Genomic DNA, 57000 nt, shown 5'->3' with positions numbered 1-57000 from the left:
CGCATGCACCCTGCCGGCCAGCGCCAAGGCATTGTTGCCGCCATCGCCGAGTCCGATTTTTTGGCTTCGTCTTAATTTCACCACTCGATAAGCCAGCGCTATTATCAACAACCCAGTCAAGCTGGCGTAAAACCCTGTTACCATCAACGGCATAGCGATTCCCTTTTTGATTAACATAACCGCGGCATTTGCCGCAAAAATTCAGCAATTTATTTGTATTAAGCTTAAAAGCCATTAACCTTTTAGCGACAAGATAGGTTAATATGCGCGCGTGATCTCTTACAACTTTTTATACAGTGAATAGCCCGATTGGATAACGAACAGTTTCTCGAAAAGCGTAAATTTATCATTAAGCTAGGCAAGGCTTTACATAAGTTTGGCACTCCCGCTTACCGTCTTGAAACCCATTTGCAAACCGTCTCACGGACGCTCGGAATCGAAGGTTATTTTTTAATCTCGCCGACCTCCATGACCTTCGTATTACAACACGATACCGATCAAGAATATAACCATGTTGCGCGGGTTAAACCCGGCGAATTGGATTTAGGCTCCCTCGCTCGCACCGATGAACTAGTGGATGAGCTCACCTCGGGTAAACGCACGCTCACCGAAGCCTTAGATAGGCTAGAGGAAATCGCCAACAAACCCAACCCCTACGGCCCAGCATTAACCTGTTTCTCCTTTGGCACCTCGGCGGCCGCCTTTGCCATGTTGATGGGCACAGGGTGGAATGATGTCTTTTGGTCAGGCTTGTTAGGCTTGCTGGTCTATGGCTTTGTGTACCGCGCCGAGCGCTCGACGCGCATGGCAGAAGTGTTAGAGCCCTTTGCAACTATCGTCTGCGCGATTGCCGCCTGCGCGATTGCCCGCATCGACCCCAATATTAATATTCCCGTGGTGATCCTCTCCTCCATCATCATCTTTATTCCCGGCTTAGCCCTAACCTTAGGGTTGGCGGAACTGGCGGCACGCGACCTGATCTCGGGCACAGCGCGGATTATGGATGCCAGTATGTTGTTGTTTAAGTTGTATTTTGGCGCTGTGCTGGGGATGGCAATAGGTAAAGCCTTCTTCGGTGAAGCCATTCATATCGAGCCTGAGGGCTTACCACGCTGGGCGATTTGGTCGGCGGTACCGATTCTCTCGATGGCACTGGTGTTTATCTTTAAGGCGCGGATGCAAGATTCACCTTGGGGCGTACTAGCGGGGATAGTGGCATTCTTCTCCGCCATGTTAGGCGGGCACTTTTTTGGGGATTCTGTGGGGATCTTCTTCGGCGCCTTGGCGGTAGGCGTGTATTCCAATCTCTTCGCCCGTTGGATGAAGGCGCCCGCCTCAATTGCACTGCTGCAAGGTATTGTGATTTTAGTGCCCGGCAGTAAAACCTACATAGGGCTGAACGCGCTGATCTCCGGCGAAACTATGCTTAACCAATCCCATATTGGATCGCAGATCTTTTTGATCTTTATGTCGCTTATCGCCGGACTGATTTTTGCCAACGTCGTGGTACCACCAAGACGTACGCTGTAACATCCCCTCTCTCAGGGCTGGCGCCAACTCCAGCCCGATTCTTAAAGTAACCTTAAGTAAAATCATAATCTTATTAAAATGTTTCCTTGACTAATCGCCACTTCCCGTGTGTTATTAAATTGTGAAGCACAGCAGAATCTTAAGCTGTCGCCATCCAGTTTACGGGAGTGGTTTTATGCAGAAGTTTACCCTGTATGCATCGATTCTACCTTGTTGCCTCTGTGGCCTAGTCAGCCTAGCCAGAGCGGATGAGGCCGTGCCCAAAACTGCAACCGCCGAGGCCCCGAAAAAGGTGAGTAAGATTGTGGTTGTCAGTAACCCGATCTTCGATGAATCAGATCCTGATGCGTTTTTTATCCACCGCTGGGCAAACTATCTGCATATCAATACTAAGGAATATGTGGTTCGCGACAAACTGACCTTTAGTGAAAACGATACTGTCACCCAAAAAGATCTCGACGAATCCCAACGTCTGCTGCGCGCCGAACCTTATATTCGTGATGCTAAAATTTATGTGAGTGAGAAGGATCCCGATGCAGATGCCAATCCCGATGACGAGTCAGTCGTTATTGAGACTTGGGATAATTGGTCGCTACTCCCAACGGCGAGTTTTAGTAGTTCTGGCGGTGACACTCGTTATTCCTTTGGCGTGAAAGAAGATAACCTTTTAGGTACAGGTATCCGTACCCGCTTAAAGTATCAGTCAAATGAATCCCGTACTGGTTATAAATTTGCCTTCGAGGCTCCCCTCAGCATTATCGATCACGGCATTGTCGCCGCCGAGTTTTACGATAATAGCGACGGCCAAGCAAAGCATGTATATGTGAGTAAGCCATTCTATTCATTGAATACAGAGACCATGTATTCGGCAGAGTTTTTGGATGATAGCCGCACCGATATCTTGCGGCAGAACGGCCAAGAGGTGAACGAGTTTGCCCACACTGTTGATTATCTCAATTTGCAATATGGCTGGTTACTCAACAGAAGCAACGACAATCTGTCTCGCTTTATTGCTGGCTTTACCCAAGACAAGCACGAGTTTGCCAATTCTGATGTTTACCCCACATCAGAGCTACCGCAGGATAGGGACTTTATGTATCCGTGGGTCGCCTATGAATTTATTCAGGATGACTTTCAGGTACTCAATAATGTGCATCTTATTCGTAATAACGAAGACTTTAACTTAGGTTGGCACCACTATATTCAACTCGGTATCGAAACCAATGATATCGGCGACAATCAGCCCGTGGGTTACCACTTTAAATGGCAAACTACCCGTGGTTATAAATTTGATGAGCATTTATGGTTGCTCGAAATGGGTGCCACCAGCACCTTAGGCACCACTCAAAAAGATACCTATCAAGCCAATGTTCAGGCCGAGTACTTCTATCAAATCAATCCTAAATGGATAGCCTATGGCAAGGCATGGGCGAGTGTATCGAACAATACTTACCTTGATCTCACTAAAGGGCTGGGCGATGAAACCGGGGTGCGCGGTTATCCCAACGAATACCAACAGGGTGATAACCAATGGCTACTCAGTGCTGAAATCCGTAATTATCCCAATATCAATCTATATCAATTAGCCGAACTCGGCTGGGCGGTTTTTGCAGATGTAGGCCAAGCCTCAGGCGGCCCGTTAGCGGCTAATAACGAGGCCAGCGGCCCGCTTGCCAGCATTGGTATAGGCGCACGAATTTATTCCTCCCGCTCCAGTTACGGCAACGTCGCCCATATCGATTTTTCAGTGCCTTACACAGGAGGGGATTCAGTCAACAGCTGGGAATGGCGCTTCTTAGTGAAGCGCAGCTTTTAATCCTAGGTTTAACGCGCTAAGGAGTGTCGCCGCTCTTACAAAAGCCTTCACCGAGATAGACAAGCAAGCTGTGTTGGCAAATATGCAGCAAAAACTGCTCGCCTCACAAACAACTAAATTCACCTAATATTAAGCGACAGTACCTGCTCAGGGACTCATCAATACTGCGCAACTGCTTGCCCGTGAGCAACTTGATGGAAGAAGTACAAACATAAGTATTGTTTATTGAAGCAAGCGAAATCTACGCACGGTACATGGCGAGAAACATACGAATATTGGCATCGATAATATCTTGTTGGTACTCCTCATGGCTTTTCATATGGAACAACTTAGGCCAAAAGGCGAATGCCTTAAACATGCCCCAAAATTGAGTAGCTGCCAGTGGGATATTATCGATTTTTAATGCCTTATGGGCCACGGCTCCGGCAAGCCAGGCCTCTAATCCACCTTCTTGCTTAGCTAATCGTTCCATGGCTTCAGTCGCTTGAACCGGTGAGCGAATAAACTCGGCCATCACTACCCTTGCCACGCGCAGGAAATCCGGTTGCTGATACAACTCCCAGCAGCGGCGCGCAATCTGTTGCAATTGAGACTCAAGGCTCTGCTCGGGATTGAATGCCAAGGTGGCCGCTTCCTTGGTGCGCGCCCACAGGTCACTTGTTGTCGCCTCGAATAACACTTCTTTGCTGGGGAAATGATTGTAAACGGTACGCTTGGAGACATTGGCACGCTGGGCAATTCTATCCATGCTGGCGCCGGCAAAACCATTGACCATAAATTCTTCCTGTGACGCGTCGAGGATCGCCAAACGCTTCTGTTGGGAATGTGTCAGTTTTACTGCTTTTTCTACCATTGCGGTACACCATCAAAATATTTGCCGATATTTTACACTATTGAGTTTACTTTTGCACAACCGCGAGTAAACTACACTGTGTAGTTTACTTTTATCAAACTTACAATGCGACTTAAAATCACCTTGGCCCTACTGCTACTCGGGAGCGTTATTATGACCTTAGATCCCAATATCATTGAAATTAGCCCGTCAGAGGGTCAGCGCTTTCGTAATGAAGCACCAAACACTCAAAGTGGTGACGGTAATTTACCAGCCATTTTATGGCGTTATGTCACTGAACGCATTCCCGATAAGAGCCCAAACCAGCCGCTACCGATTCAGCCAATGCAGCTGGCAGCAACGGCTGATGACACTCCTATGCTGTATAAAATCAGCCACTCGACCGTGCTGTTACAGCTCAATGGTCAGTATTGGTTGACCGATCCTGTGTTTTCAAAGCGAGCCTCACCCAGCCAATGGTTTGGTCCAAAACGTTTCCATACTCTGCCGATTGAGCTCGAAAACATTCCGGCGCTCGCTGGGATTATCTTGTCCCACGATCATTATGACCACTTAGACAAGCAGAGCGTGTTAGCTCTCGCCGCGCGCACTCAGAAGTTTATTGTGCCACTGGGCGTCGATAAGCATCTTATTGGTTGGGGCATTCCTAAGGAAAAAATTGTCGCCCTCAACTGGTGGCAAGCAACCGAACACCAAGGTGTGCGCTTTACCGCCACCCCTGCGCAACATTTTTCGGGCCATGGACTTAGGGATAAGAATCAAACCCTGTGGGCCTCTTGGGCCATTCAATCCCCTGAACTAAATATCTTTTTCAGTGGCGACTCTGGATATTTTGATGGCTTTAAAAAGATTGGTGATAAACTTGGCCCCTTCGACCTTACCTTAGTCGAAACTGGCGCCTACGATGAGATGTGGGCCGATATCCATATGCAACCTGAGCAATCGCTACGAGCGCATTTAGATCTTCAAGGTCAATACCTTATCCCAATCCACAACAGCAGTTTCGACCTAGCGCTGCACAGTTGGTATGAACCCTTAGAGCGGATTGCCGCAGCAGCGAAGGCCTATGCCGTACCCCTGCTGACCCCTGAGTTTGGCCAAGGGATTAACCTCAATGAGTTAGCCCACAGCCCTGCGCTCAATCAAGGGTGGTGGAAGTCATACTTGCCCAAAGACAGGCCCGAGTTTGAAGTGGTTCCAGTCAAACTCGCCTCCAACAAATAGTCATACAAACTTGTCCTTAGCGGTGCTTAACCATTGCGCCGCTAAGGATCTCCCCACCAATAGCCCAACGAAAGTATTAAGCTCCCAGCAAACCGCCAGTTCGCCTAGACGTTTTTAGCGACAACAGCATACAATCCGACTTTGTATCCTGCTGAATCAATTTATCTTTTGAGAATGTAGTACTAAAGATGCTGAAAGGTTTTCGTTTATTGCTACTCACAGTGAGCCTAGTCTGCGGCCTTAGCTATCTAGGCTACTACGGGCTGACTCGTTATAACTTAAATACCGACTACCAAGTGGGTGATGTGCTCGACTCGCTCAATGGCGTCGAAATTTTTTATAACGGCGGCGTCAACACTAACGAGGGGCGCAACCTCTCCCTCGACGGCTATAACCTAGGTATCAAATACCAGTGTGTAGAGTTCGTTAAACGTTACTTTTACCTGCGTTATCAGCATAAAATGCCCGACAGTTTCGGTCACGCTAAAGACTTCTTCAATGACCTGTTGCCTGATGCGAGCTGGAATGAAAAACGCGCCCTGCGGCAATATACCAATGGCAGCCAAAGCAAGCCGATGGCCGATGATTTACTGGTATTCGCGCCATGGATGTTTAATCCCTACGGCCATGTCGCCATTATCGCCAGCGTCACAGAAACCAGTATCGAAGTTGCCCAGCAAAACCCCGGCCCCTTTGCGCCGTCACGGGAGATTTTCCCCTTAGTGCAACGCGACGGCCTATGGTATATCGATGCGCCGCGTACCAAGGGCTGGTTACGCTGGGAAGCTCCTACTGCCATGATTATGGAGGGAAGCATGGAAGGATGTGTTAAGAAAAATGTGGCGTCGAAAATCCAAGTTAACCAACCAGCGACTTCCCTTAAGCTGTGAATGTCAAAGAGGTAAATATGGCAATTCTCGACTGGTTAAAGAACCTGTTAAGTCCTAAAGCAAAGCCACAATCACAGGCAACTGATCTCCAAACGATTTTTAGCGAGGCACTAGCGCCAAGCTTGTCTTTACCCAGCCAGCAAGTTTATCCCATCGTCACCCCAGCGATGCGGCCCGACTTAGCCGCCTATCAAATCCATTGTTTGTTGAACAAGCAAGATAAACAACGACTCGATGCCCTGCTCGCCGAGATGGCATTCGCGCCTGTTGTTGAAAAGGATGCAGCATCGAGTAAGCTGTTGCTCCATGCCCAAGGGCCAAGCCATGTTTTTCTACATCAATATGCTGATTTTGCAGGGTTCTGCGTGCTACTCATCAGTAATGATATCGCGCTGCTGCAACGGCTAATCGCCTTTAAGGCTGCGCCACCAGCACCGTGGGAAAGCTTTCTCGATGTCGATCCTGATTCACTCGGCAGTCTGCAGGGCAATATTGAGTTTTGGTGCGATACGTTTTGGCGGCCTTACTGGTTATCACTCAGTGAGGCCGAGCGCAGTCAGTATCCCGCTAATTGGCGCGAATTCAGTGAGTCTCACTAACAGATTTATACCGAGGTCAAAATGAAGCTCAAATTTATCGCTCTTGTTATCGCACTTTTTATCCTCGCAGGATGTTTAGTGCCAGAACAGCCCGTCATCCCAGTCAAAGGCGCTAGCAATAAAGACTGGAATAGCCAAACCTTTTGGTATGAACCCTGGGGCAGCTCAGGCACCCACAAAGGCATTGATATTTTTGCCGCAGCCAATACGCCCGTGATTGCGCCAACGCCACTGTTACTGCTGTATAAAGGGGAGTTTTTTAAGGGCGGCAAAGTGATCATTGGACTCGGCCCGAAATGGCAAATCCACTATTTTGCCCACCTCGATAGTATTAACACATCGGCAGGTTTATTTGCGGGGCGCGGAGATGTGCTCGGTACCGTCGGCACCACGGGGAACGCCCAAGGCAAACCGCCCCATTTGCACTATTCCATTTTAAGCTTGTTACCCAGACCTTGGTTAATCGACACTTCAACCCAAGGATATAAGAAGGCGTTTTACTTAAATCCAATCGACTATTTAGACCCTAAGTAATAGACCCTAGGTAAAGGGTTGGTCGGTTAAGCATTCTCGTTAGCGACGAGCTCTGCGGATTGTTCAATGGGCTGCGTCATCTCGGTTTCTGCCGCGATGGCCTGCGCCGCACGCTCAGCTTTAGAAACATATTTAGGCTTATTGCTGCTATGCAACTTGGCATTGGCCTTTTTCGCCTTCTGCTTAAGCGTTTGATTAATTTTCTTTTTACGGTTCATATGGGCACCAAGGCGAGAAAAAGGTCGCCATTATAATCTTCCTTCGACTCGGCAACAAATCAGGGGCTCAGCCTACAAACAAACCATCAAGCTAAATACACCTATTTGTAAGGCGAATCACACCCCCTAAAAATTGCCACTTTTCCTACGCATTTTATTTACAACTCGACTAGACAAGCCCAATTCACTCCCTTAAAATCGGCGACAATAAAAATCGTTATCATTTGCAATGTTGTTTAACGGAATAGTCTGATGCCAAGGATACGGTGAAGCAAACTCACTCGCCCTTAGCAGGAAGTTATATGACGTTCAAAACCTCGTTTGTTGCCCTCGCCGTATTTGCCGCCCTCACCCAATCCGCAGCGGCTCAAGAAGCTCCTGATACGGGAACGAATAAGAATAAAGACATCGAAAAAATCACTGTCACTGCGAGCCGCATGGATAAATCCCCAAGCTCTATCCCCAATACAGTGACCATTATCGACCGTGTGCAACTCGAAGAGCAGTTCCGCACCACTAAAGATTTATCGACCATTATCGGTAACTTAGCGCCAAGCTTTTCACCCAGCCGCCAGAAGATGAGCAACACGGGCGAAACCCTGCGTGGCCGTCCGCCATTAATCATGATCGATGGTGTGCCTCAATCCAACCCGCTGCGTAGCGGTGGCCGTTCTGGACAGACAATCGACCCTGCGATGATCGAGCGTATTGAAATTATCCACGGCGCCAATGCGATGCACGGCTTAGGCGCACAGGGCGGTATTATCAACTACATCACCAAAAAGCCCACGGGTGATAACCAGCACGTGGTTAGCTTCGATGCCACTGTGCCCGATTCGCTCAAATCTAACGGTGTAAGTTTTGGTGCCAGCTATGCGTTTTCGGGCGAATCCGAACTGATCGATATGTTGGGTTCGGTGAGCTATCGCAATAACGGCGTGTACTACGATGCCAACCACGATGTGATTGGGGTGGACACCACTCAAGGCGAGTCTATGGACAGCCAGAGCAAAGACTTCTTTATCAAACTCGGACACAACTTTGCCGAATCGCGCTTAGAGTTGATGGTTAACCACTACAACATGGATAACAATGGCGACTGGATGGCTGTGCCTGGCGATAAAGCCAACGGTATCCCAACAAGTGGAGTAGAAGAAAAGCAACCCTGGGAAGCGGCCAACAACCTAGTCACCACAACTAGCCTCACCTACACCCACGAGAACATTGCCGGTCAACAACTTAGCATGCAGTTGTTTAACCAGGACTTCCAAGCCGTATACGGTGGAGGGTGTTTCGATAGTTTTTACGATCCTTCCTTTGAAGGTAGTGATCAAGTTGTGCAATGTGGGGTTAACAGCAAGGGCGAACACTTATACTACGAGCAATCGCGCAACTCTTCGGTTAAATGGGGACTAAAAACCTCCTTAATCGCTAAAAACATTGCCGATATGGGTATCGATGCCGCCTATGGTATTGACCTGTTCCGCGATACAACCGAGCAAGATTTGGTTAAAACGGGTTTCTCTTGGGTGCCTGAAAGTACCTATGATAACTTCGCGCCCTACCTGCAGTTAGACTATGATTTAATTAAAGATTTAACTTTATCCGCCGGCGTTCGTTATGAACATGCCAAACTGAGTGTGGATGACTATAAAACCCTCTATGGTGCAGGCAATAAGCAAATTGCAGGGGGCGACGCTACCTTCGATGAAACCTTATTCAATGTTGGCGTATCCTATAAAATCACGCCGGATATTCGCATCTACACTAGCTACAACCAAGGTTTTGGCATGCCAGACATTGGCCGTATTCTACGCGACGGAAAAAGTTTCCCTGGCGCCAACCCAAGCATTAGTGATTCCTTAGCGTTAACACCAATCGTAACGGACAACGTTGAGTTAGGGGCTGATTACCAAGGTGAATTCTTGAGCGCAAAAATATCGTACTACCGCTCGGCAACGGATTACGGTGCCCGTTTAGCCCTAAATAGCGACGGCTTTTACGATGTAAAACGTGAGAAGAGTGTGATTGACGGTATCGAAGCTAATATCACCGCTTATCTGACAAGCAATGACGATCTGGGCATGAATCTGGCGATTCAACGGGGTGAATACGATGTCAATGGTGATAATAAAGTTGATACCGATCTCGATGGTGCAAACATTTCACCGAATCGTATTAACCTGTTCTGGACCCATAACTTCGATAATGAAATGTCGACACGTGTTCAAGCAAACTACTTTATGGACCGTGATTTTGAAAATGTCACAGGTGCAAAATATGCCGAGTTTGATGGTTACACTACTGTCGATGCGTCATTCTCTATGCCGCTCTACACTGGCAGTTTAACCTTAGGTGTACAAAACCTGTTTAATAAGGATTATTTCAACTACTACTCACAAACCATGGGTACAAATGATCGTTATTTCAAAGGTATGGGCCGCACAGCTACTATCGGCTATACAGTGGCATTCTAATTAGCGCGATTGTTTACCGTAAAACAAGCGCAACCATCTAGGTTGCGCTTTTTTATTGGCAGAGTGGCTTGCGAGTAAGTATTGTTCTTTCTGGCAAGTTCTTCCTAACGAAACAAAGAGTGGCCTATTACAATTCGGCTCAAGTGACGAACAGTTCTTAGAGTGAAAGTAAAAGAGTATGCTGCTCAGACACTTAAACCTGATAAGCATCAATCAAGTCGCTGAAAAACATTGAAATGTTAACAGATACTTGAAGTCACTAATCCTTAGTAACTACCCATAACGAATGCAGCAAACCAGGGAACCAGAAGAATAAACACAGCACTATATTAATTAATAAATCTTTACCAGCTCCCGCTTTTAGAAATACAGCAACGGGTGGCAAGAGAATCGCAATAATAACTAAGAGTAATTTATTTGTATCCATGGCTGGCCATCCTTTAATGCACAAATGATTAAACAAGTTAACGATGCTAACTTCGCAGTTAGTCCCTATGTTTGCAACTTTTTCATCAATATTTGATTGGGTTAAAGCACTTATACATCTTTAACTACTGCAAAATAACGCACTTTTCGACCTAAACTTAGAAAGCCATCTATAGTTAAAGGAAAATTGAACGCGCACTATGGCCTTTGATCCCCAAGCACTGCTCTTAATTAAATTCATTTGTCTGCTGACAGGTACGGCAGCGGTAGCGTGGGGATTAATCGCCCAACCATTAAAGATTGCCACATTAGCCAGTATGCGGTTTTCCCTCGCCAATATTTGTGTTCTCATTGGCATAATACTCAACGCTCAACGAACAGAATCAAATAGTTATCTCTATTGGTTTTGCGCAGATATCACAATTTTACTTGGATTTATTATGCTGCGTTGGGGGACGCAATACTTGTTTCGATTGCAGCACAGCACTCGGTTTGACCTCACAATACTTGCGATTACTGCTGCCCTCATGTTGATGGTTCCGCCAAACTATCACTCGGAGCCTATACTCGCCATGCTGTTTTCAGCAAATGCAGCACTGTCTTTTGTCATGTTAACAAGGGACAACTACAGCGCGATTAGGAAAGACACGGGTAACAAGATCGCAGCAGCTATGGTGATGCCATTAATCGCAATGGTCGCCATCTTCATTATTAGGTTTTTTATTGCACTGTTTTCCCCTAATGAAGCCCAGATATTTATCGCCATGTACACCGCAGAAGCCGTGCCAGTGCTTTGGTTTTATGTTTTCCTCGCCCTACTCATAAATATTGTGATGATTGGTAATGCAATGACTCGTCTTGTTAGCAAAATCAGGATATTAGCCGAAAAGGATCAGCTTACGGGCTTGTGGAATCGACGTGCGATGCAAAAAAGGCTTACGACAATTCACCAGCGTTGGCACAAAAATAATGAGCCTTACAGCGTGATTTTGCTCGACCTCGATCACTTCAAGCAAATTAATGACCAATATGGGCATGATGTCGGTGACCTTGCACTACTCACAGCAGCAAGATTGTTTAGTACCGTATTACGTCAGCATGACGTCCTATGCCGCCATGGTGGAGAAGAGTTTTTGGTTTTACTTCCAGCAACAAGCGCTCCCGCCGCAAGGATTGTGGCCGATAAACTACATAGAGTATTAAGGGAAAATCCTATTAGTTGGCAGGAGCAAAAAGTCCAACTCTGTGCGAGTGTTGGTTATGCAACGATTTACCGAGGGTGCCAGCCTGACAAACTCTTGATAGAAGCTGACCATGCCATGTATCGCGCTAAATCAGAGGGCAGAGACAGGATCTGCCAAGCCCTAACACCACAAGCCTAACGCTCTGGCCAGTCTAATGACTCGGGGTCTTGCCACTGCTTAAGCGCCTCTATCACGCCCTCAATGCTAAAGACCTCACCCTGCTGCGGGATATCAAAATACTCATAATCATGCCAACTGCCATCCTCATATTGATAGCGGAAATGTAGACAATAGGCGTGCAGATAACAGCGGTCGGCGACATCTGAGCCATAGAGGGCATCACCTAAAATCGGCACACCAAGGCTTGCGAGGGCAACCCGTAACTGATGGGTTTTACCCGAGAGGGGCTTGAGTAAATAAAGCCTAAGCCCATCGCCAACACTGGTGGAGAAAAATTGGGTTATCGCGGGATTTTCTTTGGTTCTAAGCAACTTAAACATACTGCGGCGGGATTTGGCCATATCGCCAATCACCCAGCCTTGTTTCTTTTTCGGCTTGCCTTTGGCGAGCGCAAGATAGTATTTCTGCACTTTATGGGCGCTAAAAAGCTCAGTCAACTGCCGAGCCGCCGCAGGATGTTTGGCTAACAGTAACAGCCCAGAGGTCGGCGTATCGAGCCGATGCACGGCAAAGAGTTTTATCCCTAAATCCTGCTCCAGCTGCGCAACGACACCCGCAGTGCCATCTTGGCTGTGAAAATGCACATTCGGCGATTTAGAAATAACAAGAAAATCAGCCTCATCGGCTATGATTCGGTACATGGGGTTCTCAACAGTGTCACGCGGATATTAGCCTAAAACTGAATGGTCACTACAAGGCCGGGATGATTATCCGAAAGAGTAATTTGCGCATTGTGCCGCGAGAGAATCGCTTTGACCATAGATAATCCTAAACCCGTGCCCTGCAAATGGCGGCTTGGGTCGAGGCGAACTAAACGTTCAAATACTCTTTCTTTGCTGTCATCGGGGATCCCAGGGCCGTTATCGCAAATCTTAATTTGGGCGCCGGATTGAATAATATCGATGCGAGCGCCTTGGCCTGAGTACTTCATCGCATTGTCGACCAAGTTATATAAGGCTTGGAACAACAAATACTTGTCACCATGAATCTTATGATCCGATAACAGCGACAGACTCAAGGTTTGCTCATTCGACTCGGCGACCGCGTCGGCCATGTCCAACAAATCGGTACATAGCTGCGCCAAACTCAGCTCCTGCAAGTCTAAGGTTTGCTGCCCTTCCTCAATGCGTGTCAGCGAGAGCATGGCATCGAAGGTTGCAAGGCAGTGGTCGAGTTCTTCGGTCAAAATCGCGCAACCTTCACTGATTTCATCGGGGGATTTGGCCGCCAACTCCTCAAGACCAATGCGAATATGAGATAAGGGCGTACGCAAATCGTGGGCAATATTATCTGTCACCCCGCGCACCGCCATCAGGTTATTCTCAAGAATATCCAGCACGTTATTAAACTGCAGCGCCAACATATCGAACTCGTCCTGACGCCAACTGAGCGGCAGACGGGTGTCGTAATGCCCCCGCTCAATTTGCTCACTCAAGCGGTTGTACTGCACTAAGCGGCGCAAAATCGCCTTAGAAAACAAATAGCCCAGCGCCAAGGTTAACACTATGGTCAACATCACAGCCGTGGCCGCCGCACTGATAAACTTATCGATCAAGGTGGCTAAGTTATCGGTACGGGTCGCGATGAGCACAGGGCCATAGCGGGTCATCACTAACCCGCCGGTGAGGATATGCAGCTTATCAGGGCCGCCAGTTAAAATCGGGAAATCCCGTGTTTGTGGCAGCATGGGCATGCCTTCAGGCATAAAGCTTAAGGCACCAACCATGTCATAACTGTTGCGCCAAGCGATAAGCGCCGTCTGCGGATCGGCAGCACGAATTTGCGCCGCAAAACTGCGGCGATCAACTGTAAGCGCAAGCTGCTGATAGCGTTGGGTTTCCGACTCGAGATACTGAGTCACTTGGTACTGCTGTTCGATAATGAGCTGCCGATAAAGGGCAAACAGCAAAGCGCCTATGATCACCGTCACTAAGGTCGAGAAGATAATAGTAATGCGCCAGGCGCTGCTTTGGTAAGGCTTAATGCCTTTGGCGTAAGCGATAACCCGCTCCCCTTACGGTTTCAATCAATTCACCGTGGCCTAACTCTTCAAACTTGCGACGTAACTTGGCGATATGCACGTCGATCACATTGGTGCGGGGATCGAAGTGATAATCCCACACCGCTTCGAATAATAGCGTGCGGCTAATCACCTGATTGGCGTGTTCCATCAGATACTTAAGCAGTTGGAATTCTTTGGGTTGCAGCATTAAATCGTGCCCATCTAAGGTCACATTGCGGGTAAGCAGCTCCATTTTTAAGCCACCGACTACCAGATCTGTGGTAATTGGCACGGATTGGCCCCGTTGCATCAGTTTTTCGGCCCGCACCAGCAGCTCCGAAAAGGCAAAGGGCTTAGTCATGTAATCATCGCCGCCCGCACGCAGGCCTTTCACCCTTTCATCCACATGGGCCAACGCAGACAGGATAAGCACTGGGGTTTGGTTACCCGTGGCTCTGAGGGCGGCCAGCAGTTTCAAACCATCGAGTTGAGGCAACATGCGATCGAGAATCAAGAGGTCGTACTGACCACTGGTGGCTTGCAGCAGGCCTTGATGACCATCGCTGGCGGTCTCAATATTATGCCCCTGCTCAAGAAATCCTTTGACGATGTAGTCGATCGTTGTCGCATCATCTTCAACTAAAAGTATTTTCATCTTTATACTACGCTCCCCTGTCTTCACTTAGTGGCGATATCTGTATTCTAATCCCACTTAAGTAAAGGTAGTTGCCGTAAATTTTCAATATCGAATGCCAATTTATACTTACCAGTATCATCCAGCAACTTTAACTCTAAGTAGCTGATACCTAAGTCATGATCTAACTTCGCATCGGTCAAAAAGGCCTTATGGTCCTTAGTCGCCATCGCGATAATGCCGGAGAAGGTTTGATGCTTAGTGCTGATAAGGCGTGCGGCTTCCACTTCGCCAACATCGTCGGCAGTGACTTTACCCGCTTTTTGTTTCAATAACTTACCATCTCTCGCCCGGTATTCGAAACGGGTAATCGCATTCGCCAGTGGATTAATCAACTCAAACTGGTAGACCAACTCCCCTTCCTGCATTTCCATTTCAAACTCGGCAATCACGCCAGGAAAATCCTTCTCAATTTGCTGCATCACGCTTAACGGCGGCAGATATTCACCGCTCGAAAGCATCGAATACATGCTCTGGGCTGCAGTGGCAATCCCAGATACCAACATGAATCCTAGCAACCATAGTCTCATGGTTCCTCCATAAAAATCGGCTAAGTTTGTATCTTATGAGACAAACAGTTAGATGTCGATGGCGTACCAAAGCTACCATAATCTCTATCACTGTTTGTCTATGACGGCGCCTAGTTCATCACCCATGTGGATTGCTCAATCCGATTGATTCAGGCTCGGCCAACACTGACGAATGTATTCAGTTTACCTAATACCTACTGAAACACCGATGGAAACAAGATTAAGCTTTGATCATCTAGGGATTTAACGGCAACGCAGCTTCGCAAATCAAGCTGAGTTATTCGTTAATAGGTAATAGATTTCGCCAAATGCGGGAAAAAACTTAGCTACTCTAAAATATGAATTTGCTCTGATTTAAGCGCGACTGTGGTTTGCATCCCCTTGGTTAAGCCAAGCTTCTGCGCGAGATGAAGTGACACTTCCGTATTAAGTTGCAACTCAGTCCCGGTGGCATAACAGACCACCCGCACCGACTCGCCCATCACCAGCAAGGAGTCGATGGTGACATCTAACTTATTAAAACTGCGACATAAACGCCCATTGGTGATAGCGTTAAATCTGATACCTTGATTCGGGATCACCCAACGCACTTTACTGCCAACGCTACGGTCTTTGCCAAAATCACTGGCGATCAGCTGCTTACCAAATTTGAGCCAGGTGATGTCTTTAGTGCGGTCTTGGAACACCACTTCGCCATCGAAAATATTTCTTAAACCCATTTGCCGCGCAACGGCCTCATTACGTGGCCGCGATAGCACCTCAAACGGCGCGCCCTGCTGTAGCATCTGACCTTGGCTAATCAAGATCATCGAATCGGCCAGCAGCAGCGCTTCGTTTAAATCGTGGGTCACCATAATCACAGGGCAAAGCAGTTGCTCTTTTAGGCGAGCAAGCTCGAGGTATAAACGCTCGCGGGTTTCTCTATCCACCGCTGAAAACGGCTCATCGAGTAACAACACCGACGGCTCGCGGGCAAGGGCGCGAGCAAGCGCAACCCGTTGCCGCTGGCCTCCAGAGAGGTGCATCGGCAGTCTATCGGGTAAACCATGCAGATTGACCCGCTCTAGCCAATCTTTTGCCCTAGCAACTCGCTCCGATTTGGGAATATGGTCAAGCCCCGCGACCACGTTCTCGAGCGCGGTAAGATTAGGAAAAAGCCCAAAATGCTGTGGCATATAGCCGATATGGCGCTGCTGCGGTGTCAGTGCGGTGCGACTTTGATGGTCGAACCATGGCGTTTCACCAAACACAATGCTGCCCGCATCGGGATGATTCAGTCCTGCGATCATCCGCAGTAACGTTGTCTTACCGCCACCCGAAGGCCCGACGACGGCTAGCACCTCACCCGCCTTACAGCTAAATTCGGCGCTCAGTTTAATATGCTTATGGTTTTGGATCTGGCAATGCAGATCAGCGATGATTTGCGCCACCCTGACCTCCTAAACGCCGCGATAAACTGGTAGTAAGAGCCAATGCGGTAATCGCAAATAACAACAGCACCAATGACATAGTGCCAGCTGCGCCAAAATCGAAGGCCTGAACACTGTCGTAGATGGAAATCGAGATAGTCTTGGTCTCGCCGGCAATATTCCCGCCCATCATCAATACGACCCCAAATTCACCGAGTACATGGGAGAAACACAGCACTAAGGCGGTCAATACCCCTGGCCAGATCATAGGCAATTCTATTTTCAGCAGAATTTTAAGTTTGCTCATACCGCAACAGGCCGCAGCATCGCGCACATCGTGGGGAACCGCTTCAAAGGCGCGTTGTATCGGTTGCAACGCAAAGGGAATATTCACCAGCACGGACGCCAGCACTAACCCTGAGAAATGAAACACTAATTGCTGCCCAGTTAGACGCTCTAACCATTGCCCTAACCAGCTTTGGCTGCCAAGCCCCACCAGCAAGTAATAGCCAATCACAGTCGGCGGCAAGACTAAGGGCACCATGATTAAGGCCTCAACCCAAGACTTACCCACAAACTGACGATAGGCTAAGGCTCGCCCCGCCAGAATCGCCAGCGGGATCAATACCAACACCGTGATGCTGCTGAGCTTGACCGATAACCAGAGTGCCTGCCAATCCATGTCTGGCCTTACCGAGCGGGTAGGCCAAATCCGTATTGCAGGAATACGGCTCTGGCGGCATCAGATTGAAGATATTGATAAAAACGCTCTGCGGTTGCGCCCGCTTTTGGCATCAAGGCCATGCGTTGGTTGAGTGGACCATGCAATGCTTCGGGCAAGGCAATGGCCTGACCTAAGGCCTTAAACTGTGGCGCTAAGGCAAGGGATAAAGGAATAATACCGCCTTGGGTGGAACCGCTCACGGCAAATTGCGCCGCTTGGGAGGCATTTTCACCTAGGATTAACTTAGTTTGTAGACCGTCCCACAAGCCTAGTTTTTGCAACAGTTCACGGGCGCGTTCGCCATAGGGCGCATGCTCAGGATTAGCAATCGCAAAGCGCTCCAACTTGTCCGCAGCGAGCAAGCTTTTTACGCCATTCAACTCGGCATCTAGGGTTAAGGGGGACTTGTTTGGAGCCACTAAGGCTAGGCGACCGACCGCGTATAGCACCCCAGCATCTCGAGTAAAGCCCGCTTTTTGCAGCTCATGGATATAACGCTCATCGGCGCTGAGCAACAGCTCAAACGGCGCACCATGTTGAATTTGCGCCACAAAATTACCCGATGAGCCGTAGGAGACTCGCACCTTGAGCCCGGTTTCGGCGCTGAAGTTTTTAATAATATCATCGAGGGCAAACTTGATATTGGCGGCGGCCGCAATCGCAGGCATAGTTTCGGCGCGGCTAACGGCTGGCATCAAGGCAACACAGCACGACAATGCCAGAGCAAATACTAGACTCCAGATTTTGCCTAACCCTGTCACACCATGCATAAACTCACCTCTCTCGCCTACTGCTAGCTCAGTCTTACGTTAGTCTTTGTGTTGCCACAGTTGCGCCGCTTGCTCATCGGCGTCCTTGGCTTCGACCCAATTCTTACCCTTGTCCCCGGCTTCTAATTTCCAGAAAGGGGCTTTGGTTTTCAAGAAGTCGATTAAGAATTCGCAGGCCGCAAACGCCGCCTTACGATGGGCACTGGTGACGCCGATAAACACAATTTGCTCACCCAAAGCCATAGTACCGACACGGTGGATAACTGTTACTTTATTGAGCGGCCAACGCTCACGCGCTTCGGCCACGATTTGCTCGAGCACACGCTCCGTCATACCGGGATAGTGTTCTAAGGTCAGGTCCGTCACCACTGAGCCATCGTTAAAGTCGCGCACCTTGCCGACAAAGGTGACAACGGCGCCATCGCTGTTGTCCTGGGCTAATTGGTGGTACTCATCGGCCACATTGAAATCGACGGTTTGCACCCGCACATTTGGCAGTAAACGCATATCAACCTCCTGTCACAGGCGGGAAGAAGGCGACTTCATCACCATCGCTCACTCGGGTATCCCACTGGCTGATGGTTTGATTCACCGCCACCAGTAATTTATCCGAGGCTAACACTTTGGCCCATTTATCGTCGGTGGCCGCCAGTGTTGCGCGTAGTCCTTCTGCGGTTTGTGTCTGCTCGCTCGCTTCAACACTCAGTTGGGCAGTTCCTAAAAGCTCACGAACTTGGGCAAAAAACAACACGTTAATCATATTCTTATCTCGCTTTACGTTATTCAGCTTTAAAGTGTCCCGACTTGCCGCCGCGTTTTTCGAGCAGGCGCACCTGTGAAATCACCATGTCTTTCTGCACGGCTTTACACATGTCGTAAATCGTCAACGCTGCGACAGAGGCCGCTGTGAGCGCCTCCATTTCGACACCGGTTTTGCCGGACAATTTACACAGGCTAGTGATGCGCACGCGATTATGTTCAGGCTGAGCCTCGAGCTCGACTTCGACCTTGGTTAGCATTAACGGATGGCATAACGGAATTAAATCTGAAGTCTTTTTCGCCGCTTGGATCCCCGCGATACGCGCGGTGGCAAACACATCGCCCTTATGGTGGCTGCCGCTCATGATCATCTCGAGTGTCGTGCTCGCCATCTCAATAAAGGCTTCGGCACGGGCCTCGCGCTCGGTCACTGCTTTCTCGGTCACATCGACCATATGGGCATTGCCGTCGGCGTTAATATGGGTAAATACATTGCTCATTGAAGCGATCCTTTAAACTGATGCCAAATTCAAGCATAGGGAAGTTAAGTGCCATCGCGAAATCTAACCTAATGAAAGATAACGCGATAAGCAGACTAAGACCTGAGTTAGATTAACCGCCAATCGAGGCCAGATGTTGCGTCACGCCGGTAATGCCCTGATGCAGATAATGGGTTTCCTTCTTCTGCGCCAGTTGACCGTGTAACCGCTCGATTAATTCCGCTTGCTGACTCGGGTGTTGCAGTAGATCACGCAAATCAATGCCGGATTCGGTAAACAGGCACAAATGTAACTTACCTTTAGCCGAGACCCGCAAGCGATTACAGCTGGCGCAGAAGTTAGTGGCGTAAGGCATGATCAAGCCGATACGGCCCTTAAAGTCACTGTGGCTGAAGTTTTGCGCAGGGCCATCGTCGGCGCGAGGCGTATCTAATTGCCAGCCCTCAGCTTGCAGCTGCGCTTTTATATCGGCGCCCGCCAAATGGTGAGCTTGGAAATACTCGCGGCCAAGGCCTGTTTCCATCAGCTCGATAAAACGCAGATCGATGGGCGTGTGCTTTATCCAATTCAAAAAGCGCGGTAAATCTTTATCGTTCATACCCTTGAGCAATACCGCATTGACCTTCACGCGCTCAAAACCCGCGGATAAGGCAGCATCGATACCACGCATCACCTCGTCGAACTTATTCTCGCCGGTGATCTGGTAAAACATCTTGGGATCTAAGCTGTCTACCGACACGTTGATACGGCGTAGCCCTGCGTCGAACCACTCTTTGGCATGCTTCTCGAGCCTATAACCATTTGTGGTAGTGGCTACGGTATGAATACGAGGATTGTCGGCGACCACTCGAATGATATCGGTAAAATCTTTACGCAGCGTGGGTTCACCGCCAGTGATACGGATTTTTTGAGTGCCAACTTGGCTAAATGCGGACACAAGGTTTTCTATCTCACTAAGAGATAAAAACTGTTGTTTGCCATTCGGATGATAACCATCTGGGAGGCAATAACTGCATTTGAAGTTACAAACGTCAGTGACTGACATCCGTAAGTAATGAAATTTACGACCAAAATTGTCTTGCAATTGAGACATGATCACCTTTCCAAGTGTGGGAGGCGAGAGCATTTCTTTACTCACCCCAGTGGCCTTATTGCCACGGCTACACCTCCATATCTGTCGACTTAGGTAGGCAAGCTCGGAGAACCGTCAGCCGTGATTATAAGCCGAAAGTATTGCCTAGCTATACCCCTAAAAAGGTATTTCTTGATCCGCTTCAAGTGAGCGTGAACAATCTGTGACAGTGCTCACCCAAAGTTTTGTCATTCTTTAGGCTAAACAGACCGCTTAGCCCCTGTGCCCTAGGGTGATTTTGAGGTAAGGTGGACACTAGTAATAAAACGCCCGTTTACAAACAAACTACAACACCCGATAAAAATTGGGGATATGCGAAGGAAAAGGTGAACTGATGGAACGCGAATCAATGGAATTCGATGTTGTTATCGTCGGCGCGGGCCCTGCGGGCTTGGCGACTGCGTGTCGATTAATGCAGATATCACAGGATTCAGGTAAAGAAATTACCGTGTGCGTGGTAGAAAAAGGCTCCGAAGTGGGCGCGCACATCCTATCTGGCGCCGTATTCGAACCACGAGTGTTAGATGAGCTATTCAGCGACTGGCGCGATTCAGGCGCTCCCGTCACCACAGCTGTGACCCACGATGAAATCTATCTACTCAACTCCGCCACCGACAGCAAGTTGATGCCCAATGCGTTTGTGCCTAAGACCATGCACAACGAAGGCAACTATATTGTTAGCGTAGGTAACCTCTGCCGTTGGCTCGCGACCCGTGCCGAAGCGCTCGGCGTAGAAATCTTCCCTGGTTTTGCTGCCAGCGAATTACTCTTCAATGAAGATAATAGCGTGAAGGGTATCCTGATTGGCGATATGGGCGTCGGTGCCGACGGCCAGCCGAAAGACAGCTTTATGCCCGGCATGGAACTGCACGCTAAATATACTGTGTTCTCAGAGGGTTGCCGTGGTCACTTAGGCAAACAGCTGATCGCGAAATACCACTTAGATAATGGCAAGACACCCCAGCATTACGGCCTAGGCTTTAAAGAAATCTGGAAAGTCCCCGCCGAACAACACGAGCAAGGGAAAGTGGTGCACACAGGTGGTTGGCCACTAACCGATGGCGCGTCGGGCGGCGGCTTCCTCTACCATATGGAAGACAACCAAATTGCCGTGGGTCTGATTATCGACCTCAACTACAAGAATCCCCATTTAAGCCCGTTCGATGAGTTCCAACGTTATAAGACTCACCCAGTTATCGCCAAATACTTAACTGGCGGCGAGCGTTTGACCTATGGTGCTCGCGCGATCACTAAGGGCGGCCTGAACTCACTGCCGAAGATGAGCTTTCCCGGCGGTCTGCTGATTGGCTGCGATGCAGGCACCTTAAACTTTGCCAAGATCAAAGGCACACACACGGCGATGAAGAGCGGTATTGTCGCGGCTGAAACCTTAGCTAAAGCGATGCTGGCCGAGGTTGAAGGCGGTAAGGATCTCGATTGCTACCAAACCCATCTGGAAGAAAGCTGGTTACACGAAGAGTTGTATAAGTCGCGCAACTTTGGCCCTGCGATGCACAAGTTTGGCACTTTCCTCGGCGGTGCATTTAACTACGTAGATCAAAACTGGTTCGGCGGTAAGTTCCCCATCACTCTGCGTGATGAGCACCCAGACTATGCACAAATGGCCCCAGTCAGCGCCTACAGCAAGATTGATTATCCCAAGCCCGATGGCAAACTCAGCTTCGATAAGCTCTCTTCAGTCTACCTGTCGAGCACTTATCATGAGGAAGACCAGCCTTGCCATCTGCGCTTAAAAGATAACAGCATCCCGCTCGGGATAAACCTGACGCAATTTAACGAGCCAGCCCAGCGTTACTGCCCTGCTGGCGTGTACGAAATCGTTGAAGAAGCAGGCCAGCCTAAGTTTGTGATCAATGCGCAAAACTGCATCCACTGCAAAACCTGCGACATTAAAGACCCTAGCCAAAACATTACTTGGGTGACACCTGAGGGCGGCGGTGGTCCAAACTACCCGAATATGTAACTTAAACGGAATAAGGCGCTCATTGAGCGCCTTATTTTTGCTTGCCTTCACGCCACACTTTGGTCACAATTGCGCCATAAAAATCACATGCTTCAAATCAGCAACTCATTTCCATCTATACTCTACATAACAAGATCTACCGCAAGAGCAACAGGTTAGGCCCAATAAATGTCTTGTACGCTGTTTTATTCGGCATTCGACCTAAACAAAGGTTAACTTTTAACATTTCTGTCCGATACTTGTTATTGGCTAGAAAACATCGACCGATATTTCTAAACGTCTAACAGAGGCATATTGATATTTATGATATTGAATAACCTTACTATTAAGCAGAAAATTCTGCTGACAGTGACATTTGCTGTGCTGCTGTCGACCATACTCGTGGGCGTCCTCAGCCAACGTAGTGCAAAAAGCGTGGTACAGCAGCGTATGCTCGGATCGGAAATGCCCAGCCTAATGATGCAGATCCGCAACAAGATTGAGCTAGATATTTCGAGCTTAATGAATGCCGCCGAACAACTTGCCAGCAGTCGAATGTTACTGCAATGGCTTGAAAACGGTCGTCCGCAGGAGCAAGAACCGCAAGTCGTTGCTCAACTGAAGGACATCACCCGCCAATATCATTTGGCCCAAGCCTCCTACGCCGATAGACAAACCGCCGCCTACTACACTCAGGATGGTTTCCTACGTGTACTCACCCCTGCGCAGGATGGTTGGTTTTTTGGTTATCGTGACAGCGGCCAAGAGCGGATGCTAAACGTGTTTACCGAAGCCAATGGCGAGGTAAAACTCTTTATCAATTATCAGCAACCTAATGGTCGAGGACTCGTTGGCCTCGCCAAATCCCTCGATGATATGGTGCGCCTACTGGGCTCCTTTAAGATTGAAGAAACCGGCTTTGTTTACTTAGTCGATGCTAAAGGTGAGGTAAAACTACACCCCGACGCCAGCCAAATTGGCAAGAGCAGCCTCAAGAGCTTGTACTCGGGCACCAACATCAGCTCATTGCTCAATCGTAGCGACTTCAACCTGATCGATACCCAAATCCAAGGTGAAAACACCTTCGTAGCCAGCAGTTATATTCCCTCCATGGATTGGTATTTAGTGGCACAAGTGCCCGAAGCCGAAGTGTTCGCCCTACTGACGGATGCCGCCTACCAGATCTTAATTTGGACCTTAATCATTGCCGCGGGCTTTATTATGCTGGCAATTGTGGTAGCCGGTTCGGTGAGCCGACCTATCGCCCAAGTGGCGGCCATGTTCCGTGATATCGGCGAAGGTGAAGGCGATTTACGTCAGCGCCTCCCCGTTAAAGGCGAAGATGAAATTGCCCAACTGGCACAAGGGTTTAACAGCTTTATCAGCAAAATCCAAGACTCAGTGATTGAAGTTGCGCAGACCAGCGAACAACTCGGCTTCTCGGCGAAGGATGTGTCGAATCAGGCACAGCAAACCCTTGAAGACAGCCATGAGCAAAAAGATCGCACTATGATGGTAGTGACCGCCATCAATGAGATGGGCGCCACGGTGAATGAAATCGCCAGCAATGCCGCTCAAGCAGCTGTTGCGGCCAAGGATGCCGATACCGAATCTAATAGCGGCCAAGTGGTGGTGACCCGTGCCCGGGATACCATCAATCAGCTCTCCCAAGATGTGGAGCAAGTTGGCGAAGTCATTGAATCCCTCGCGACTCATACCAAGTCTATCGGCAGTATTCTTGATGTGATCCGTGCGATTTCGGAACAAACCAACCTGTTAGCCCTCAACGCTGCGATTGAAGCCGCGCGAGCTGGTGAAGCAGGACGTGGCTTTGCCGTGGTTGCCGATGAAGTCCGTAATCTGGCATCGCGCACCGCGGCATCGACCAACGAAGTCCAAGGCATGATCGACAAGTTGCAATCCGAGGCCAGCCGAGCGGTAAATGCCATGGCCCAGAGCCGTGCGCGCTCCCATGAAGGTGTGGCCGCCGTCGATGAGGCCAGCCAATCTCTAATGGGTATTAGTGACCGTATTGGCCTGATCAGCGATATGAACATTCAAGTGGCAGCGGCAACGGAAGAGCAATCGACCGTGGTGGAAGATATCAACCGCAACGTGACCGAAATTAACGAGATCACCCAGCGAACCGCCAGCACGGCACAGGCCGCGGCACAGGCGAGCTTAGCGCTAAATCAACTCGCTCACCGCTTAGATACCTTAGTAGCGAAATTTAAGGTGTAATGAAAACAAACAAAAACGCCTTAGCGGATTCTCCCTAAGGCGTTTTTTATTGAATCGCTTTAAAAGCAATTAGTTATCGGAAAGAAACTTAATCGTCAGCGGATAACGATACACTTGCCCTTCGCTCGCCTTAATAATCCCAAGAATGGTGCAAACTAAGTCAAGAATGCCGAGGATGATCAAGAAAATAAACCCAATGCCAACCAAGGCTAACACTCCGCTGATAATCACGTAGATCAATAGGCTTAATTTAAAGTTCAAGCAACTACGGCCGCATTGGTCGACAAAGGCCGACTCTTCACGCTTCATCAACCACATTATCAGCGGTCCAAGAATCGAGCCAAACGGCACTAAATAACCAATTAAACTAGAGGCATACACAAGTAAGCCAAAATCTCTTTCACTCTTAGTCACTGACTCTATCATTACACTTTCCCTGTATTATCGTTTGAAAAATAAAGTTTATTTGCCTTTTGGGCCATACAAGCGCATTTGCCAATCTTCGACTTGCTGTGTTGCTAATCGCCGCTGCAGGCTATTCACCCAGCTTTGTGCCAATCCTTCACAGGAGGCGAGTCTATCATAGGCTTTGGCATCGTATTCGGGTGAAAAGTACAGCGCCATGGCCTCGGCAACACTGATATTGGTTTTTCGCTCTACTAATTCAATATTATCGCTTAATTGAATGATACCGGGAGTTAACACCCGATAAAACCAACCGCATAGCTGACTCTGCTGCATGGCAAGGGCAAAGTCTCTATGGCCAAATTGCAGATTTAATTTAAAGCAAGGTGAGCGCGGCTGAGTCACCTGCACTGTTACGGCACCGATTTGCAGGATATCGCCGATATAAACCTCGGTTTCATTCAAACCAACCGTGCTGATGTTTTCACCCATGCTCGGCGCATCTTCGAGTTGGGTAATTAAATCCCAACGACGGTACTGACCATAATGCTCGCGGGGAAAATGATGTAGTACTCGGTCTAGACCGCCATGGTGCTTAGGGTCAGCCTGCGCATCGCCTTCTACATGATCAACATTCACCACTAACTGCTGCGCAGATTTTTTACCATCAATACCAGTAGAAACGCCGCTAATTTCTTGCAGACTCGCCCCTAAATACAAACCCGATAATCTGTTTACCAATAAAGTCGACATTGGTTACTCCCATCATTGTCGCCACACGGGGCCAAAACGCTAAGTATTACATGCTCTAAACAAATAGAGCGTGCGCTAAAATCTGGGTATCACTGATTTAACACGACTTGATTACGGCCAGCTTCTTTCGCTTGATATAGGGCTAAATCGGCTCGTTTTATCAAATCTTCTGCGGGTTCAGGTTTCTGATATTCGGCGACACCAATACTGACTGTGATGGCAATATGGACACCATTTACTTTCAATTCTCGCTGCGAAATAGAATCCCTAAAGCGTTCTGCCAGTTCGGCTGAATGGCTTAAATCCATTTCAGGCAGTAACACAAGAAACTCCTCTCCACCCCAACGACAAAGTATATCCTGCTCTTTTAATTGACTACGTAGTAGATTCGTAACGGTTTTTAGCACTAAATCGCCAACACTATGGCCATAACTGTCATTCACTTTTTTAAAGTGGTCTATATCAACAAGTAGAATCGAAATGGGGGTTTGCGACAGTTTGGCTTTCTCTAATGTTTGATGAAAATACTCTTCAAATACTTGTCGGTTAGCTGCGCCAGTCAGTTTGTCGGTTGAGGCCATTACCTCGAGTTTACGTTGGTAGCGACCTAAGGTCATGTTGGAAATAAATAAAATTCCGATAGTGACAACAAGACTCAGGACTAAGTTACCCCAGAAGGTGTTGAGTAGTTCTTGCTCCTGCGGTGCATCTTCTTGTTCAACAATAAGATACCATTTAAATTCAGGCACTAAGCGGCTATTTAAATAAACCGTTTTACCATTGCGTTGATAGCTAAATGCTGCACTTGGACTGGTCAGAATCCGTGTAGAAAGCTGCTCTAGGCCGACACTGCTTTGTAAGGAGTTTGCTCCATCGTATTCATCCCCATGGAGAGTGACATTTCCCTGTCTATCGGTGAAGAAAACCCGTCTGTTATAACGCTTCTGGTACAGTTCAATCAGCGACTTAACCTTTTCGACCGCAAGACCAACACCCGTAACGCCGATAAACTTACCTTCAAAATCAAAAACTTTGTAGTTAACAAACACTGTAGTCTTAGTGCGATCCGCAGTATCTGCATCGATATTGATTTCAAAATGTTCTGATTCAGGCAAAGAACGTACGCGGAAATACCAAGCATCATTTGGCTCGATATCCTGAATTTTCTTTAGCACTCCTGATGAGTGGTAATAATTACGACTCTGTTCAGAGACAAAAAAGCTGGTGACCGTATCGTATTTATCTTGGATCTCTTTGAGATAGCGGACTAACTTTTCGGGCTCTTGTTCGTGATTTAGGGTCCAATCGCGCACAAAGGTATCCTGAGCCATCAAGGAAGAAATAAAGATAGGACGTAAGAGATCCTGTTGAATTTCTGAATAAATATTATCGCTGGTTAAAGGTAGAGTATTACTCTCAATTTGTTGGCTCAGAGAGTCATGGGCCACTTTATAGCTAATTCCACTGGTCACTAAGAATGCCACTAACAACAAAATCGACAGCAACCAAATAAACTTCTTTTTATCATTCCAAACGTGATTGCCCATTTCCAACTCCAACAGCATTAGGCTTATTATTTTGTATCAAGTAAATGAGTTGCCTAAATGTTAACGCAATACATCAACGACCGCACAATATTTCCGCTATATGAATGTTCTTCGACGAAATAACATTATTCAAGGTAAAAAAATGCCCCGTTGGGGAAACGGGGCAAACATGCGAACCAACAAAATGGGAGAAAAGCGCAAGAAAACGTTAAAGGACAAGAGCTATTCGTCACTGTGTACAATCTATCAAGTCCAGATGACAGAAAGATGACTCCCTTTTATATCCCTGCTATTTATCTCCCGACTTATGCCTCTAAATACTGTTTTAATGCATCCCCAGGAATAGAACTGTCGGTTGCCACAGCAAATGCCGCCCAAATCGCACCTTCAGCCATGGCTTGGGTAATGGTTTTACCTGCGCATAACCCATGGATAAGTCCAGCGGCATAGGCATCTCCAGCCCCAGTGGTATCAACAACCTCGGCAGGCACTGCGGGTACATGCTGCACACCATCTCGGGTATACACCTTTGCGCCACGCACACCATCGGTCACCACAAAATATCGCAGTGATTCACCGCCAATACTCACGCCATAATCCCAAGAAGCGACATCACAGCGGCCTTGCATATCACTCACTGAAGCCAGCAATACGTGGCAAGGGCGCGGTCTGTCATCCTTCGCCAATTGCGCGATCACAAGGCAGTGATCCAGTGCGGTTTTCGCCCAACTCACAGTGCCCTCAGCCGAGGTATTAAAATACAGTGCATCCCAATGCTGCCATTTAGGTGGTACTGATAACTCAAAAATCGGACGTTGAGGTCGAATGATGGTGCGCTCACCATCAGGTGTCATTACCAGCAACATTTCACAGGTATTTCCTGCGCGGCGTTGTACTAAGCGACAATCGAGCCCTTGGGTACTTGCCTCTGCGATAACCCAGTCGCCCATCTCATCTCTACCAACTTGGCTCACGAGGGCAACCCTATGGCCCGCCCACACCAATCCAAGCCCAGTATTGGCGCCACCGCCACCGAGCCTTTGTCCGCCATCTTGATAATGAAAACGACCACCCGTTTTAAGCGGCTTATCAAGAAGCAACACTCGGTCACAGTTAAGATTGGCCACCAGCAAAATATTTGCCATGACAAGACTCCATAAAGAAAAAATAGACCGCACTAAGTCGGGGCGAGCACTCGGTAAAAAGAGCCCTCAATCTAGACCAAAACACAGGGTGGCACAATCTCAGCGACCAATACGCCGTACCAGCACATGACAGCTTAAACAGGCTTTTGCCGTAAGACTTTGACCATAATCAAATTCAGTAAAGGAACACTAAGAAGCGCAAACAAATCAAGAATAACCACATGAAAAATAATAAAAATATTTATTAAAGTATTTATTTCAGAGGTTAAATCATAAAAATGACATTAGATTTGAATCTTATCTTAAATTAGAAGAAGGTTAAGCTTTGTGCTTAAGGCGGAAAAACTTAAGAGAACTGCATGCTAATGGAATGGCTACATAGGGACATTGATGGTGAAGAACAACTCCGCCGCTATCGCGAATGCTTGGAGGAATTTAACGAGTTGGAATTTCATGATGCTTATGTCGCAAAGATTCAACACGAATATCAGTTACTACAAGTGTTGTTTGAGGAGCAGATGGTTCAGCATGATGAGCCTAACTGCTCCGAAAAATAGGACTGACGTTAATCCGCCTTAAAAGGCGAAAGTGATGCAAACTTCACCTCAAGCTGCCAATCTTGGATCACCATTTCCGATGGTTGCCAACTATCATCAACCCATTCGTAAAGAAGCCCAGGATCCTCCTCCGCATTGACTAACAAACGACGACCATCTTTTAAAACAATTGTGTAATCAAGCCCCTGCGCATCCACACTCTCAATATCCCCCAAGACTTTGTGATGAATGCTTGAAATAGCGCCTGTTGCCTTTACTGCCGCGGCTTCTTTTGCTCCGCTGTAAAATCTCAATGCCTCATTGGTAGCGGGTTTATGAAATACAAACTCTTCAGTCACGCCCACAACGATCGACGGATCAAGCTCATACCAAGCGGGTATCCATAATGCGTTCATTGCCATCCCGTTATATCCTGCATAATAATTTTACGGACGAGAACATTCTGCCTTAACCTTGGCAGATAAAATACTGGTCAGGTATAAATAATTTTATCCTTTTGCTGACAAACACACTCCAGCGGTAGCTCACTTAGCTGTAATAAAAATCTCCCCTTTAAGGTCATATGTTGTACTCCAGTCAGTGATTGGAGCTAGTCTTACTTTCTGTTAGTTTGAAAATACAGCTCAATAACTGCCACATTTTGTTGATAAAGTGATCCAATAAATCCGTACCACGTATTGAGCCTGACAACCCATAGCCAGCACTATGGCACCAGCTTGCCCAATGGAGAAATCGATATGCCAGTTTTGCAAACACTCAAACTTACGGGTGGAAATGAGGCACTAAAACGTGAAGAAATAAAGCAATACTTCAACCAAACATGGGCACTTTACGAATCCTTATTCGAGCTGATAAAGCATGACGAGGCTTATTATGTCAAAGCCGAACCACTGCGCCATCCGCTGATTTTTTACTTTGGCCATACCGCCACTTTCTATATCAATAAACTCAAGCTGGGTAAATATCTTGATGAACGAGTGAATGATCACTTTGAATCGATGTTTGCCATAGGTGTAGACGAAATGTCCTGGGATGACCTCGACGAGACCCACTATCAATGGCCCAGTGTCGCAGAGGTAAAAACGTATAGAGATCAAGTCAAGGAGGTTGTGAATCAACTGATTGCACGAATGCCAATCACACTGCCGATAAGCCAAGACAGCCCCGCTTGGGTCATCTTGATGGGTATTGAGCACGAGCGCATTCACCTAGAGACCTCTTCTGTCATTATTCGCCAGCTACCATTAGAGGATGTGTGCGCCAATGCTCACTGGCCGGAATGTCAGGATGTTGGCAACGCCGAGCCCAATCAACTACTTGCCGTAGCGGGTAAAAAAATCACCTTAGGTAAAAAAGAGCAAGATAACACCTATGGCTGGGATAACGAATACGGCAACAAAAGCTTTAACGTCGCTGATTTTAAAGCCTCAAAGTATCTAGTAAGTAATCATGAATACCTAGCCTTTGTCGAAGCGGGCGGCTATCAAACACAAGACTATTGGAATGAAGAAGGTCAAGCTTGGCTGGCTTATACTCAAGCCCAAATGCCCCGCTTTTGGCGCCGCTACAATCACAAATGGTGGCAACGTAACCTCACCAGCGAAATCCCTTTGCCGCTCAATTGGCCTGTCGAGGTGAATCAACTCGAAGCTAAGGCTTTTTGTAATTGGAAAGCGCGTCAAAACCAGAGCAATATCCGCCTACTCACCGAAGCCGAATGGTATATCTTGCGGGAAAATGTACCGAACGATGCACCCGATTGGCATGAAGTCCCAGGCAATATATCGCTGGCCTACTACGCCTCCTCATGTCCAGTAAACCGCTTTAAACATAATGATTTTTATGACATTGTTGGCAACGTCTGGCAATGGACCGAAACCGCTATCGACGGTTTTAATGGGTTTGCAGTACATCCACTCTACGATGATTTTTCAACGCCCACCTTCGATGGCAAACACAATCTAATTAAGGGTGGATCGTGGATCTCAACGGGCAATGAGGCCATTGCAGCTTCACGCTATGCTTTCAGGCGCCACTTCTATCAACATGCCGGATTCCGTTACGTTGAATCGTTGCAAAATCCAGAGCAAATGGCCGAGGTTAATGTGTACGAAACCGATGAACTGATTTCTCAATATTTAGAATTCCACTATGGCGCAGAATACTTTGGCGTACCTAATTTTTGTGTCAATGGTGTACAACAGGCGCTCGATGAGATCCAACTAGAACACGCCAAGAAAGCCTTAGACATTGGTTGCTCTGTCGGGCGCGCTAGTTTTGAATTAGCCAAAGTGTTCGACCATGTGGATGGCATCGACTTTTCGGCGCGCTTTATTCAGCAGGCTTACGCCCTGACCGAACAAGGCGAAAAACGCTACACCATTCGTACTGAGGGAGACTTACAGGAATTCAAAAGTGCCAGCCTTGCTAAATTGGGTTACCTTGGCGAAGCTAAAAAAGTCAATTTTATCCAAGGGGATGCCTGCAATCTCAAACCAATCTACACCGGTTACGATTTGGTTTACGCCTCAAATCTGATCGACAGGTTAAACGACCCACAACATTTCCTCACCAATATTGGGCAACGCATCAATCAAGGGGGATATCTGGTTATCGCCTCACCTTATACTTGGCTTGAAGACTACACGCCAAAGGATAAATGGCTTGGGGGGATTAAAGTCAAAGGAGAAAATTTCACTACTTTGGATGGGTTAACCGAAACCTTGATAGGCCAATTTGAGCTGGTCGCAGTGAAAGAAATTCCCTTCGTGATCCGTGAAACCAAACGCAAATTCCAGCATTCAATTTCAGAAATGACCATTTGGCGTAAAAGATAGCCCCATCAAAACGCTAAAGAAAAAATCCGCCAGAGAGTCCCTGCTGGCGGATGTATAACAGACAACTCAGTAACAATTGCAGTCCCCAATGGCTAGAATACTGCAACTGCTTGGTATTGCTTACCTATACCTTAAACTGAGCCGTTGTTAAACCAAGTTGATTGGCTAGCCCTAGCAAGCTACGCGTGCTAGCGGCGACTTGACTTATTGCAGCACTGTTTTCCTCTGCAGCGGCACTCAAACCGGCAATGCCTTGAGCAATAGTTGCCGACACAGTGGTTTGTTCCTCTGCGGCCGTTGCCGTTTGGATCATTAAGGCTTTTAGCGTTTCCAACCGCTGGGCGATATCATCCACCGCAGCTTGCATGCCCTCGGCATCCTCTGCAGTTTTAGAGGCCTCAGATGAACACGTCACACTATGCTGTGCCAGCACGCCGGATTGCTGTTGAATACCCTGTAACACCTTACCAATATCCTGCGTTGCCTCTTGTACCTTAACAGCGAGTTGCCGAACTTCATCAGCGACCACCGCAAATCCTCGGCCATGATCACCCGCTCTAGCCGCCTCAATGGCAGCATTAAGTGCTAATAGATTAGTCTGCTCAGCAATCGCATTAATCACATCCAAAACACTACCTATCTTTTGACTATCTGCCTCAAGATTACCGACCTGCTGATGAATGGCGGCAAAACTGGCTAACGTCACCTTCAAACTTTGGCGTGTACTTGCAAGGTTTTGTGAAAGAATACTGCTCGACTGAGTACAAGACGCCACCTCATCGGAAGATTTCATCGTATTGATACTGATTTCGGCGGCGGCATAACTCATCTCTTCAACGGCCGTGGCCAGCATGTCTGTTTCTTTGGCCTGTAATTGAATACTACTATCAGCCTGACACATTGCCGCAGAGTTTTGTTCTGCAGCGGATTCCAACTCATGACCCATACCCACCAATTGGCTAATGATTTCCTTTAATTTGGTCTGCATTCTCGCAAGCCAACTCATCAAATGATTATCGGCATGGGCGTGCGACAAGCTATGAGTTAAGTCCCCTGAGGCGATAAGACTGGTTAAATGACACATGTCTTCGGGTTCGCCCCCTAAAGGTTTGAGTACAAAGCTGGTCACGAGTTTTGCCGCGGCTATCGCGAGTACCACAGATAAAGCACAAACCATCAAACCTATATACATCATATGGTAAGCAGGCGCGGCTATTTCACTCACATCAATCTCAGCCATTAATCCCCATCTGAGTCCCATCTCAACGACGGGCGAATAGGCAGAAAGAACTAGATTATGATTATAATCATAAACCTGCATAACACCTTGCTCGCCAGCTAACGCCGCTTTTACCGCGACAGTATCAACACCATTTTGACTAATTGTGCCCGCAAAAGAAGCTGCAACGGTTCGATTAATAGGATCTAAAAATGAATCCGAACGCATACGATTATCGGGACCAATAAGATAAGTTTCACCCGTTTGCCCCATGCCTTCACGGATCTGCATCACCCTATTAATCCGTTCTATCGACACTTGTGCTGCTACGACAATATGCCGCCCATTGACTTGTATCCCTTGTCCAATAAAGGCTGCAGCTTGTCCATTAGAAGGTGCATAGGCTGAAAAATCCTGCAAAAAAACGGTACTTGATGTGGCGAGCGCCTTATCAAAAAGCTGTGCGAGCCCTGAAGTACGATAAGGTCCGGTGCGTAGATTGGTTCCATAGTCAGGCTCTTTTGCCACAGTATAAAAAACCGTACCATCGTCGGAAATAATAAACAGATCATAGAAACCAAGCAGTTTATTAAGGGATTTTAGGGTTGGATCTAAATCACTCAGGGCATCTAAATTTGGTTGGCTAGAAATCACCGCACTGACAGACTGCAAGTTATCGGAAAAATCTTGAAACATGCTATTGATCTGTCGCTGTTTGATCTCTCGAACGGCAAGCAAACGCGATTGTGCCTCTGCAAATAATTCATTCTTGGCAAGATAGGTCACTATCGCGGTCGATAGGATCAAAGGTAAGAGAACAATTAACAGACTAATCAGTTGAATTTTACGCGTAAAACCCATGGAAGACACTCCTTGTCGCACTCAAGATTCCATTGCTACTGCTATTTAATGGATGATACTTAAAACTATAGGTGAAGATTGAGTCATCAACAAAGTGAGGACATTTTTTTATTCAGTACGCCCCCCTAATTGAGTGAGGCATAAAATGATCTAAAAACATTTATGCATGTTTTTAAGTACCCTATAAAACGGCAAAATATGATAGAAAACAGCTTCGTTACTATAGCGATGAAAAACTTGAGATTGACGATTGCATAAAAATCACATTAAATTGAATACAAATTCAATTCACACACTACGGGAGCGTAAAATGGAGTTAATTGAGCAAGTCTCGGTCGCTAAAAAAGCCAATATTTACTTTGAGGGTAAAGTTGCCAGCCGCAGCGTATTCTTTAGCGATGGCAGTAAGAAGACTTTAGGCGTGGTTCTCCCCGGAGAATACGAGTTTTCGACCTCTCAGGGTGAAATCATGCAAGTCACCAGTGGCAGTTTTGAGGTATTACTGCCAAATAGCACAGCCTGGCAAACCTTTAGCGAAGGAAGCCAATTCGAACTCGCAGCCAATGTCAGCTTTAAAATCCGTAACAGTGTAATAGCCGAGTATTGCTGCAGCTACCTGTAAAACGTTTAGACAGGGAATGCTTACTCGACTGAGGCATTTCCCTGTCAATTGGTATCTATTCTGATGTAAATCATATCACTAGACGAATGGTCTAATTTGCTTTATGCTACTTCACCATGAAAATTGAAACCCAATCTACACGCCAGCATATTCTTGACGTCGGTTACTCACTGATCGTTAAACAAGGCTTTTCGTGCCTAGGCTTAGCCCAATTACTCAAGGCAGCCCAAGTACCAAAAGGCTCGTTTTATCATTATTTTAAGTCCAAAGAACAATTCGGCGAGGCCTTGTTAGCAGGGTACTTTGAACAATATCAAGCAGAGCTTGATAACTTGTTTGCCAACTCGCAACTCTCAGGCTTTGAGCGCCAAATGCAGTACTGGCAAAAATGGTTGCACGTGCAGCAGGACGGTTGTGTTGATCAAAAATGCCTAGTCGTTAAGCTAAGTGCTGAGGTGGCGGATCTCTCTGAGGCCATGCGCCTTGTGCTTTTACAGGGGTCAGCAGGGATCATTGAACGCCTAACCCAGTGCATTCAAGCGGGGATTGCCGATAACTCCATCTGCAACCAAGACGCTCAAGCAACGGCAGAGTTGCTGTATCACATGTGGCTCGGTGCCAGTCTGATGAATAAGCTCGGCCACAGTCACACGGCCTTAGAGCGTGCACTAGCTACGACGAAAGTTATTTTAACGACCAAGTCAGTAAGTTAATACCACTGTCATTAGCGCTCGATTACTACACAAGACTTTGATTAACAAAAGATATTGCCTATCGGCATGATTACTTTCTAATTTCACCCAAAACTAGACGACTGGTCTACTAAAATCATTTTCCAACCATAGGACAAATAGCAGTATGTTCAATTTCACCTACTACAACCCAACCCGAATCCACTTTGGTAAAAACACCATAGCTGAAATCGACACCTTAGTGCCTAGCAATGCCAGAGTCATGGTGTTATTTGGCGGCAGCAGCGCCAGACGAACTGGCACCTTAGCCGAAGTAAAACAAGCGCTTGGAAATCGTTTCGTGGTCGAGTTTGAAGGAATCGAGCCTAACCCAACCTACGAAACCCTGATGCAGGCTGTCGAGCAAGTTCGTGAATTAAATATCGACTTTTTACTCGCGGTCGGCGGTGGTTCAGTGATCGATGGAACCAAGTTTGTTGCTGCGGCAGCGGTATTTGAAGGCGAGCCTTGGGATATCCTCACCAGCTGGGGCACAAATTTGACTCAAGCCATGCCATTTGGCTCGGTGTTAACCTTGCCTGCGACGGGTTCAGAGATGAACAACGCCAGCGTGGTGACTCGTAAATCATTGAAAGCTAAGCTGCCGTTCCGTAACGACTTGGTTTATCCGCAATTCTCAATCCTCGACCCTACTAAGACCTTCACCCTGCCAGAAAGACAAGTGGCGAACGGCGTGGTCGATGCCTTTGTGCATATCACGGAGCAGTACCTCACCTATCCGGTTAATGCCGCGGTGCAGGACAGATTCGCCGAAGGCTTGCTGCAAATTTTGATTGAACTAGGGCCACAGGCACTCACACAGCCCGAAGATTACGATATTCGCGCCAACTTGATGTGGGTTGCGACCATGGCACTCAATGGCACGATTGCGACGGGTGTACCTCACGACTGGGCAACACATATGATCGGCCATGAACTCACAGCCTTGTATGATATTGATCATGCCCGCACCTTAGCCATTGTATTACCAGCATTATTGCGCTGCACTAAAGCTGCGAAACGTGAAAAGCTGCTGCAGTTTGCAGACAGAGTGTGGCATATCAACACCGGCTCTGAAGACGAACGTATTGAGGCCGCGATTGCGAAAACCCAAGACTTTTTCGAAACTATGGGCATTGCAACCCATTTATCTGCCTACGATTTAGGGAAAGAAGCCGTCGATGCCGTCGTCACTCAGCTTGAGCAGCATGGCATGGTTGCCCTAGGCGAACATGGCAATATCGATCCTGCCATGAGCCGCGATATTTTAACCTTGGCGCTCTAAGCTTTAGTCGCCGCCGTCAACGCACCATAGTGGTGCGTTGACGCTCCCCCAAAAGAGGCACACCTAAACAGCAAAGCTGCTCTCGCTTTCATCCACCACATATTTGTCGCCAGAGCCGTGCTCACCACAGGTTTGGAGGAATAAAATCAAGCCCGCGATTATTCCTACGCCACACCTTAAGCGAGCTGAATAAACACCATGATTTTTGATGAAAAAACGACTAATCTTGTAGAACTTCATCTCCAAGGCAAAAGGACTTTCGCATGCGTGCATTCACCCTCATCAGCTTATTGCTGCTCAGTCTGTTCGCGCAGGCAACGGTCTACAAATGGGTCGATAAGGATGGCAGAGTCCATTACTCAGATGAGCCACACCCCAATGCCGAGGTTGTTGAGTTAAAAGAGAAAACTCTCAATCAAATTGCACTGCCCCCCGTAAAAAATGACACGAATGACTCGCAAGTGATCCAACAAATCCAGTATCAAGTCGTCATCACTTCCCCTACAGAAGAGGAAACCGTAAGAGACAATAACGGAGACTTTCAAGTCATCGCTACTGTCACCCCAGAGGTCAAAAGCAAGTATTTGATGGCGTTAAAACTCGACGGACAAACGATAGGTAAGCCTCAAATGGGCGGCATCTTCCAACTTAAGAACATCGACCGTGGTGAACACACTATTGTTGTCGATGCCATGACTCAAAACGGCAAAGTCTTTGCATCTAGCTCTCCACGAAAGATATTTCTTCATCAAGCGGCGATGAATCCAGTCCCGAAGAAGCAACCAAAATCAAATTAAACTATTTAATAACAATTGATTAGGTCGTTTTTGTTCAATCTAGCCGTTTGATGAAGTCGAGTTGCAGCCTGCACCAAATCGGTGCAACATAATGGTGCAACCCTATTTTCAGGAACGGTAGATGGATAAAGAGACTCTGCTTAATCATTTAGTCACCGCGGTACTTGTCATCGATAAGGATCTTAAGCCTTGTTATGCCAACGCCGCCGCAGAGCAACTGTTAGGTGTCGGCAGCCATAGGTTAGTCGAGCAAGCCCTGCCGGAGCATTATCAAGCACTTGGCGTTGAAGCGCAGATCCTGAGCGATGCGGTGAAAGCAGGCCAAGGTCTTACGGTCAATACCGCCACCTTAGTGACCTTAGATGCCCAACATCATACCGTCGATCTAACGCTGATCCCGCTCGAAGATGAAGCGCAACTGAGCCTACTTGAACTGAGACAGGTCGACCAACAACGCCGGATCCACCAGCAACTCAGCCAAGATGCCCAGCAACAGGCGGCGCAATTCCTTGTTCGTAACTTAGCCCACGAGATCAAAAATCCCTTGGGCGGCCTGCGTGGCGCGGCACAATTGCTCTCGCGGGAATTAGACGATCCAGCACAAAAGGAATTTACCAATCTTATCATTGAGCAGGCCGACCGTCTGCGCAGCCTAGTGGATAGATTGCTCGGCCCGCAGCGACCGACCCAACATAGCCTGCACAACATTCACCAAGTGGTGCAGAAGGTCTATAAACTGGTGGAAATGGCCCTGCCCGCCAATATTCAGCTAAAGCGTGACTATGATCCCTCGATCCCCGATATCGAGATGGATCCCGACCAAATGCAACAAGCCGTGCTGAATATTTTGCAGAATGCGGTGCAAGCCCTTGAGCATACAGGTGGCGAAATCCTAATCCGCACCCGCACGCAACATCAGGTCACTATCGGTTCGCAGCGCCACAAGCTAGTGCTGACCCTGTCCATTATCGACAATGGCCCAGGCATACCACCAGAGCTGATGGACACGCTGTTTTATCCCATGGTCACCAGTCGTGAGCAAGGTTCGGGACTGGGCCTATCGATTGCCCATAACATTGCCAGATTACACTCGGGCAGAATCGATTGTGTATCCAGCCCTGGGCATACCGAATTTATCATTTCGTTACCGATTTTAAGCGCTAAATAATCAAGACAAACCAATACATACCGTATGAGGAAGCAAAATGCGAATGAGTGAACAAGTGTGGATCCTCGACGATGACAGTTCGATACGTTGGGTGCTCGAAAAGGCGCTCCAAGGCGCAAAACTCAGCACCGCTAGCTTTGCCGCGGCCGAATCACTCTGGCAAGCATTAGAGATTTCCCAGCCACGGGTCATAGTCTCAGATATTCGTATGCCGGGCACCGATGGTTTAACCCTGTTAGAAAGGCTGCAAATCCACTACCCGCATATTCCAGTCATCATCATGACTGCGCATTCGGATTTAGACAGTGCTGTCAGCGCCTATCAGGCGGGAGCGTTTGAGTATTTACCCAAGCCCTTCGATATTGATGAGGCGATTTCCCTTGTCGAGCGCGCCCTGACCCATGCGACCGAGCAAAGCCCCACGCCAGCTGCACAGGATGCTCAAGTAAAAACCCCCGAAATCATCGGTGAAGCGCCCGCGATGCAGGAGGTATTTCGCGCCATCGGCCGGTTATCACGCTCCTCAATCAGCGTGCTGATCAACGGCCAATCGGGTACGGGTAAAGAGCTAGTTGCTGGCGCATTACACAAACACAGCCCACGTAAAGACAAACCCTTTATCGCCTTAAATATGGCGGCAATTCCTAAAGATCTAATCGAATCTGAACTCTTCGGCCATGAAAAAGGCGCCTTCACCGGCGCGGCCAACGTGCGACAAGGACGCTTTGAGCAAGCTAACGGCGGCACCCTGTTTTTAGACGAAATCGGCGATATGCCGCTGGACGTGCAAACCCGCCTACTGCGAGTGCTCGCCGATGGGCAATTTTATCGCGTTGGCGGCCATAGCGCTGTCCAAGTCGATGTGCGGATTATTGCCGCAACTCACCAAGATCTGGAGCAACTTGTGCTCAAAGGCGGCTTTAGGGAAGACCTATTCCATCGGCTCAATGTGATTCGTATTCACTTGCCGCCATTGTCACAACGCCGTGAGGATATTCCCCAACTGGCGACCCACTTTCTAGCCTCCGCCGCGAAGGAGATTGGTGTCGAGGCAAAAATCCTCACCAAAGAGACCGCCGCTAAGCTATCGCAACTGCCTTGGCCTGGGAACGTGAGACAACTCGAGAATACCTGTCGCTGGCTCACTGTCATGGCCTCAGGGCAAGAAATTCTGCCCCAGGATTTACCGCCAGAGCTACTTAAAGAGCCCGCCAGCATTAATCCTATGGCAAAAGGCAGCCAAGATTGGCAATCGGCACTCACAGAGTGGATTGACCAAAAACTGTCTGAGGGAAATAGCGATTTATTAACCGAAGTTCAGCCAGCCTTTGAACGTATTTTGCTGGAAACAGCATTACGCCATACCCAAGGGCATAAACAAGAAGCGGCAAAACGTTTAGGTTGGGGAAGAAATACCTTAACGCGAAAACTCAAAGAATTGTCTATGGATTAACCATCCATTTAAAAGCAAAAAAGGGATATTACTATCCCTTTTTTATTATCTAGACTCAGTCTAAATAATTAGAACTGGTAATGCACACCAATTGCTAATTGCTTAATATCAGTGTCGATATTTTTCACATTTAGATAATTGTGGTCAGCATCTAAATCACCTGTAGTGACATCATAGCTCAAGCGAACATTTAAATGCTCAGTCACTGCGGCATTAACACCAACACCATAGGTCCAGCCAAAACCAGTAAAGTCTTCATCGAAGCCTAGAGCTTCAACTTTCACAGCCATAGATGCAACACCTACTTTGGCATAGGCAGAGAACATATCATTGATTTGCATGGTGAACTTAGGTGTGAACGAGAAAGCACCAGCAGAAATATCAACATCCTTATCACCTAAATCGCCAGTCGCAAATAAATTGGCTTCTAAACCAAACCACTCGTTGAAGTTGTATCCACCATATACCCCTAAACCTGTACCTGATTCAGAGTCATCAAAAGCGTCTACCGTTACACGGTTTAGTGCGCCACCTACATAAAAACCAGTAGTATCAGCCGCTGAAGCTTGGCCCACGACTAAAGCAGATAATAAAGATGCCGCAACTAAAGATAGTTTTTTCATTATATTTCCCTAACGAGTTAACTTGAGTCTTTAAACGCTGCGGATATTACAACAAACAAATAATAAGGGTTACAGTTTATAAAGACTAAATACATTTTATACAGGAACGATTCAGCTTTAATTCAACCCTATAACAAATGCGACAAACTTATATGCTAAGTTAAACACGCTATTTTAAATACTAAGCATTAACTTACTGCTCGCAATAAATTCATAATAATGAAATAACACCAACGAATAAGGGAACGACGTTTTCGCTCATCGAGACATTCAATAATCACAACCCTCCCCGATTGCCCACACGTCACATGGCTGCGCCACATCAACAAGGGCCAAATATGCAGTCGGTAGTCCCGCTGTGCAATATTAAATGGAATCGTTCTCGGCCAATAATATAAAGGTTGGCGCAGGATAAGCTCGCTCCAAACGCCCATAGGAGGATTGACTAAATGCGGTTCAGGGAGTTTTGAACCTGACCCCGCGCTCGTGGCGGGGGCATGTTCGGCTATTAACTCAAAGCGGGTCGATAATCGATGATAACGGCAAATCAGCCGAGTATTGTCACCTAAAGTGTGAGCCTGTTGTTGCATCCATGACATAACCATTCCTTTGGCTTATATGGCAAACTCAATTGACCACAGTAATTACCTCGTTGGACCGTCCACCTGCACAGGATCTTGGTGAATAATCACCTCGGCATCTTCAAAGGCGGCCTTCACCCTGAGTCCCGTCGTATCGGCAATACTGTGGGCTTCGTTCAGGCTCAGGTTACCATCCAACTCCAAATGGAATTGAATAAAGATAGTCTTACCCGCTTGGCGCGTGCGTAAATCATGCATCCCTAAAACCCTTGGATCTTCCTTGGCAATTTGTTTGATTCGCTGGCGTGTATCTTCATCCAACTCCCGGTCGAGCAGAGCTTGAATCGAGCGATAACCCAAATCAAAGGCCTGCTGACCTATATAACAAGCGATCAGCACAGCAAACAGCCCATCTGCCCACCACCAACCATACTGGGAAAAGACCAGCGCTAATAATACCGCGCCATTGAGGAATAAGTCCGACTTATAGTGCAAGGAATCGGCTTCGACCACAGTGCTATTGGTTACTGCAAGCGCCCGCTTTTGCAACATCACTAAGGCTAAGGTCAATGCAATTGAGACCACAGAAACTACCACCCCTAAAGTGGCATTTTCTACGGCAGAAGGATTCAACAAACGTTCACCACCATAAAACAACAACAAAAAGGCTGAGCCCATAATAAAAGCAGATTGCGCTAGTGAAGCTAATGGCTCCGCTTTACCGTGGCCGTATCTGTGATCATGGTCAGCGGGGACTATGGCGTAACGAATGGCAATAAAGTTGACGATTGAGGCGAGCGCGTCGGCAAAGGAGTCCGTTAAGGATGCCAGCATACTGGCCGAGCCAGAATACAACCAAGCTAACAGTTTGATTATAATAAGGGTCAAAGCGGTGGCCACGGAAGCGCGACTCACCAGTTTGACCCAAAAATCGTATTGGGAAGTCTGAGTCATAGGGGTCTATATCGGGAAGCTATGACCCTATTGTATATCAGCTTACAAGCTTAACCGCGAGGTTCTTTACCAGCTTGTGCTTCAAATCGCGCTTTAAACTTAGCTTGCTGTTCGGGTGTCAACAGATTGTAGATTTGATTTTGCATCTTCATCCGTTCAATCGCTTGGGCTTGACGTTTTTCCTGTTGTGCACTCATTAATGCCTTAGCTTGCGCCTCATCGAAGGTCGCGGAGGTGATCAATGCCTGCATTTCAGCACGATGCGCTAAACGCTCCTCCTTAGTTGGTTTGTCGTCGCTACGAGCTGCACGTTGCTCAGCAAACAGCTTTTTGATATCAGCCTTTTGTGCATCGGTTAAATCCAAGCCTTCAAACATTCTGTGCATACCGTCATGGCCCATACGCTCACCGTGTTTATGGAACTCACCACGAGGATGGTCACAACCTTGGCCAGGCTCGGCATTAACAGTGGTCGCGAATACCGCAGTGCTTGCTAGGATGGCAAATACACCAGCTTTTAAAGGAGATAATGTTTTCATCATGTTAACCTCAATAGTGTAAAGACAAGATACAGTGACGACCCTTTTAAAAGCCGAATCACTTTCGACGATTACAGTCTAAAGCGTCATATGTAAGTGAGGGCGTGACCTGAGTAAATCAGTGTAAAGTTGCGACAAGAACTAACAAATTCCCTATTCTTTACTTTGGCTTACATTGCTACACAGCAATTGACATCAAAAGAGGTATACTCAGGCAAAATACTAAAAGAGCCTGCGGTTTAGCGCACGACTCTTACACCAGTTCACCCAGATTAAGGAACACTATGAGTCGGATATTATTAATCGATGATGACCTTGGTTTATCAGAACTCCTCGGACAATTACTCGAACTCGAAGGGTTTAAGCTCACGCTGGCCTATGATGGCAAGCAAGGCCTAGAACTTGCCCTTGCAGGGGATTACGATCTGATCTTACTCGATGTGATGTTACCTAAATTAAACGGTTTTGAAGTGCTACGCGCCCTGCGCCAACACAAGCAAACTCCAGTGCTGATGCTCACCGCCAGAGGTGATGAAATTGACCGTGTGGTAGGGCTTGAGATCGGTGCCGATGACTATTTACCGAAACCCTTCAATGACAGGGAGCTTATCGCTCGGATTCGCGCCATCATTCGCCGCTCACACTTAACCGCCCAAGAAATTCACGCCACCCCGGCGCAGGAGTTTGGTGATTTACGCTTAGATCCCTCACGCCAAGAAGCCTACTGCAATGAGCAACTGATTATTCTGACGGGAACCGAGTTTACACTGCTACACACGCTAGCGCTGCATGCGGGTGAATTGATGAATAAAGAAGAGCTTAACGAGATAGTGCTCGGCAAAAAACTCATGCCCTTCGACCGCAGCCTAGATATGCACCTCTCGAATCTACGCAAAAAACTCCCCGAGCGTAGCGATGGCAGACCTAGGGTGAAAACCATCCGTGGCAAAGGTTATATCTGGCTACCATAACGGCGGAAACAACTGTGCCTAATCGCTTATTTATCAAGTTACTACTCGGATTTTGGATCTGTAGCTCGCTGATTATCGCTTTGGTCGGCCTGCTGCCATTGCTGCAGCAAAATCATGACCGCGCCCCAATTCCGCCGCATCTGCAAAAAGTGCTGGCAAGCATAGCGCAGCGTATTCAAGACAATCCCGAGCTAGTCACATCTGATTTTCTGCGCCGTTGGGAAAGACGTGGCGATATGGAAGGCAAACCCCTTAGGCTCTATCTTGCCAACAGCCAAGGCCAAGTGATTAACACCAATCGAGTCAGCCGTGGTGTGCGTAGTTTTATGCTAATGGCTGATGAAGAAAAGCAGCCAATTAGTCATCAATTTAAAGATGAATTGGTCTTCGGCCCGCACCAATTTACCCTCCAAGGCGAAACCTACTATCTCTATGGTCGCTTGCCGGATATTCACCCTCGTCCCTGGTTCTTCTTCTTTATCGAAAACAAGCTGCTCACCCTAAGCCTAGCCATAGTGCTCTCGGGATTACTGTGCGCCATTCTCGCTTGGCATTTAGGTAAACCATTAAACTCGCTCAAGAAAAGTGCCGATGCCCTCGCCGAAGGTGATCTCAGCAATCGCGTCGATAAGGCGACCACTCAACGGAACGATGAAATTGGCCAGCTCGCCACCGCCTTTAATAGCATGGCGGACTCGATTGAGGCCATGGTCAAGAATCAGCAACGTTTGATGGGGGATATTTCCCACGAATTGCGCACTCCACTGACCCGCCTACAATTATCACTGGCACTGGCCCGCAAGAAAGGTCAACAGACTACGGAAACCGACCGTATCGCCTACGAGGCCGAGCAACTAGAGAAATTGATCGCAGAGCTCTTGGAGTTGTCGCGGGTCAAACTCAGCACCAATGAGACCAAGGTGTGCCTCGGATTAGCCGAGTCCCTCAGTCAAGTGTTGGATGACGCCGAGTTTGAAGCCGATCAACAGGGTAAGAAGATCACTATCGATATCGATGAAGCCATCGAACTCAGCCATTATCCGAAATCCCTGTCCCGTGCGATAGAAAACCTGCTGCGCAATGCGATTCGTTATGCCCAGAGCGATATTCATCTGCGTGCGAGCCAAGCCAACGGCCAAGTACAGATCACCATTAAAGACGATGGTCCGGGGATTGATCCTGCGGAGCTTGAGGCGATTTTCAAACCCTTCTATCGCCCCGATTCGGCAAGACAGCGGGAAAGCGGCGGCTGGGGCCTAGGACTCGCCATTACTGAAGCCGCCATTAGCGCCCACAAAGGTAAAATCAGAGCTGAGAATCGCCAGCCCCACGGCCTCGAAGTCAATATCAGTTTACCGACCTAAAAACATAAGCCCCGCTAACTCAGTTTGCGGGGCTTATATCATCAACAGTCAACTGCCGTTAATCCTTAATCCCTAGCTGTTTTAACTTGCGATACAAGGCATTACGGCTAATCCCCAAACGCTTAGCGCATTGGCTCACATTGCCCTCGCAGGCGCGGTAAGCCTGCAACACATTCAGATTAATGGTTCCGTGGAGCGAGTCGATGGTGACGGAGCTCGGCTCAGCCAGTTCGTGCGGATGTGCCGTTGCTTCTGCTTCGACAACCTCAGTTAAGGTCTGCGACTCACACGCCAAGTTCATTAGCTTTTGAGCAAGGTAATCGGGGAGATGATTGATCTCGAGTACAGCTTCACCTTCGGCCATCAAACAAGCCACCTGCATTAGGTTATCCAGCTCCCTTAGGTTGCCGGGCCAATCGTAACGCATCAGTTGCGCCAACAACTCAGTACACAAGGTTTGCGCGCTGCTGCGGTGACGGCGGTGCAATTTATGGATGATGCGCTCAATATCCTGCCGTTCACGCAGCGCAGGCAAGCGCACTTGCAATCCATTCAGGCGATAAAACAAATCCTGACGGAACAGCCCCTGCGCCACCAGCGACTCTAAATCCATATGGGTCGCGGCGATGATCTGAATATCGACCTTAAAGCTTTGATTACTACCGACGGGAACGACCTCGCGCTCCTGCAATACCCGGAGTAAACGACTCTGCGCCGCCAGTGGCATCTCGCCAATTTCATCGAGGAACAAAAAGCCGCCGTGTGCCTGGCGGATCTTTCCGATAAAACCAGTTCGATTGGCGCCAGTAAAGGCCCCCGCCTGATAACCAAATAACTCAGACTCAACCAACTCAGCGGGTAGGGCTGCACAGTTTACTGCAACTATGGGCTGCGCGCGGCGAGCACTCTGGGCGTGGAGCTTTTTCACAAATTGCTCCTTACCGACACCCGTTTCGCCAAGCACAAGTAGGGGGATCTGCTTAGTGATCACCTTATTCGCCTGCTGCCAGGCCCGCTCAAGTAACGGGTCGCGAAACCTGACACCCAATTGGTTCAAGGGTTTATTTTGAAGGGTTCTGGTACTTTTCGTCTGCGTCAGTGCTAACGCTTGCGTCTGCATATGCAGCGCCGAATCGGGGTGAAACCCACCCGCTCGCGCCCAATTGTCGCCGAGATGTTGCTCTAAACTGTCACCCAGCTTGGCTTGGCTCAGCAATTGTTTAGCCATGGGATTACAACCCACAATCCGCCCGTCACTGCTAGCGATAACTATGCCTTGCCAACCGGAATTTAATAGACTCGGCTGTGCCGCGAAATCGATTCGATAATGACTATCGGGCAGATGACACAGCAGCGCCGTTTCGACCTGCTGCGCCAGACTCGACACAAGCATTAAGGTTTGCTGCGAATGCCGTTGCTGCTCACTGGTAATATCAAGCACTCCGAGCATCTCACCTTGGGGCGAAAAAATCGGGCAAGCGGTGCAACTCATAAAACGGTTTTGGCGGATAAAATGCTGCTCGCCGACCACTGACACCGCCTGCTTGGCCGTGAGCGCCGTGCCTATTGCATTGGTGCCCTTATACTTTTCTAGCCAGTTGACCCCAATATCGAGCGCCACATCCGCCAGCTTGCTGGAATAGCGGCTCACCCCCCAATGTTTCAGCACATAACCGTCGGCATCGGAGAGCAATAATCGACTATTAGAGTGCGCCATCAGTTGATTAAATAGCGGCAAGGCATGGGATTGTACTAATTCGATGAGCTGCTGATATTGTTCATGTTTATGTTTGAGCTCCGAACGCGTGAGCCTAAGATCCTCACCGGCACGAAACTCTGACAAGCCAGCACCTAAGCTACGCTGCCATGAATCGGTTAACCATGCCTGCGTGGTTGGAAAATGCGGTTTTACTGTCATAGCCAAGCTCCCCGAGCACTGTTCCATTTCGGCACACCCACAGTGTGTCGTTGGATGACAAAATGACCACAGGGCACCTTTCCTTCCGTGAGTGCCCCTATTGTTTGGGACCTGCAAAATTAGCTTTTCATCATACTGTTAGCTCAACAAGTGTACAACTCCTGCCAGTTTGGCACTGTCCTTGCGATGTTTGTTTGTACGCAGTGCTCAAGTGTTGCGTAAGAGAACACCAACTTAATCAATAGCTTTGTCAGTCAACTCGATTGGCAATGGATAAAAATAACAACAGTGCTTAAACCCATTTCAACAAGACCCATTGCTGAGACGCTGCACATTTAGCGTATTCGGCAGCCACAGAAGGAAAACACTATGATTTATGCTCAACCCGGAACCGCTGGTGCCATCGTTAACTTTAAAGAAAAATACGCCAACTTTATCGGTGGCAAATGGGTTGCCCCAGTCAACGGCGAATACTTCGATAATCGTTCCCCCGTCAATGGTCAAAACTTCTGTAAAATTCCCCGCTCCGACTACCGCGATATCGAACTGGCGCTCGATGCTGCCCACGCCGCTAAGGATGCCTGGGGCAAAACCTCGGTCACCGAGCGTGCGAATTTACTGCTGCGTATCGCCGATCGCGTTGAGCAAAATCTCGAATACTTAGCCGTTGCCGAAACCTGGGAAAACGGTAAAGCAGTGCGCGAAACCCTCAACGCCGACTTGCCTCTGTTTGTCGACCACTTCCGTTACTTTGCAGGCTGCATTCGTGCACAGGAAGGTAGCGCCGCCGATATCGATGGCAACACCGTCAGCTATCACTTCCCAGAGCCATTGGGTGTCGTCGGGCAAATCATTCCGTGGAACTTCCCGCTGTTGATGGCGGCATGGAAAATCGCCCCTGCACTCGCCGCGGGCAACTGCGTAGTACTCAAACCCGCCGAGCAAACGCCCGTATCTATCCTTGTGCTGCTCGAGCTGATTGAAGATCTACTACCGCCAGGCATCCTTAACGTCGTCAACGGTTTTGGCGCCGAAGCGGGCCAAGCCCTCGCCACCAGCAAACGCATCGCTAAACTGGCCTTTACTGGTTCCACCGAAGTGGGTTACCACATCTTAAAATGTGCCGCCGAATCGCTGATCCCATCAACCGTCGAACTTGGCGGCAAGTCGCCTAACCTGTATTTCGCCGATGTGATGGACCACGAAGACGAGTATTTAGATAAGGCCGTCGAAGGCATGTTGCTGGCCTTCTTCAACCAAGGTGAAGTCTGTACTTGCCCATCAAGGGTATTAATCCAAGAGTCGATTTACGATCGCTTTATCGAAAAAGTTCTCGCCCGGGCGCAAACCATCAAGCAGGGCAACCCGCTGGATACCACCACCCAAGTGGGCGCACAAGCCTCCCAAGAACAGTTCGATAAGATCTTAAGCTATCTCGCGATTGGTAAAGATGAAGGCGCGCAGGTGCTCTTAGGCGGCTCGCTCTGCCAACTCGAAGGCGAACAAAGTAAAGGCTATTACATCAGCCCAACGATCATGAAAGGCCATAATAAGATGCGGATTTTCCAAGAGGAAATCTTCGGCCCGGTTATTTCGGTCACCACCTTCAAGGATGAAGCCGAAGCCTTGGCAATTGCCAACGATACCGAATACGGCCTTGGTGCGGGTGTATGGACTCGGGATATGAACCGTGCCCAGCGTCTAGGTCGAGGTATTCAAGCGGGTCGCGTTTGGATTAACTGCTACCACGCCTATCCTGCCCACGCGGCCTTTGGCGGTTATAAAAAGTCGGGCATCGGCCGTGAAACCCACAAGATGATGCTCAATCACTATCAAAACACCAAAAACCTATTGGTGAGTTACGATATCAATCCGCTCGGGTTCTTCTAACCAAACGGAAACTTTGCCTTGCTCACAAGAAAGGGCCATGGGCCCTTTCTCTATTTTTATCGCATTGAACTATAAGAACATACCGCCAGAAGCCTCGATACGCTGGGCGTTTATCCACGCCGCGGCGGGTGACAACAAGACACTGATTGCGCCGCCAATATCCTCGGGTAACCCCACCCGCCCCAAAGCCGTTTGCTGCGCTAAAAACTCATTCATTTGTGGATTATCCCGCACGGCACCACCACCAAAGTCCGTTTCTATCGCACCGGGAGCCAGCACATTGACGCGGATCCCGCGTGGACCAAGCTCCTTCGCCCAGTATTTGGTCATGGTTTCGACCGCGCCTTTCATGGTGGCGTAGGCGCCAAACCCCGGGACAGCAAAGCGCGTTAACCCCGTAGAGACATTGATAATACTGCCGTTATCGGCAAGCAGAGGCAGCAACGCCTGAGTTAAAAAGAAAGGTCCTTTGACATGGATATTCATCAGAGTATCAAACTGCTCCACACTGGTTTCAGCCATAGGCACATGGATACCAATCCCAGCATTATTAACGAGATAGTCAAAACTATCCCGCTGCCAAGTCTGTTCGAGTGCGGCTTTTACGCGCAGCGAAAAATCACTAAAGGACTGGCTATCACCCACATCTAACGGTAAAGCGACGGCCTTGCGTCCATGCCATTCAATTTCCGCTACCACCTCGGCGGCCGCAGCGGTATTACTTTGGTAAGTTAGAATAATATCAACACCTTGGGCGGCTAAGGTCAGGGCCGCATTTTTACCTAAACCACGGCTTGCACCTGTGATCAGCGCGATGGGAGTTGTGTTCATTGTGTATCCTCTTCATTCATCTATGTTAATGCCGCCGCACAGCATGGCGATCCCACAGCACACAGCTTATTACTTGCACAAAGAGGGATAAACACACTATAAATGGCAAGACTGTTAGCCAATAGAGAACAATTGCGATGCAAGATAGACTACAAGCCATGCAAATTTTTATGCGGGTGGCTGAATTAGAGAGTTTTACTCAAGCCAGTATCAGCCTTGGTCTGTCGAAAACCCATGTGTCGAATGTAGTGGCTCAGTTCGAAACCGCACTAGGGGCACGCTTACTGCAACGCACCACCCGCACGGTGCGCCTCACTCAAGACGGTATAAGTTGTTATGAGCGCTGCAAAAACTTGCTCACCGACTATCAAGAATTAGAAAGCCTCTTCCAACTGCAGGCGGCGCAAGTTTCCGGTCGCTTAAGAGTCGATATGTCCACAGGGATTGCGCGAAACTTAGTGCTTCCCCATCTTCCTGCCTTTATTGAACAATATCCCCAAATTGAGTTGGAGCTAAGCAGCACCGACCGTAAAGTCGATATCGTCGCCGAAGGTTTTGACTGCGTGATCCGCGTTGGCAGCGTGCTGCAAGAAGGCGTTATCGCCAAAAAGATTGGCCACTTTAAGATGCTTAACTGCGTTAGCCCAAGCTACATCGCAAAATACGGCAAACCATCGAGTTTAGAAGAGCTTAGCCAAGGGCATAAGCTTATCCACTACGTTGGCCAGTTAGGCGGCAGCGATTCAGGATTTGAGTATCTGAGCCAAGATAATCACGAACTATGCGCCCTAGCCTTACCTAAGCTAATCACAGTCAATAATGCCGATGCCTACAGCGCGGCCTGTCTCGCAGGATTAGGGATTATTCAAGCGCCGAATATTGGGGTGGCTAAATATCTCCAAACTGGCGAACTGATTGAGATCTTGCCAGATTACCCTGCGCCCTCAATGCCAGTGAGCTTGCTCTATCCCCATAGACGCCATCTTTCGAAACGCCTTCAGGTATTTATGGCTTGGTTAACCGAGCTGCTAACGCCTTTTTTAGTATCGCGTTAACGGCCAGTCTCGATATTCGCTAACCGCTGCGACAGTTCCGCCATCGAGCTTGCCGTGCGGGGATCGCACTCAGGCTTGGCTATTGGGTTAAATTCGAGACGTGGCCCGCCGAACCTACCTAGACGGCTTGGCAGAATATGCAAATCCCAAACTAGCTGATCGTAGTAATGCAGCCGCAGGCCATTATCCGAAACTGGCCAATGGGCATAGAGTAAAAACGAATGATAGCTCTGCGAGAGGGAACGACTCGCCACTAATTTAAAATTTGCATCGAGCAGGCTGCACTCGGTCGACTCTTCAAAGGGGCAATCGTAGGAGGTCAGCAGTAAATAGCCTTGGGCGCCATTGGGTAAGGTGCAGCAGTACTGGGCTTCAAGCTGCCTTCCTGCGATGTTGACCCCAGCAACTTGCTGATTGAAATATAAAGGCTGAGTGAGCGCCTCGGTATCGGACACTCGCAGTGTGAAGGCAGTTATCGGCTGCATGCGGTATCCTCCCAGTGCCTTGAAATCGCTAATTTCGCTTCCAATACAAGCCCATCAAAATTAGGTATCCGACAAAATACGCTAGCAAGTCGAGTGGATCGAAATGGCTACCAATCACGATTCGCGCTAAACGATTGCCGCCCAGTCCCAGTTTGTCCACTAAGCCCCAATACTGGCCAAATTCAATAGCGAAGGCAAACAGCAGCACAGCCAGCGCCAACCATGGCGTGTGCCAAAACCGATTGATTGACTCCCCTTTTGCATTCACCACGGGCACCAGCGTGCGCGCCATGCAAAACAACAGGATCACCACTAACACGTCACCGACAAAACCGCGAATAAACCCCGGAGGCGCAAAACGCGCGATCAACACTTCGATGATAAACAGCAACACCGCATAAATTAAAAAAGATTTTCGATCGGGCCGACGGCTAAAAAGATGGACTGGCATAAACGGTTAATCCCTTACCTCTCGAAGATGAAGCGGCAAAATCTAGCTGAATACCAATAGCTTAACAAGCTTAGTTCGATGGATTTCTCACTTATTTACCCAGTTCACTCATCAGAACTCCAGGCAAGTTCACTCCGCAAAATTTAAGCGCCGTTTAAGTTTGGCTTTAGTAGCCTGCAAGCACACCACCTTAGGAGCAACAGATCATGTCCTCAAATATGCAGCAAAACATCAAAGTCTGGGATCCCTTGATCCGTATCTTTCACTGGTCATTGGTGGGCTTTTTTACCTTAGCCTACCTCACCGAAGGTGAAGACGAATGGATGAATATCCACAGTTACGCTGGCTACAGCATCTTAACCCTACTGGTATTTCGCCTGTTATGGGGTGTGATTGGCACTCACCATGCGCGTTTTATCAACTTTGTCACCCGTCCGAGCATCGCATGGGCTTACCTGAAAGAACTCTTCACGGGCAAGGCTAAGGATTATATCGGCCACAATCCCGCAGGCGCACTCATGATAGTCGCCCTGATCCTCAGCATAGGGTTCACTGGCTTCTCCGGCATGGCACTTTATGCCACCGATGGCCAAGGTCCTCTGGCCACAAGCTTTTTCGCCACTTGGCCCGAGGGCGCCCTGAAGGAAGTACATGAGTTTTTCGCCAACTTTAGCCTGTTTCTTATCGTCATCCATGTCGGCGGCGTGATCGTCAGCAGCCTGCTGCATAAGGAAAACCTCGTTAGAGCCATGCTGACCGGTAAAAAGCAGCGCCCACTGATCTAACAAGATGAACATCAATAACCGTCGAAATCGACCGTTCAAAGGAGTTAGACATGAACAACAACCTGAATAAAAGCCTGATGGGATTGGCACTAACAGCGGTATTGCTCAGCAGTGTTAATGCCAGTGCCGCCAATACCAAGGTCGCCAGCTTGCCACTCAGCGCCGAGCGAATCGGCTTACAACTGCAACAATATCAAGCACAAGGCGCAGGCCCCTTTAGCGCCGCGGCTGGACAAGCACTGTGGCTACAGCAGAGTGAGAATCGCAGCTGTGCCAGCTGCCACACAGCCAAAGTGACAGACCCAGGCATGCATCAAAACACCCGAAAGCCCATCGAGGCCATGGCGCCGTCACTCACCAGTAACCGTTTAACCGATGCAGCCAAGATTGAGAAATGGTTTACCCGCAACTGTAACTGGACCTTTAAACGCGAGTGCACGCCTCAAGAGAAAGGCGACGTACTGCTGTGGCTCAGTTTGCAATAACGGCGTTATTCACATTCATTTTAATCAGTAAAACCTAAGGAAATATCATGACTAAACAAGCCCATCCCCTAAGCTGGATTGTAGGTTCCACACTCACCGCCCTCGCCCTTGCGATAGGCGCCGTAGGTCTCAGCTTGACCTTTACCAGTACAGGTTATGCCGACGATGGTCGAGAGCTGAATCAAGCTATCCCACAAAATGCAGAATACTCGGCAGAATGCGGTAGTTGCCATATGGCGTATCCCGCAAATTTACTGCCCGCCGAAAAATGGCAGGCAATTACCAGCAACCTAAGCAATCACTTTGGTGATGATGCCAGCCTAGCGCCTGAAGCAGCGGCTAGAATTGAGCAATATCTCGTTCAACATGCTGCGCAAAATGGTAAGGTGATGAAAAATAGCAAACCTTTGATTGCTGGCATGGGGCCGCAAAAAATTACCGAGCAAGCATTTTTTATCCGTAAGCACGATGAGCTCCCAAGACGCATGGTGCAAGATAACCCCAAAGTCGGCTCATTCAGCCAATGCAGCAATTGCCATAACCTCGCAGAGAAGGGCATATTCGATGAAGATACCGTTAATATTCCTGGCTTTGGTCGCTGGGATGATTAACAGCCCAAGCTGTCTAGCCCATGATGAAGACCTCTCCAACAAAGTGGTCGAATGGGTGAAGGAGGGTAAAGTATTACCCTTTGACACCATAATGCAACGCTATGAGTCGCGCCTTAAGGGGCGCTTGCTCGACCTCGAGGTCGAGCAAAAGCACGGGCGCATCATCTATGAACTCGAAATCCTGCGCGACGATGGCATTGTCTATGAGATTAAGATTGATGCCAAAACGGGTGAATGGCTTAAGGAAAAGGTCGACTGATGCGCTTACTCTTGATTGAAGATGATGCCGACTTAGTGGCTCGGCTCATTCCCGCCCTTAACAAGGCGGGCTACACGGTTGAACATGCCAATAACGGTATCGATGGCGCTTTTCTTGGTGAGGAAGAAGCCTTCGAAGCGGTGATCCTCGATTTAGGCTTGCCCGGTAAGCCGGGCTTAAGCGTACTGAGCCAATGGCGCCAAAAGGGCCTGCTGATGCCAGTGTTAATTCTTACGGCTCGCGATGCTTGGCACGAACGCGTCGATGGCCTTAAGGCAGGCGCCGACGATTATCTCGGTAAACCTTTCCATGTTGAGGAGCTGCTCGCCAGATTAGAAGCGCTGATCCGCCGCCACTTTGGCCGTGCCGACAACCTGCTGCAACATGCGGGCGTCTCCCTCGATGTGGATAAACAAGCGGTGACCAATGCCGAAGGGGACGTTATCGAGCTGACTAAGATTGAGTACCGCCTGCTGCATTATTTAATGGCCAACCCGACTAAGATTGTGTCCAAATCCGAGTTGAGTGAGCGCATTTACGAAGAGGAACAAATCAAAGACAGCAATGTGATTGAAGTGTACGTCAACCGACTCCGCCAACGCCTAGGCAAAGACTATATCGAAACGCGACGCGGCCAAGGTTATCGACTCAAGGATGCCTAAGCGTGTATTCACTCAAAGCCTACCTCACCCGCAATCTGCTTATCACCCTCACCTGCGCCATGGCGCTATTGTTGTATTTACTGTTTCAAGGCATTCAAATCTTAACCCAAGACTTTGTTGCCTCGCGCCTGCAACACGATGCCGATAGCCTGATCTCCGCCCTAGAGCCGCAAGCCGATGGCACTTGGACACTGAGTGCCGACAGGCTTCCCAATGTGTATCACAGGGTCAATTCGGGCCACTACTTTGCGATTAACATCGGTGAACAGTTATTACGCTCGCGCTCGCTGTTTGACCATGCAGTCTCACTCCCCAATCTTAAAGTTGGCGAGCAACAACAAGCCACTCAATACGTAGGCCAGGAGCACTGGCTGATGTTCAGCCAGACCATAGTCAAGAATGGGCAAACCATTACCCTGTGGGTGACGGAAGACATAAGCTCGCTCGAGCAAACCCAATTACGCTTTCTAGGCTTTGCGGCGGTAGTGGTACTGCTGACCATTATGATCCTGCTATTTGCCCAGCATCTGTTGCTCAAACGGGGCTTTAAACCGCTAGAGCAAATGCCAGATGCCATCAGGCAACTGCGGCTCCAAGGGCAAGAAATCGATACCCAGCACACGCCAACAGAAATTAGCCCCTTGATTGAGGAAATCGAACGCCTCATGAATCAACTTGGGCAGAGGGTGCAACGTTCACGCAATGCCTTGGGTAATCTTGCCCACGAAATGAAACGTCCTCTGCAAGGGCTTCAATCATACCTCGAGAGCCTAGCGCCTGATCAAAGACGCGAAGGCAGTAAGGTGCTCGCGGATCTGCACCATATCATTGAGCGAGAGCTTAAACGCACTAAAATCGTTGGGCTTTCAACGCCTGGGCGTTTTACCGTGCTCAATGACGATCTGCCGCCACTTATCCAAGTGATGCAACGCATCTATCCTGAGCGTCAAATTGATAGTCAGTTTGATAAAACACTGGTCATGCCCTTCGACCGGGACGACTTGCTGGAACTGCTTGGCAATCTGCTCGATAACGCCTGCAAGCATGCACATCGACAGATACAGCTTTGTATTAAGCAGACGAATACCAGCAATCAAGCGTATCAAATAGATGTCAGCGACGATGGCGAAGGTGTATCGGATAGCGATTTAGCTGTGATTACGGAGCGAGGGATTCGGCTCGATGAGAGCATTCAAGGCCATGGTTTAGGCCTGTCGATTTGCAAAGATATTGTCGAGAGTTATCAGGGGGAACTTAGCTTTACGCATTCAGTACTTGGCGGGCTAAAGGTGAGCGTGATATTGCCTCTGCCGCATTAAGCGCACAGCAAAGCTAATGCTCTGCTGTGCGATGGGCTTTACGACTTGTAAGGCATAGGGCCAAGATAATCTTTCTTACCCACATCCACACCGTTGTGGCGCAGAATCGCATAGGCCGTCGTCACATGGAAATATAAGTTCGGGATGGCATGCTCAATCGCAAACTCATACCCCGTCAAATACTTACCTTCCCAACGCGGTTGAGAAACATGGATAGTCGCCGCATCGGCAAAATCTGCCTCAGTAAATTGAGCTAAGTACTCGATAACAGAAGCAATACGTGCTTGCAGCTCAGGTAGCGTCGTTTCAGTATCATCATGCTTAGGCACAGTTTCTAAATTACCCGTCAGACGCGCGACCCCAATCTTAGCGGTATCACAGGCGATCTGGATCTGACGGATCAGATTAAATTGATCGGGGGCTAAGCGGGAATTCAATAACACCGCCATATCCACCTTCTTCAAGTTGGCAAAAACCTCACCCTTCTCCAGAATAAGACTCAAATTTTTCAGCATCTTGCTAAATTGAACAGCTGTTAAATCATAAAGCATGACATAAACTCCTGTGATAAACGCCACCAGATTGCAGCACTTCCGATTATCTTGGGGCAAAAGGGGCTACTTCAACAAGGCGAGATAAAGATTTATTTCACTATTCGCTAAAACATCAACGCTAATGGATATCAAACTGAGCTGGTGAGTAAATTTATTCAATGCATAAACGAAAAAAGCCTCATCTTTCGATGAGGCTTATCTCTTGTGTTGGCGGAGCGGACGGGACTCGAACCCGCGACCCCCGGCGTGACAGGCCGGTATTCTAACCAACTGAACTACCGCTCCAACTCTGTCTGGTCATTGACCAAATTAGGCGCTTGGCGATGACCTACTCTCACATGGGGAGACCCCACACTACCATCGGCGCGATTGCGTTTCACTTCTGAGTTCGGGATGGGATCAGGTGGGACCACAATGCTATTGTCACCAAGCAAATTTGTTATTCACTACCCGTCTTATTGTCGCAGGCAGTAAATTAAATTCGGAAAGCTGGTTTGAGTTACACTTCTTAAGTGTTCATATTCAAGCTAAGTGCTTGTAAAACCCATCTGGGTTGTATGGTTAAGCC

The 57000-nt window shown here is 48.3% G+C and carries 58 protein-coding genes, 1 tRNA gene, 1 rRNA gene and 1 riboswitch (1 of these 61 only partly in view); of the genes, 28 read left to right on the top strand and 32 right to left on the bottom strand.

Going from position 1 to position 57000, the window contains the following annotated elements:
- Positions 1-153 carry the beginning of an MAPEG family protein gene (locus SHD_RS04190; protein ID WP_039977501.1) on the bottom strand. Its footprint begins 246 nt before the window's first position, so 153 of the gene's 399 nt are visible here — the first part of the coding sequence; its start codon is at positions 151-153; the stop codon falls past the left edge of the window.
- A gap of 156 nt (positions 154-309) precedes the next feature.
- Here SHD_RS04190 and SHD_RS04185 point away from each other — a divergent pair, with 156 nt between their 5' ends.
- Both SHD_RS04185 and SHD_RS04180 read left to right on the top strand, forming a co-directional pair.
- Positions 310-1530, top strand: coding sequence for a threonine/serine exporter family protein (locus SHD_RS04185; RefSeq protein WP_011718608.1), 1221 nt, complete (start codon positions 310-312; stop codon positions 1528-1530).
- 175 nt (positions 1531-1705) lie between these two features.
- Positions 1706-3346, top strand: coding sequence for a ShlB/FhaC/HecB family hemolysin secretion/activation protein (locus SHD_RS04180; protein WP_039977499.1), 1641 nt, complete (start codon positions 1706-1708; stop codon positions 3344-3346).
- Positions 3347-3587: 241 nt separating this feature from the next.
- Here the strand turns inward: SHD_RS04180 and SHD_RS04175 are convergent, their stop codons facing one another.
- Positions 3588-4199, bottom strand: coding sequence for a TetR/AcrR family transcriptional regulator (locus tag SHD_RS04175; protein WP_023265987.1), 612 nt, complete (start codon positions 4197-4199; stop codon positions 3588-3590).
- A 153-nt stretch (positions 4200-4352) separates the two neighbouring features.
- Here SHD_RS04175 and SHD_RS04170 point away from each other — a divergent pair, with 153 nt between their 5' ends.
- The 4 genes from SHD_RS04170 (at position 4353) to SHD_RS04155 (ending at position 7446) form a co-directional block, all read left to right on the top strand.
- Entirely contained in the window at positions 4353-5423 is a 1071-nt protein-coding gene (locus SHD_RS04170; protein ID WP_023265986.1) for an MBL fold metallo-hydrolase, read from the top strand.
- Positions 5424-5611: 188 nt separating this feature from the next.
- The gene (locus SHD_RS04165) at positions 5612-6313 is read left to right on the top strand and encodes a CHAP domain-containing protein (protein WP_023265985.1); all 702 of its coding nucleotides are present in this window, start codon (positions 5612-5614) and stop codon (positions 6311-6313) included.
- 17 nt (positions 6314-6330) lie between these two features.
- The gene (locus SHD_RS04160) at positions 6331-6912 is read left to right on the top strand and encodes a hypothetical protein (RefSeq protein WP_039977496.1); all 582 of its coding nucleotides are present in this window, start codon (positions 6331-6333) and stop codon (positions 6910-6912) included.
- Positions 6913-6933: 21 nt separating this feature from the next.
- Positions 6934-7446 (top strand): M23 family metallopeptidase, encoded by a 513-nt coding sequence (locus tag SHD_RS04155; protein ID WP_023265983.1) that lies wholly within the window; start codon positions 6934-6936, stop codon positions 7444-7446.
- Positions 7447-7472: 26 nt separating this feature from the next.
- Here SHD_RS04155 and SHD_RS04150 read toward each other — a convergent pair whose 3' ends face one another.
- On the bottom strand, positions 7473-7664 hold the full coding sequence (locus SHD_RS04150) for a DUF2986 domain-containing protein (protein ID WP_023265982.1): 192 nt from the start codon (positions 7662-7664) through the stop codon (positions 7473-7475).
- A 302-nt stretch (positions 7665-7966) separates the two neighbouring features.
- Here SHD_RS04150 and SHD_RS04145 point away from each other — a divergent pair, with 302 nt between their 5' ends.
- The gene (locus SHD_RS04145) at positions 7967-10141 is read left to right on the top strand and encodes a TonB-dependent receptor (RefSeq protein ID WP_023265981.1); all 2175 of its coding nucleotides are present in this window, start codon (positions 7967-7969) and stop codon (positions 10139-10141) included.
- 259 nt (positions 10142-10400) lie between these two features.
- Here SHD_RS04145 and SHD_RS21550 read toward each other — a convergent pair whose 3' ends face one another.
- On the bottom strand, positions 10401-10568 hold the full coding sequence (locus tag SHD_RS21550) for a YqaE/Pmp3 family membrane protein (protein ID WP_039977494.1): 168 nt from the start codon (positions 10566-10568) through the stop codon (positions 10401-10403).
- Positions 10569-10767: 199 nt separating this feature from the next.
- Here SHD_RS21550 and SHD_RS04135 point away from each other — a divergent pair, with 199 nt between their 5' ends.
- Complete coding sequence (locus SHD_RS04135) at positions 10768-11949, top strand: GGDEF domain-containing protein (protein WP_023265980.1); 1182 nt, start codon at positions 10768-10770, stop codon at positions 11947-11949.
- Here SHD_RS04135 and SHD_RS04130 read toward each other — a convergent pair.
- The 11 genes from SHD_RS04130 to moaA all read right to left on the bottom strand — a co-directional run bounded on the left by SHD_RS04130 (position 11946) and on the right by moaA (position 20472).
- Entirely contained in the window at positions 11946-12632 is a 687-nt protein-coding gene (locus SHD_RS04130) for a TIGR01621 family pseudouridine synthase (RefSeq protein ID WP_023265979.1), read from the bottom strand. The two genes, SHD_RS04135 and SHD_RS04130, sit on opposite strands and share 4 nt — an antisense overlap.
- A 32-nt stretch (positions 12633-12664) precedes the next feature.
- The gene (locus SHD_RS04125) at positions 12665-13921 is read right to left on the bottom strand and encodes a sensor histidine kinase (protein ID WP_023265978.1); all 1257 of its coding nucleotides are present in this window, start codon (positions 13919-13921) and stop codon (positions 12665-12667) included.
- A gap of 49 nt (positions 13922-13970) precedes the next feature.
- Entirely contained in the window at positions 13971-14648 is a 678-nt protein-coding gene (locus SHD_RS04120) for a response regulator transcription factor (RefSeq protein WP_011621087.1), read from the bottom strand.
- A 47-nt stretch (positions 14649-14695) separates the two neighbouring features.
- Positions 14696-15217, bottom strand: coding sequence for a hypothetical protein (locus SHD_RS04115; protein WP_011715517.1), 522 nt, complete (start codon positions 15215-15217; stop codon positions 14696-14698).
- 326 nt (positions 15218-15543) lie between these two features.
- Positions 15544-16647, bottom strand: a complete 1104-nt coding sequence (locus SHD_RS04110) for an ABC transporter ATP-binding protein (protein ID WP_023265976.1) — start codon at positions 16645-16647, stop codon at positions 15544-15546.
- Complete coding sequence (gene modB / locus SHD_RS04105) at positions 16628-17308, bottom strand: molybdate ABC transporter permease subunit (RefSeq protein ID WP_023265975.1); 681 nt, start codon at positions 17306-17308, stop codon at positions 16628-16630. Before modB ends, SHD_RS04110 begins: the two co-directional genes overlap by 20 nt.
- A gap of 8 nt (positions 17309-17316) precedes the next feature.
- Positions 17317-18120, bottom strand: a complete 804-nt coding sequence (modA, locus tag SHD_RS04100) for a molybdate ABC transporter substrate-binding protein (RefSeq protein ID WP_023265974.1) — start codon at positions 18118-18120, stop codon at positions 17317-17319.
- A gap of 39 nt (positions 18121-18159) precedes the next feature.
- On the bottom strand, positions 18160-18627 hold the full coding sequence (moaE, locus tag SHD_RS04095) for a molybdopterin synthase catalytic subunit MoaE (RefSeq protein WP_023265973.1): 468 nt from the start codon (positions 18625-18627) through the stop codon (positions 18160-18162).
- Between the two features lies 1 nt (position 18628).
- Complete coding sequence (gene moaD / locus SHD_RS04090; protein WP_011621081.1) at positions 18629-18880, bottom strand: molybdopterin synthase sulfur carrier subunit; 252 nt, start codon at positions 18878-18880, stop codon at positions 18629-18631.
- 19 nt (positions 18881-18899) lie between these two features.
- The gene (moaC, locus tag SHD_RS04085) at positions 18900-19379 is read right to left on the bottom strand and encodes a cyclic pyranopterin monophosphate synthase MoaC (RefSeq protein ID WP_011074083.1); all 480 of its coding nucleotides are present in this window, start codon (positions 19377-19379) and stop codon (positions 18900-18902) included.
- Positions 19380-19491: 112 nt separating this feature from the next.
- Positions 19492-20472: a GTP 3',8-cyclase MoaA gene (moaA, locus tag SHD_RS04080; protein WP_039977489.1), complete on the bottom strand. Its 981-nt coding sequence runs from the start codon at positions 20470-20472 to the stop codon at positions 19492-19494.
- Positions 20460-20593, bottom strand: a riboswitch (molybdenum cofactor riboswitch). It overlaps the preceding gene by 13 nt.
- Before the next feature lie 252 nt (positions 20594-20845).
- On the opposite strand from moaA, the gene SHD_RS04075 reads away from it, so the two are divergent.
- Positions 20846-22495, top strand: coding sequence for an electron transfer flavoprotein-ubiquinone oxidoreductase (locus SHD_RS04075; RefSeq protein WP_023265971.1), 1650 nt, complete (start codon positions 20846-20848; stop codon positions 22493-22495).
- 303 nt (positions 22496-22798) lie between these two features.
- On the top strand, positions 22799-24715 hold the full coding sequence (locus SHD_RS04070) for a methyl-accepting chemotaxis protein (protein ID WP_023265970.1): 1917 nt from the start codon (positions 22799-22801) through the stop codon (positions 24713-24715).
- Positions 24716-24784: 69 nt separating this feature from the next.
- Here the strand turns inward: SHD_RS04070 and SHD_RS04065 are convergent, their stop codons facing one another.
- The 4 genes from SHD_RS04065 to SHD_RS04050 form a co-directional block, all read right to left on the bottom strand.
- Positions 24785-25141: a DUF4870 domain-containing protein gene (locus tag SHD_RS04065; RefSeq protein WP_023265969.1), complete on the bottom strand. Its 357-nt coding sequence runs from the start codon at positions 25139-25141 to the stop codon at positions 24785-24787.
- Positions 25142-25177: 36 nt separating this feature from the next.
- Entirely contained in the window at positions 25178-25873 is a 696-nt protein-coding gene (locus SHD_RS04060) for an MOSC domain-containing protein (RefSeq protein WP_023265968.1), read from the bottom strand.
- A gap of 89 nt (positions 25874-25962) precedes the next feature.
- On the bottom strand, positions 25963-27420 hold the full coding sequence (locus SHD_RS04055) for a sensor domain-containing diguanylate cyclase (protein ID WP_039977487.1): 1458 nt from the start codon (positions 27418-27420) through the stop codon (positions 25963-25965).
- 305 nt (positions 27421-27725) lie between these two features.
- Positions 27726-28565, bottom strand: coding sequence for a PfkB family carbohydrate kinase (locus SHD_RS04050; RefSeq protein WP_023265966.1), 840 nt, complete (start codon positions 28563-28565; stop codon positions 27726-27728).
- Between the two features lie 365 nt (positions 28566-28930).
- Here SHD_RS04050 and SHD_RS04045 point away from each other — a divergent pair, with 365 nt between their 5' ends.
- Complete coding sequence (locus SHD_RS04045; RefSeq protein ID WP_023265965.1) at positions 28931-29122, top strand: hypothetical protein; 192 nt, start codon at positions 28931-28933, stop codon at positions 29120-29122.
- Between the two features lie 8 nt (positions 29123-29130).
- Here SHD_RS04045 and SHD_RS04040 read toward each other — a convergent pair whose 3' ends face one another.
- Positions 29131-29523: a hypothetical protein gene (locus SHD_RS04040; protein WP_023265964.1), complete on the bottom strand. Its 393-nt coding sequence runs from the start codon at positions 29521-29523 to the stop codon at positions 29131-29133.
- A gap of 336 nt (positions 29524-29859) precedes the next feature.
- On the opposite strand from SHD_RS04040, the gene ovoA reads away from it, so the two are divergent.
- The gene (gene ovoA, locus SHD_RS04035) at positions 29860-31959 is read left to right on the top strand and encodes a 5-histidylcysteine sulfoxide synthase (RefSeq protein ID WP_039977483.1); all 2100 of its coding nucleotides are present in this window, start codon (positions 29860-29862) and stop codon (positions 31957-31959) included.
- A 124-nt stretch (positions 31960-32083) separates the two neighbouring features.
- On the opposite strand, the gene SHD_RS04030 is transcribed toward ovoA, so the two are convergent.
- Positions 32084-34039: a methyl-accepting chemotaxis protein gene (locus SHD_RS04030; RefSeq protein WP_023265962.1), complete on the bottom strand. Its 1956-nt coding sequence runs from the start codon at positions 34037-34039 to the stop codon at positions 32084-32086.
- Between the two features lie 310 nt (positions 34040-34349).
- Here SHD_RS04030 and ppnP point away from each other — a divergent pair, with 310 nt between their 5' ends.
- The 6 genes from ppnP (at position 34350) to glnG (ending at position 40095) form a co-directional block, all read left to right on the top strand.
- Entirely contained in the window at positions 34350-34661 is a 312-nt protein-coding gene (gene ppnP / locus SHD_RS04025; protein ID WP_023265961.1) for a pyrimidine/purine nucleoside phosphorylase, read from the top strand.
- Positions 34662-34777: 116 nt separating this feature from the next.
- Positions 34778-35374, top strand: coding sequence for a TetR/AcrR family transcriptional regulator (locus SHD_RS04020; RefSeq protein ID WP_023265960.1), 597 nt, complete (start codon positions 34778-34780; stop codon positions 35372-35374).
- A gap of 145 nt (positions 35375-35519) precedes the next feature.
- Complete coding sequence (locus tag SHD_RS04015; protein WP_023265959.1) at positions 35520-36677, top strand: iron-containing alcohol dehydrogenase; 1158 nt, start codon at positions 35520-35522, stop codon at positions 36675-36677.
- Positions 36678-36940: 263 nt separating this feature from the next.
- Complete coding sequence (locus SHD_RS04005) at positions 36941-37474, top strand: DUF4124 domain-containing protein (RefSeq protein WP_023265957.1); 534 nt, start codon at positions 36941-36943, stop codon at positions 37472-37474.
- A 121-nt stretch (positions 37475-37595) separates the two neighbouring features.
- Positions 37596-38642 carry a nitrogen regulation protein NR(II) gene (gene glnL, locus SHD_RS04000; protein ID WP_011715498.1) on the top strand — a complete coding sequence of 349 codons (1047 nt, stop codon included), beginning with the start codon at positions 37596-37598 and terminating at the stop codon, positions 38640-38642.
- Between the two features lie 37 nt (positions 38643-38679).
- Positions 38680-40095 carry a nitrogen regulation protein NR(I) gene (gene glnG / locus SHD_RS03995; RefSeq protein WP_039977478.1) on the top strand — a complete coding sequence of 472 codons (1416 nt, stop codon included), beginning with the start codon at positions 38680-38682 and terminating at the stop codon, positions 40093-40095.
- 68 nt (positions 40096-40163) lie between these two features.
- Here glnG and SHD_RS03990 read toward each other — a convergent pair whose 3' ends face one another.
- The 4 genes from SHD_RS03990 to SHD_RS03975 all read right to left on the bottom strand — a co-directional run bounded on the left by SHD_RS03990 (position 40164) and on the right by SHD_RS03975 (position 42792).
- A complete protein-coding gene (locus tag SHD_RS03990) occupies positions 40164-40718 on the bottom strand; it encodes a porin family protein (protein ID WP_023265955.1) in 555 nt (184 codons plus the stop codon).
- A gap of 188 nt (positions 40719-40906) precedes the next feature.
- On the bottom strand, positions 40907-41317 hold the full coding sequence (locus SHD_RS03985) for a hypothetical protein (RefSeq protein WP_039977477.1): 411 nt from the start codon (positions 41315-41317) through the stop codon (positions 40907-40909).
- A gap of 45 nt (positions 41318-41362) precedes the next feature.
- A complete protein-coding gene (fieF, locus tag SHD_RS03980; protein ID WP_023265953.1) occupies positions 41363-42253 on the bottom strand; it encodes a cation efflux pump FieF in 891 nt (296 codons plus the stop codon).
- 50 nt (positions 42254-42303) lie between these two features.
- Positions 42304-42792, bottom strand: coding sequence for a Spy/CpxP family protein refolding chaperone (locus tag SHD_RS03975; RefSeq protein WP_052030959.1), 489 nt, complete (start codon positions 42790-42792; stop codon positions 42304-42306).
- Between the two features lie 284 nt (positions 42793-43076).
- Between SHD_RS03975 and SHD_RS03970 the strand changes: the two genes are divergently transcribed.
- Positions 43077-43763, top strand: a complete 687-nt coding sequence (locus SHD_RS03970) for a response regulator (protein ID WP_011621060.1) — start codon at positions 43077-43079, stop codon at positions 43761-43763.
- Positions 43764-43777: 14 nt separating this feature from the next.
- A complete protein-coding gene (locus SHD_RS03965; RefSeq protein ID WP_023265951.1) occupies positions 43778-45127 on the top strand; it encodes an ATP-binding protein in 1350 nt (449 codons plus the stop codon).
- Between the two features lie 58 nt (positions 45128-45185).
- Here SHD_RS03965 and SHD_RS03960 read toward each other — a convergent pair whose 3' ends face one another.
- Positions 45186-47045: a sigma-54-dependent Fis family transcriptional regulator gene (locus SHD_RS03960; protein WP_023265950.1), complete on the bottom strand. Its 1860-nt coding sequence runs from the start codon at positions 47043-47045 to the stop codon at positions 45186-45188.
- Between the two features lie 369 nt (positions 47046-47414).
- On the opposite strand from SHD_RS03960, the gene exaC reads away from it, so the two are divergent.
- Positions 47415-48935: an acetaldehyde dehydrogenase ExaC gene (gene exaC, locus SHD_RS03955; protein ID WP_023265949.1), complete on the top strand. Its 1521-nt coding sequence runs from the start codon at positions 47415-47417 to the stop codon at positions 48933-48935.
- 69 nt (positions 48936-49004) lie between these two features.
- On the opposite strand, the gene SHD_RS03950 is transcribed toward exaC, so the two are convergent.
- The gene (locus tag SHD_RS03950; protein ID WP_023265948.1) at positions 49005-49766 is read right to left on the bottom strand and encodes an SDR family NAD(P)-dependent oxidoreductase; all 762 of its coding nucleotides are present in this window, start codon (positions 49764-49766) and stop codon (positions 49005-49007) included.
- A gap of 137 nt (positions 49767-49903) precedes the next feature.
- On the opposite strand from SHD_RS03950, the gene SHD_RS03945 reads away from it, so the two are divergent.
- Entirely contained in the window at positions 49904-50821 is a 918-nt protein-coding gene (locus SHD_RS03945; protein ID WP_023265947.1) for a LysR family transcriptional regulator, read from the top strand.
- Here SHD_RS03945 and SHD_RS03940 read toward each other — a convergent pair.
- Entirely contained in the window at positions 50818-51306 is a 489-nt protein-coding gene (locus tag SHD_RS03940) for a hypothetical protein (RefSeq protein ID WP_023265946.1), read from the bottom strand. The genes SHD_RS03945 and SHD_RS03940 overlap by 4 nt on opposite strands.
- A gap of 28 nt (positions 51307-51334) precedes the next feature.
- Positions 51335-51757, bottom strand: a complete 423-nt coding sequence (locus SHD_RS03935) for a ribosomal maturation YjgA family protein (protein WP_023265945.1) — start codon at positions 51755-51757, stop codon at positions 51335-51337.
- 206 nt (positions 51758-51963) lie between these two features.
- Between SHD_RS03935 and SHD_RS03930 the strand changes: the two genes are divergently transcribed.
- The 6 genes from SHD_RS03930 to SHD_RS03905 are packed head-to-tail and all read left to right on the top strand — an operon-like array spanning position 51964 to position 55878.
- Complete coding sequence (locus SHD_RS03930) at positions 51964-52542, top strand: cytochrome b/b6 domain-containing protein (RefSeq protein WP_039977475.1); 579 nt, start codon at positions 51964-51966, stop codon at positions 52540-52542.
- 50 nt (positions 52543-52592) lie between these two features.
- On the top strand, positions 52593-53027 hold the full coding sequence (locus SHD_RS03925) for a DUF1924 domain-containing protein (protein WP_023265943.1): 435 nt from the start codon (positions 52593-52595) through the stop codon (positions 53025-53027).
- Between the two features lie 47 nt (positions 53028-53074).
- Positions 53075-53638: a diheme cytochrome c gene (locus tag SHD_RS03920; RefSeq protein ID WP_023265942.1), complete on the top strand. Its 564-nt coding sequence runs from the start codon at positions 53075-53077 to the stop codon at positions 53636-53638.
- Entirely contained in the window at positions 53631-53897 is a 267-nt protein-coding gene (locus tag SHD_RS03915; RefSeq protein WP_011715482.1) for a PepSY domain-containing protein, read from the top strand. The genes SHD_RS03920 and SHD_RS03915 overlap by 8 nt, the downstream gene beginning before the upstream one ends.
- The gene (locus SHD_RS03910) at positions 53897-54559 is read left to right on the top strand and encodes a winged helix-turn-helix domain-containing protein (RefSeq protein WP_023265941.1); all 663 of its coding nucleotides are present in this window, start codon (positions 53897-53899) and stop codon (positions 54557-54559) included. Before SHD_RS03915 ends, SHD_RS03910 begins: the two co-directional genes overlap by 1 nt.
- Positions 54560-54561: 2 nt before the next feature.
- Positions 54562-55878: a sensor histidine kinase gene (locus SHD_RS03905; protein ID WP_023265940.1), complete on the top strand. Its 1317-nt coding sequence runs from the start codon at positions 54562-54564 to the stop codon at positions 55876-55878.
- Between the two features lie 38 nt (positions 55879-55916).
- Here SHD_RS03905 and SHD_RS03900 read toward each other — a convergent pair whose 3' ends face one another.
- The 3 genes from SHD_RS03900 to rrf form a co-directional block, all read right to left on the bottom strand.
- A complete protein-coding gene (locus tag SHD_RS03900) occupies positions 55917-56429 on the bottom strand; it encodes a DUF1993 domain-containing protein (protein ID WP_039977473.1) in 513 nt (170 codons plus the stop codon).
- A gap of 211 nt (positions 56430-56640) precedes the next feature.
- Positions 56641-56717, bottom strand: a tRNA-Asp gene (locus tag SHD_RS03895).
- 30 nt (positions 56718-56747) lie between these two features.
- Positions 56748-56863, bottom strand: a 5S ribosomal RNA gene (gene rrf / locus SHD_RS03890).
- Between the last annotated feature and the right edge of the window lie 137 nt (positions 56864-57000).

It is taken from the genome of Shewanella decolorationis S12, from assembly GCF_000485795.1.
Taxonomy (GTDB): Bacteria; Pseudomonadota; Gammaproteobacteria; order Enterobacterales; family Shewanellaceae; genus Shewanella; species Shewanella decolorationis.
This window is presented reverse-complemented; position numbering and strand designations above follow the sequence as displayed.

What these genes read in the sequence shown, in the direction of transcription:
- SHD_RS04180 (WP_039977499.1), top strand. Translation starts at nt 1,706, where the DNA reads ATGCAGAAGTTTACCCTGTATGCATCGATTCTACCTTGTTGCCTCTGT.
- SHD_RS04175 (WP_023265987.1), bottom strand. Translation starts at nt 4,199, where the DNA reads ATGGTAGAAAAAGCAGTAAAACTGACACATTCCCAACAGAAGCGTTTG.
- SHD_RS04170 (WP_023265986.1), top strand. Translation starts at nt 4,353, where the DNA reads ATGACCTTAGATCCCAATATCATTGAAATTAGCCCGTCAGAGGGTCAG.
- SHD_RS04165 (WP_023265985.1), top strand. Translation starts at nt 5,612, where the DNA reads ATGCTGAAAGGTTTTCGTTTATTGCTACTCACAGTGAGCCTAGTCTGC.
- SHD_RS04160 (WP_039977496.1), top strand. Translation starts at nt 6,331, where the DNA reads ATGGCAATTCTCGACTGGTTAAAGAACCTGTTAAGTCCTAAAGCAAAG.
- SHD_RS04155 (WP_023265983.1), top strand. Translation starts at nt 6,934, where the DNA reads ATGAAGCTCAAATTTATCGCTCTTGTTATCGCACTTTTTATCCTCGCA.
- SHD_RS04150 (WP_023265982.1), bottom strand. Translation starts at nt 7,664, where the DNA reads ATGAACCGTAAAAAGAAAATTAATCAAACGCTTAAGCAGAAGGCGAAA.
- SHD_RS04145 (WP_023265981.1), top strand. Translation starts at nt 7,967, where the DNA reads ATGACGTTCAAAACCTCGTTTGTTGCCCTCGCCGTATTTGCCGCCCTC.
- SHD_RS21550 (WP_039977494.1), bottom strand. Translation starts at nt 10,568, where the DNA reads ATGGATACAAATAAATTACTCTTAGTTATTATTGCGATTCTCTTGCCA.
- SHD_RS04135 (WP_023265980.1), top strand. Translation starts at nt 10,768, where the DNA reads ATGGCCTTTGATCCCCAAGCACTGCTCTTAATTAAATTCATTTGTCTG.
- SHD_RS04130 (WP_023265979.1), bottom strand. Translation starts at nt 12,632, where the DNA reads ATGTACCGAATCATAGCCGATGAGGCTGATTTTCTTGTTATTTCTAAA.
- SHD_RS04120 (WP_011621087.1), bottom strand. Translation starts at nt 14,648, where the DNA reads ATGAAAATACTTTTAGTTGAAGATGATGCGACAACGATCGACTACATC.
- SHD_RS04115 (WP_011715517.1), bottom strand. Translation starts at nt 15,217, where the DNA reads ATGAGACTATGGTTGCTAGGATTCATGTTGGTATCTGGGATTGCCACT.
- modB (WP_023265975.1), bottom strand. Translation starts at nt 17,308, where the DNA reads ATGGATTGGCAGGCACTCTGGTTATCGGTCAAGCTCAGCAGCATCACG.
- modA (WP_023265974.1), bottom strand. Translation starts at nt 18,120, where the DNA reads ATGCATGGTGTGACAGGGTTAGGCAAAATCTGGAGTCTAGTATTTGCT.
- moaE (WP_023265973.1), bottom strand. Translation starts at nt 18,627, where the DNA reads ATGCGTTTACTGCCAAATGTGCGGGTGCAAACCGTCGATTTCAATGTG.
- moaD (WP_011621081.1), bottom strand. Translation starts at nt 18,880, where the DNA reads ATGATTAACGTGTTGTTTTTTGCCCAAGTTCGTGAGCTTTTAGGAACT.
- moaC (WP_011074083.1), bottom strand. Translation starts at nt 19,379, where the DNA reads ATGAGCAATGTATTTACCCATATTAACGCCGACGGCAATGCCCATATG.
- moaA (WP_039977489.1), bottom strand. Translation starts at nt 20,472, where the DNA reads ATGTCTCAATTGCAAGACAATTTTGGTCGTAAATTTCATTACTTACGG.
- SHD_RS04075 (WP_023265971.1), top strand. Translation starts at nt 20,846, where the DNA reads ATGGAACGCGAATCAATGGAATTCGATGTTGTTATCGTCGGCGCGGGC.
- SHD_RS04070 (WP_023265970.1), top strand. Translation starts at nt 22,799, where the DNA reads ATGATATTGAATAACCTTACTATTAAGCAGAAAATTCTGCTGACAGTG.
- SHD_RS04065 (WP_023265969.1), bottom strand. Translation starts at nt 25,141, where the DNA reads ATGATAGAGTCAGTGACTAAGAGTGAAAGAGATTTTGGCTTACTTGTG.
- SHD_RS04060 (WP_023265968.1), bottom strand. Translation starts at nt 25,873, where the DNA reads ATGTCGACTTTATTGGTAAACAGATTATCGGGTTTGTATTTAGGGGCG.
- SHD_RS04055 (WP_039977487.1), bottom strand. Translation starts at nt 27,420, where the DNA reads ATGGGCAATCACGTTTGGAATGATAAAAAGAAGTTTATTTGGTTGCTG.
- SHD_RS04050 (WP_023265966.1), bottom strand. Translation starts at nt 28,565, where the DNA reads ATGGCAAATATTTTGCTGGTGGCCAATCTTAACTGTGACCGAGTGTTG.
- SHD_RS04045 (WP_023265965.1), top strand. Translation starts at nt 28,931, where the DNA reads ATGGAATGGCTACATAGGGACATTGATGGTGAAGAACAACTCCGCCGC.
- SHD_RS04040 (WP_023265964.1), bottom strand. Translation starts at nt 29,523, where the DNA reads ATGGCAATGAACGCATTATGGATACCCGCTTGGTATGAGCTTGATCCG.
- ovoA (WP_039977483.1), top strand. Translation starts at nt 29,860, where the DNA reads ATGCCAGTTTTGCAAACACTCAAACTTACGGGTGGAAATGAGGCACTA.
- SHD_RS04030 (WP_023265962.1), bottom strand. Translation starts at nt 34,039, where the DNA reads ATGGGTTTTACGCGTAAAATTCAACTGATTAGTCTGTTAATTGTTCTC.
- ppnP (WP_023265961.1), top strand. Translation starts at nt 34,350, where the DNA reads ATGGAGTTAATTGAGCAAGTCTCGGTCGCTAAAAAAGCCAATATTTAC.
- SHD_RS04020 (WP_023265960.1), top strand. Translation starts at nt 34,778, where the DNA reads ATGAAAATTGAAACCCAATCTACACGCCAGCATATTCTTGACGTCGGT.
- SHD_RS04015 (WP_023265959.1), top strand. Translation starts at nt 35,520, where the DNA reads ATGTTCAATTTCACCTACTACAACCCAACCCGAATCCACTTTGGTAAA.
- SHD_RS04005 (WP_023265957.1), top strand. Translation starts at nt 36,941, where the DNA reads ATGCGTGCATTCACCCTCATCAGCTTATTGCTGCTCAGTCTGTTCGCG.
- glnL (WP_011715498.1), top strand. Translation starts at nt 37,596, where the DNA reads ATGGATAAAGAGACTCTGCTTAATCATTTAGTCACCGCGGTACTTGTC.
- glnG (WP_039977478.1), top strand. Translation starts at nt 38,680, where the DNA reads ATGCGAATGAGTGAACAAGTGTGGATCCTCGACGATGACAGTTCGATA.
- SHD_RS03990 (WP_023265955.1), bottom strand. Translation starts at nt 40,718, where the DNA reads ATGAAAAAACTATCTTTAGTTGCGGCATCTTTATTATCTGCTTTAGTC.
- SHD_RS03985 (WP_039977477.1), bottom strand. Translation starts at nt 41,317, where the DNA reads ATGTCATGGATGCAACAACAGGCTCACACTTTAGGTGACAATACTCGG.
- fieF (WP_023265953.1), bottom strand. Translation starts at nt 42,253, where the DNA reads ATGACTCAGACTTCCCAATACGATTTTTGGGTCAAACTGGTGAGTCGC.
- SHD_RS03975 (WP_052030959.1), bottom strand. Translation starts at nt 42,792, where the DNA reads ATGAAAACATTATCTCCTTTAAAAGCTGGTGTATTTGCCATCCTAGCA.
- SHD_RS03970 (WP_011621060.1), top strand. Translation starts at nt 43,077, where the DNA reads ATGAGTCGGATATTATTAATCGATGATGACCTTGGTTTATCAGAACTC.
- SHD_RS03960 (WP_023265950.1), bottom strand. Translation starts at nt 47,045, where the DNA reads ATGACAGTAAAACCGCATTTTCCAACCACGCAGGCATGGTTAACCGAT.
- exaC (WP_023265949.1), top strand. Translation starts at nt 47,415, where the DNA reads ATGATTTATGCTCAACCCGGAACCGCTGGTGCCATCGTTAACTTTAAA.
- SHD_RS03950 (WP_023265948.1), bottom strand. Translation starts at nt 49,766, where the DNA reads ATGAACACAACTCCCATCGCGCTGATCACAGGTGCAAGCCGTGGTTTA.
- SHD_RS03945 (WP_023265947.1), top strand. Translation starts at nt 49,904, where the DNA reads ATGCAAGATAGACTACAAGCCATGCAAATTTTTATGCGGGTGGCTGAA.
- SHD_RS03940 (WP_023265946.1), bottom strand. Translation starts at nt 51,306, where the DNA reads ATGCAGCCGATAACTGCCTTCACACTGCGAGTGTCCGATACCGAGGCG.
- SHD_RS03935 (WP_023265945.1), bottom strand. Translation starts at nt 51,757, where the DNA reads ATGCCAGTCCATCTTTTTAGCCGTCGGCCCGATCGAAAATCTTTTTTA.
- SHD_RS03930 (WP_039977475.1), top strand. Translation starts at nt 51,964, where the DNA reads ATGTCCTCAAATATGCAGCAAAACATCAAAGTCTGGGATCCCTTGATC.
- SHD_RS03925 (WP_023265943.1), top strand. Translation starts at nt 52,593, where the DNA reads ATGAACAACAACCTGAATAAAAGCCTGATGGGATTGGCACTAACAGCG.
- SHD_RS03920 (WP_023265942.1), top strand. Translation starts at nt 53,075, where the DNA reads ATGACTAAACAAGCCCATCCCCTAAGCTGGATTGTAGGTTCCACACTC.
- SHD_RS03915 (WP_011715482.1), top strand. Translation starts at nt 53,631, where the DNA reads ATGATTAACAGCCCAAGCTGTCTAGCCCATGATGAAGACCTCTCCAAC.
- SHD_RS03910 (WP_023265941.1), top strand. Translation starts at nt 53,897, where the DNA reads ATGCGCTTACTCTTGATTGAAGATGATGCCGACTTAGTGGCTCGGCTC.
- SHD_RS03900 (WP_039977473.1), bottom strand. Translation starts at nt 56,429, where the DNA reads ATGCTTTATGATTTAACAGCTGTTCAATTTAGCAAGATGCTGAAAAAT.